Origin of the sequence: Phaeobacter sp. B1627 (assembly GCF_006265095.1) — a bacterium.
Lineage (GTDB): Bacteria > Pseudomonadota > Alphaproteobacteria > Rhodobacterales > Rhodobacteraceae > Epibacterium.
Genome location: NZ_VCNK01000022.1, coordinates 1 through 57,671, shown reverse-complemented (window position 1 = coordinate 57,671; position 57,671 = coordinate 1). Strand labels below are relative to the sequence as shown.

48 protein-coding genes and 1 pseudogene (1 of these 49 running past the window's edge) are annotated in these 57,671 nt (G+C 59.9%); 23 read left to right on the top strand and 26 right to left on the bottom strand.

The features are described from left to right. Positions 1-164: pseudogene (locus tag FGE21_RS12865) on the top strand (transposase) (its annotated part extends 169 nt beyond the left edge of the window); the annotation flags it as partial. Positions 165-423: 259 nt separating this feature from the next. Here the strand turns inward: FGE21_RS12865 and FGE21_RS12860 are convergent. Beyond that, positions 424-792: a hypothetical protein gene (locus tag FGE21_RS12860; protein ID WP_139663709.1), complete on the bottom strand. Its 369-nt coding sequence runs from the start codon at positions 790-792 to the stop codon at positions 424-426. A gap of 255 nt (positions 793-1,047) precedes the next feature. On the opposite strand from FGE21_RS12860, the gene FGE21_RS12855 reads away from it, so the two are divergent. Then, on the top strand, positions 1,048-1,611 hold the full coding sequence (locus FGE21_RS12855) for a hypothetical protein (RefSeq protein ID WP_139663708.1): 564 nt from the start codon (positions 1,048-1,050) through the stop codon (positions 1,609-1,611). A gap of 91 nt (positions 1,612-1,702) precedes the next feature. On the opposite strand, the gene FGE21_RS12850 is transcribed toward FGE21_RS12855, so the two are convergent. Beyond that, positions 1,703-2,011, bottom strand: a complete 309-nt coding sequence (locus tag FGE21_RS12850; RefSeq protein WP_139663707.1) for a DUF6476 family protein — start codon at positions 2,009-2,011, stop codon at positions 1,703-1,705. On the opposite strand from FGE21_RS12850, the gene FGE21_RS12845 reads away from it, so the two are divergent. The 4 genes from FGE21_RS12845 (at position 2,010) to FGE21_RS12830 (ending at position 6,687) form a co-directional block, all read left to right on the top strand. After that, positions 2,010-3,047 carry an RluA family pseudouridine synthase gene (locus tag FGE21_RS12845; RefSeq protein WP_139663706.1) on the top strand — a complete coding sequence of 346 codons (1,038 nt, stop codon included), beginning with the start codon at positions 2,010-2,012 and terminating at the stop codon, positions 3,045-3,047. The two genes, FGE21_RS12850 and FGE21_RS12845, sit on opposite strands and share 2 nt — an antisense overlap. 400 nt (positions 3,048-3,447) lie before the next feature. Next, positions 3,448-4,344, top strand: a complete 897-nt coding sequence (gene rpoH / locus FGE21_RS12840) for an RNA polymerase sigma factor RpoH (protein WP_139663705.1) — start codon at positions 3,448-3,450, stop codon at positions 4,342-4,344. An 860-nt stretch (positions 4,345-5,204) separates the two neighbouring features. Next, complete coding sequence (locus tag FGE21_RS12835; RefSeq protein ID WP_139663704.1) at positions 5,205-6,194, top strand: Gfo/Idh/MocA family protein; 990 nt, start codon at positions 5,205-5,207, stop codon at positions 6,192-6,194. A gap of 223 nt (positions 6,195-6,417) precedes the next feature. Next, the gene (locus tag FGE21_RS12830) at positions 6,418-6,687 is read left to right on the top strand and encodes a DksA/TraR family C4-type zinc finger protein (RefSeq protein ID WP_139663703.1); all 270 of its coding nucleotides are present in this window, start codon (positions 6,418-6,420) and stop codon (positions 6,685-6,687) included. A gap of 101 nt (positions 6,688-6,788) precedes the next feature. Here the strand turns inward: FGE21_RS12830 and FGE21_RS12825 are convergent, their stop codons facing one another. From FGE21_RS12825 to FGE21_RS12810, 4 genes are all read right to left on the bottom strand, one after another. Continuing rightward, on the bottom strand, positions 6,789-7,217 hold the full coding sequence (locus FGE21_RS12825; protein ID WP_255731568.1) for a GNAT family N-acetyltransferase: 429 nt from the start codon (positions 7,215-7,217) through the stop codon (positions 6,789-6,791). A gap of 172 nt (positions 7,218-7,389) precedes the next feature. Continuing rightward, positions 7,390-9,210 (bottom strand): M3 family oligoendopeptidase, encoded by a 1,821-nt coding sequence (locus FGE21_RS12820; RefSeq protein WP_139663701.1) that lies wholly within the window; start codon positions 9,208-9,210, stop codon positions 7,390-7,392. Positions 9,211-9,380: 170 nt separating this feature from the next. After that, positions 9,381-10,352, bottom strand: coding sequence for an alpha/beta hydrolase (locus FGE21_RS12815; protein WP_139663700.1), 972 nt, complete (start codon positions 10,350-10,352; stop codon positions 9,381-9,383). Positions 10,353-10,372: 20 nt separating this feature from the next. Continuing rightward, positions 10,373-10,660 carry an SCP2 sterol-binding domain-containing protein gene (locus tag FGE21_RS12810; protein ID WP_139663699.1) on the bottom strand — a complete coding sequence of 96 codons (288 nt, stop codon included), beginning with the start codon at positions 10,658-10,660 and terminating at the stop codon, positions 10,373-10,375. Between the two features lie 100 nt (positions 10,661-10,760). Between FGE21_RS12810 and FGE21_RS12805 the strand changes: the two genes are divergently transcribed. The 5 genes from FGE21_RS12805 to FGE21_RS12785 all read left to right on the top strand — a co-directional run bounded on the left by FGE21_RS12805 (position 10,761) and on the right by FGE21_RS12785 (position 16,028). Further along, on the top strand, positions 10,761-11,351 hold the full coding sequence (locus tag FGE21_RS12805) for a hypothetical protein (RefSeq protein WP_176695436.1): 591 nt from the start codon (positions 10,761-10,763) through the stop codon (positions 11,349-11,351). 68 nt (positions 11,352-11,419) lie between these two features. Next, positions 11,420-14,437, top strand: coding sequence for a helicase-related protein (locus FGE21_RS12800; RefSeq protein ID WP_139663697.1), 3,018 nt, complete (start codon positions 11,420-11,422; stop codon positions 14,435-14,437). Between the two features lie 7 nt (positions 14,438-14,444). Further along, the gene (locus FGE21_RS12795) at positions 14,445-14,819 is read left to right on the top strand and encodes an RNA-binding S4 domain-containing protein (RefSeq protein ID WP_139663696.1); all 375 of its coding nucleotides are present in this window, start codon (positions 14,445-14,447) and stop codon (positions 14,817-14,819) included. Positions 14,820-14,885: 66 nt separating this feature from the next. Continuing rightward, complete coding sequence (gene fdxA, locus FGE21_RS12790) at positions 14,886-15,224, top strand: ferredoxin FdxA (protein WP_139663695.1); 339 nt, start codon at positions 14,886-14,888, stop codon at positions 15,222-15,224. 291 nt (positions 15,225-15,515) lie between these two features. Continuing rightward, a complete protein-coding gene (locus tag FGE21_RS12785; RefSeq protein ID WP_139663694.1) occupies positions 15,516-16,028 on the top strand; it encodes a CarD family transcriptional regulator in 513 nt (170 codons plus the stop codon). 86 nt (positions 16,029-16,114) lie between these two features. On the opposite strand, the gene cobS is transcribed toward FGE21_RS12785, so the two are convergent. Continuing rightward, entirely contained in the window at positions 16,115-16,867 is a 753-nt protein-coding gene (cobS, locus tag FGE21_RS12780) for an adenosylcobinamide-GDP ribazoletransferase (protein ID WP_139663693.1), read from the bottom strand. 101 nt (positions 16,868-16,968) lie between these two features. Here cobS and cobT point away from each other — a divergent pair, with 101 nt between their 5' ends. Further along, positions 16,969-17,985 (top strand): nicotinate-nucleotide--dimethylbenzimidazole phosphoribosyltransferase, encoded by a 1,017-nt coding sequence (gene cobT / locus FGE21_RS12775; RefSeq protein ID WP_139663692.1) that lies wholly within the window; start codon positions 16,969-16,971, stop codon positions 17,983-17,985. A gap of 41 nt (positions 17,986-18,026) precedes the next feature. Here the strand turns inward: cobT and FGE21_RS12770 are convergent, their stop codons facing one another. From FGE21_RS12770 to FGE21_RS12760, 3 genes are all read right to left on the bottom strand, one after another. Beyond that, a complete protein-coding gene (locus FGE21_RS12770; protein WP_139663691.1) occupies positions 18,027-19,907 on the bottom strand; it encodes a monovalent cation:proton antiporter-2 (CPA2) family protein in 1,881 nt (626 codons plus the stop codon). A gap of 270 nt (positions 19,908-20,177) precedes the next feature. Beyond that, the gene (locus FGE21_RS12765) at positions 20,178-21,398 is read right to left on the bottom strand and encodes a chemotaxis protein (protein ID WP_139663690.1); all 1,221 of its coding nucleotides are present in this window, start codon (positions 21,396-21,398) and stop codon (positions 20,178-20,180) included. A gap of 63 nt (positions 21,399-21,461) precedes the next feature. Further along, complete coding sequence (locus tag FGE21_RS12760; protein WP_139663787.1) at positions 21,462-21,917, bottom strand: Lrp/AsnC family transcriptional regulator; 456 nt, start codon at positions 21,915-21,917, stop codon at positions 21,462-21,464. A 138-nt stretch (positions 21,918-22,055) separates the two neighbouring features. Between FGE21_RS12760 and hppD the strand changes: the two genes are divergently transcribed. Beyond that, positions 22,056-23,156, top strand: a complete 1,101-nt coding sequence (gene hppD / locus FGE21_RS12755; protein ID WP_139663689.1) for a 4-hydroxyphenylpyruvate dioxygenase — start codon at positions 22,056-22,058, stop codon at positions 23,154-23,156. A gap of 110 nt (positions 23,157-23,266) precedes the next feature. Here the strand turns inward: hppD and FGE21_RS12750 are convergent, their stop codons facing one another. Beyond that, complete coding sequence (locus FGE21_RS12750) at positions 23,267-26,047, bottom strand: hypothetical protein (protein ID WP_139663688.1); 2,781 nt, start codon at positions 26,045-26,047, stop codon at positions 23,267-23,269. 241 nt (positions 26,048-26,288) lie between these two features. Between FGE21_RS12750 and FGE21_RS12745 the strand changes: the two genes are divergently transcribed. Further along, positions 26,289-27,005, top strand: a complete 717-nt coding sequence (locus tag FGE21_RS12745; protein WP_139663687.1) for an SIMPL domain-containing protein — start codon at positions 26,289-26,291, stop codon at positions 27,003-27,005. Positions 27,006-27,094: 89 nt separating this feature from the next. On the opposite strand, the gene FGE21_RS12740 is transcribed toward FGE21_RS12745, so the two are convergent. The 8 genes from FGE21_RS12740 to FGE21_RS12705 form a co-directional block, all read right to left on the bottom strand. Beyond that, a complete protein-coding gene (locus FGE21_RS12740; RefSeq protein ID WP_139663686.1) occupies positions 27,095-28,387 on the bottom strand; it encodes an O-acetylhomoserine aminocarboxypropyltransferase/cysteine synthase family protein in 1,293 nt (430 codons plus the stop codon). Positions 28,388-28,522: 135 nt separating this feature from the next. Beyond that, positions 28,523-29,512 carry a hypothetical protein gene (locus FGE21_RS12735; RefSeq protein WP_139663685.1) on the bottom strand — a complete coding sequence of 330 codons (990 nt, stop codon included), beginning with the start codon at positions 29,510-29,512 and terminating at the stop codon, positions 28,523-28,525. Between the two features lie 84 nt (positions 29,513-29,596). Next, on the bottom strand, positions 29,597-30,472 hold the full coding sequence (locus FGE21_RS12730) for a hypothetical protein (protein WP_139663684.1): 876 nt from the start codon (positions 30,470-30,472) through the stop codon (positions 29,597-29,599). Positions 30,473-30,671: 199 nt separating this feature from the next. Continuing rightward, positions 30,672-31,316 carry an aspartate/glutamate racemase family protein gene (locus FGE21_RS12725; RefSeq protein WP_139663683.1) on the bottom strand — a complete coding sequence of 215 codons (645 nt, stop codon included), beginning with the start codon at positions 31,314-31,316 and terminating at the stop codon, positions 30,672-30,674. Continuing rightward, positions 31,313-32,152: an ABC transporter permease gene (locus FGE21_RS12720; protein WP_139663682.1), complete on the bottom strand. Its 840-nt coding sequence runs from the start codon at positions 32,150-32,152 to the stop codon at positions 31,313-31,315. Before FGE21_RS12720 ends, FGE21_RS12725 begins: the two co-directional genes overlap by 4 nt. A gap of 1 nt (position 32,153) precedes the next feature. Then, entirely contained in the window at positions 32,154-32,975 is an 822-nt protein-coding gene (locus tag FGE21_RS12715) for an ABC transporter permease (RefSeq protein ID WP_255731567.1), read from the bottom strand. Between the two features lie 158 nt (positions 32,976-33,133). Beyond that, positions 33,134-34,393, bottom strand: a complete 1,260-nt coding sequence (locus tag FGE21_RS12710) for a PotD/PotF family extracellular solute-binding protein (RefSeq protein WP_139663680.1) — start codon at positions 34,391-34,393, stop codon at positions 33,134-33,136. Between the two features lie 37 nt (positions 34,394-34,430). Continuing rightward, positions 34,431-35,417, bottom strand: coding sequence for an ABC transporter ATP-binding protein (locus FGE21_RS12705; protein WP_139663679.1), 987 nt, complete (start codon positions 35,415-35,417; stop codon positions 34,431-34,433). A 235-nt stretch (positions 35,418-35,652) separates the two neighbouring features. On the opposite strand from FGE21_RS12705, the gene FGE21_RS12700 reads away from it, so the two are divergent. After that, positions 35,653-36,357 (top strand): GntR family transcriptional regulator, encoded by a 705-nt coding sequence (locus tag FGE21_RS12700; RefSeq protein WP_370285678.1) that lies wholly within the window; start codon positions 35,653-35,655, stop codon positions 36,355-36,357. Between the two features lie 122 nt (positions 36,358-36,479). On the opposite strand, the gene uxuA is transcribed toward FGE21_RS12700, so the two are convergent. The 4 genes from uxuA to FGE21_RS12680 are packed head-to-tail and all read right to left on the bottom strand — an operon-like array spanning position 36,480 to position 41,236. Further along, the gene (uxuA, locus tag FGE21_RS12695; protein ID WP_139663677.1) at positions 36,480-37,640 is read right to left on the bottom strand and encodes a mannonate dehydratase; all 1,161 of its coding nucleotides are present in this window, start codon (positions 37,638-37,640) and stop codon (positions 36,480-36,482) included. A gap of 59 nt (positions 37,641-37,699) precedes the next feature. After that, positions 37,700-38,431, bottom strand: coding sequence for an FCD domain-containing protein (locus FGE21_RS12690; RefSeq protein WP_139663676.1), 732 nt, complete (start codon positions 38,429-38,431; stop codon positions 37,700-37,702). Continuing rightward, positions 38,428-40,242 (bottom strand): glycoside hydrolase family 2 protein, encoded by a 1,815-nt coding sequence (locus FGE21_RS12685; protein WP_139663675.1) that lies wholly within the window; start codon positions 40,240-40,242, stop codon positions 38,428-38,430. Before FGE21_RS12685 ends, FGE21_RS12690 begins: the two co-directional genes overlap by 4 nt. 19 nt (positions 40,243-40,261) lie before the next feature. Beyond that, the gene (locus tag FGE21_RS12680) at positions 40,262-41,236 is read right to left on the bottom strand and encodes a TRAP transporter substrate-binding protein (protein WP_139663674.1); all 975 of its coding nucleotides are present in this window, start codon (positions 41,234-41,236) and stop codon (positions 40,262-40,264) included. 253 nt (positions 41,237-41,489) lie between these two features. Here FGE21_RS12680 and FGE21_RS12675 point away from each other — a divergent pair, with 253 nt between their 5' ends. Genes FGE21_RS12675 through uxaC form a run of 5 tightly spaced genes read left to right on the top strand, consistent with a single transcriptional unit; the run spans position 41,490 to position 48,506 of the window. Continuing rightward, entirely contained in the window at positions 41,490-42,008 is a 519-nt protein-coding gene (locus tag FGE21_RS12675; protein ID WP_139663673.1) for a TRAP transporter small permease, read from the top strand. A 12-nt stretch (positions 42,009-42,020) separates the two neighbouring features. Continuing rightward, complete coding sequence (locus FGE21_RS12670; protein WP_139663672.1) at positions 42,021-43,322, top strand: TRAP transporter large permease; 1,302 nt, start codon at positions 42,021-42,023, stop codon at positions 43,320-43,322. Continuing rightward, a complete protein-coding gene (locus tag FGE21_RS12665) occupies positions 43,322-45,691 on the top strand; it encodes a TIM-barrel domain-containing protein (RefSeq protein ID WP_139663671.1) in 2,370 nt (789 codons plus the stop codon). Before FGE21_RS12670 ends, FGE21_RS12665 begins: the two co-directional genes overlap by 1 nt. Then, the gene (locus FGE21_RS12660; protein ID WP_139663670.1) at positions 45,688-47,109 is read left to right on the top strand and encodes a mannitol dehydrogenase family protein; all 1,422 of its coding nucleotides are present in this window, start codon (positions 45,688-45,690) and stop codon (positions 47,107-47,109) included. The genes FGE21_RS12665 and FGE21_RS12660 overlap by 4 nt, the downstream gene beginning before the upstream one ends. Next, a complete protein-coding gene (gene uxaC / locus FGE21_RS12655; protein WP_139663669.1) occupies positions 47,106-48,506 on the top strand; it encodes a glucuronate isomerase in 1,401 nt (466 codons plus the stop codon). The genes FGE21_RS12660 and uxaC overlap by 4 nt, the downstream gene beginning before the upstream one ends. A 295-nt stretch (positions 48,507-48,801) precedes the next feature. Here the strand turns inward: uxaC and FGE21_RS12650 are convergent, their stop codons facing one another. Together FGE21_RS12650 and FGE21_RS12645 are read right to left on the bottom strand one after the other, a co-directional pair. Then, positions 48,802-50,676: a methyl-accepting chemotaxis protein gene (locus FGE21_RS12650; protein ID WP_139663668.1), complete on the bottom strand. Its 1,875-nt coding sequence runs from the start codon at positions 50,674-50,676 to the stop codon at positions 48,802-48,804. Positions 50,677-50,712: 36 nt separating this feature from the next. Next, a complete protein-coding gene (locus FGE21_RS12645; RefSeq protein WP_176695438.1) occupies positions 50,713-51,252 on the bottom strand; it encodes a hypothetical protein in 540 nt (179 codons plus the stop codon). A 403-nt stretch (positions 51,253-51,655) separates the two neighbouring features. On the opposite strand from FGE21_RS12645, the gene FGE21_RS12640 reads away from it, so the two are divergent. The 3 genes from FGE21_RS12640 (at position 51,656) to fdhF (ending at position 57,103) form a co-directional block, all read left to right on the top strand. Beyond that, on the top strand, positions 51,656-52,540 hold the full coding sequence (locus FGE21_RS12640; protein WP_139663666.1) for a LysR family transcriptional regulator: 885 nt from the start codon (positions 51,656-51,658) through the stop codon (positions 52,538-52,540). Between the two features lie 96 nt (positions 52,541-52,636). Beyond that, complete coding sequence (locus FGE21_RS12635) at positions 52,637-54,325, top strand: NAD(P)H-dependent oxidoreductase subunit E (protein ID WP_139663665.1); 1,689 nt, start codon at positions 52,637-52,639, stop codon at positions 54,323-54,325. 3 nt (positions 54,326-54,328) lie between these two features. Beyond that, complete coding sequence (gene fdhF, locus FGE21_RS12630) at positions 54,329-57,103, top strand: formate dehydrogenase subunit alpha (RefSeq protein ID WP_139663664.1); 2,775 nt, start codon at positions 54,329-54,331, stop codon at positions 57,101-57,103. A 108-nt stretch (positions 57,104-57,211) separates the two neighbouring features. Here fdhF and FGE21_RS12625 read toward each other — a convergent pair whose 3' ends face one another. After that, on the bottom strand, positions 57,212-57,451 hold the full coding sequence (locus FGE21_RS12625) for a hypothetical protein (RefSeq protein ID WP_139663663.1): 240 nt from the start codon (positions 57,449-57,451) through the stop codon (positions 57,212-57,214). Positions 57,452-57,671 lie beyond the last annotated feature (220 nt).

Below are 57,671 nucleotides of genomic sequence, written 5' to 3'. Positions count from 1 at the left end.
CGACCGTGAAATACGACAAGCGCCGATACAAGCGGCGCAACCGCATCGGGATCTTGTTCGGCAGGCTCAAGGACTGGCGCCGGATCGCCACACGCTACGACAGATGCCCGAAGGTCTTCCTGTCAGACATCGCCTTGGCTGCCGCTGTCGTCTTCTGGCTATGAACATCAATGAGTCTGGACCCTAGCGATTATGGACAGAGACCAGGAGATGGTACTATACCCCCCCCTTGGCACGATGAAATGGCTATTACTTGCAAGGGGGGCGGAATGATGGTCGGCGCGCGGGCCGTGCCTTTTTGTGCAACGCAGCGGGTCCCATACGCCCCATACGCCCGGAGCAGCCGCCGCGGCGGTCCGTGTCTGTCTTTCGAGGCGGATTTGAATGCTGGGCGGGGGGAGCAAAGCGGCTGCCGCCGCGTGTTTATTCTGCAACCGAAGAGGGCGACGTTCCGGTGGTGGTGCTGCCTGACCCGGAGGAGCCGATCGTCAGTACGACCCCGGCCGTCAGTGCACCGACACCGACGCCGGTTGTCCCCAAGCCGCCTGTGCCGAGACCGGACCCATTGCCGGATGCCGTGTTCGCATTGCTGGTGGAATTGGGCGCATTCTGCCTGCAGGTGGCCTGCAGCAGGCCGCCGGGCAAATATGTGGCAGACACCACCGTCCCTGATCCGCAGACCAGCCGGGCGCGGGCTTCGGCGACGGCCGCCCCCTGAGCATGAGACGCTAAACCGGGCAGTGTCAGGGTGATGCATAGGGAAATCAGGCTGATATTCTTGAAAAAGGACATGGGTAAACTCGTCTATGAAAATGTGTCATGGAGCATGGGACCTGTTGAGCAGTATAGACACAAAAGGGTCCGTATTTCGATCATTTTCAGCGCCGACGCCTCTGGTGAGATGACGCGGGTGGAGGAAGAACCATTGCGGGGCCCGCACTGGACAGGAGAATCTTTGTGGCTTTCCGTTTGCGGGCTTCGCAGGAGCGGCGTCCTGCGGTAGTTTTGGGTTCAATAGAGTTTTCATTGAGAGTTGGAGATTTTGGTATGAAGCGGACAGCGGCGGCAATTGGAGCGGCATTTCTGGTGGCGGGAGGTCAGGTAGCACAGGCGCAGCAGCAGCTTGTCTACACTGTTGTGGTTCCCGCCGGGCAATTTGGGTCGGCGAATTTTCTGAAGGAAATTGTGCGAAGCCTCGCCACGCTAAAGGCGTTTTGTGGCGAACTCAGCGATGCGAGTTATCGTGTGGATTGTCTGTCAGAACGTCTCGCGGCGGTGTCGGAGGACATTCCGGAGGGCACGGATTATGACGAGGTCAGATCAATTCTGCAGGACACGTCGGCCAAGTTGGAGCGCTTGACGTTGGACAATCGTGATCGCGCGAAGGGCCGGATTAACGTCTCCAGCGCCCAGCAGGGCGGAGATGCCACAGCCCGACCTCTGGTGGCTGTGGATGCGGCGCGTCAGGACGCAGTCAACCAGCAGGCTGAAGCCATTCTGGAGGAGGCGCGCACTGTTCTGTTGCGGAGCGCGGGATCAACGTTGCGTCGGTCACAATATACACGGATCGCCCAGGCCATCGACTCGAGCAAGGTCCTGCTGCGGTCCTGAGAATATGGCCGGAGAATATGGCCGGAGAATATGACCGGCCTTTTCAGTCAGGGCGCCGAGGCGCATGTCTGAGGCACAGTGGCCAGGCTGATCAATGGACCTGCAGCGTTTGACGCAGGGCGCCAGTTGCCGCGTCCAGGATCATGATCTGGTCGTCCGTCGTCACCACCGCGATCCAGTCCGGCCCGAAAGTAATGGCCCGTGCGGTTGTATCATCTGGCAGGGTCAGATGCTCCGGTAGGGCTGGGCCGCTGCGGTCGCTCGACAAACGGATGACAAGCAATGCGATTACGACTAGAACCCCGCCCACCATGATCACGGTCAGCGTGGTCACGAGGCGCCGCAGGAAACGCAGCTGCGCCGGTTCGTCTTGTGTCTCAGGCTCGGAAGGAAGTGTCATGGCCAGCCGCCGCATTGAATTTGTGATCGCGGAAAACCCGCCTAAGCGGCTTGATAAAGCGATTGCGCGCGATGTGCCAGAGGAAGCCACCTTGTCGCGCACCAGATTGGCGCGCCTGATCGTGGAGGGTCGGGTCGAGGTCGATGGCGCTGTATCGACAGACGCCAAATCGAGAGTGGCGGAGGGGGCCCGGATCGTGATTGCGGTCGAGGAGGCCGGGGAGAGTCATATCGGCCCGGAGGATATTCCGCTTGATGTGGTCTATGAGGACGCCGACCTGATTGTGGTGAACAAACCGGCGGGCATGGTGGTGCATCCCGCACCAGGCAGCCCCTTCGGCACGCTGGTCAACGCGTTGCTGCATCATTGTGGGGCTGATTTGTCAGGTGTGGGCGGGGTCAAGCGGCCGGGCATTGTGCACCGGATCGACAAAGAAACCTCGGGTCTGCTGGTGGTCGCGAAAACCGATGCCGCGCATCAGGGTCTTGCGGCGCAGTTCGCGCGCCACAGTGTCGAACGGTATTATCAGGCAGTGTGTTACGGGGCGCCCGATGGCAATGATCCGCGGTTGCGTGGTATCCGGGGGGCGAGTTTCGAGCCGGGGAATATCCTGAAGCTGACCACTCAGCTGGCGCGGCACAAGACGGATCGCCAGCGGCAGGCCGTATTGTTCGAGGGTGGCCGCAATGCCGTCACCCGGGCCCGGATCGTCGAAGCGTTTGGCACGCACGGCGTTGCCGCCCTGATTGAATGCTGGCTGGAGACCGGCCGTACCCATCAGATCCGTGTGCATATGGCCCATGCGGGTCACGGATTGGTGGGGGATCCCACCTACGGCAGCAAACGAAAGCTATCGCCAAAGTCGCTGAGTGCGGAGGGTCGTGCGGCGGTGGATGGCTTCGCCCGACAGGCGCTTCATGCCAGGGTTCTGGGCTTTGTGCACCCTGTCAGCGGCGAGACTCTGCGGTTTGAGGCGCCTTTGCCGCGCGACATGCAGGACTTGCTGGACGCTATGCGGCGACCGGTCTCTCTGTGATGAGCCGGTTCGGGCCCTCAGGGATCAGAGGCTGACCCGTAGAGATGCAGGTTTTTCGCTTCGGGCTTGCCCGAAGCGACCGGCGCCGCGCGCCCTGCGGGCGCGCGGCGTGCGTGATTCCCTGCGGATCGCGCGCCCCTGAAAATGGAGCGGGCCTGACATTCGCCATTGGGGACTGACAGAAGGTGACAGTCTTGTGATATGCGCCTCTACAAAAATATGATACATATCAGAGCATTAGGGTCGGATGTCAAAGAAAGTCGGCCTTTTGTGACGCATTTCACAGAGGGAGCGCCCGGGGCTTTGTATAAATCTTGGTAACCGGCCAAGTATCATGACTGTTGGCGTGGCCATCGTGGGACACTGTTACGTCCTGACATAATTGAAAGGGACAGATCTTATGGCAAATTATGCAAACCTGCCCGCCCCGACCCCGGAGGGTGGCCTGAATCGCTACCTGCAGGAGATCCGCAAGTTCCCGCTGTTGGAGCCGGAACAGGAATACATGTTGGCGAAACGTTGGGTCGAGGAACAGGATACGGAAGCCGCGCATCAGATGGTGACCTCGCATCTGCGTTTGGCCGCCAAGATCGCCATGGGATACAGGGGCTACGGCCTGCCGCAGGCGGAAGTGATCTCAGAGGCCAATGTCGGCTTGATGCAGGCCGTCAAACGATTTGACCCGGAAAAGGGTTTTCGCCTGGCAACCTACGCCATGTGGTGGATACGGGCCTCGATCCAGGAATATATCCTGCGCTCATGGTCGCTGGTGAAACTCGGAACAACCTCTGCCCAAAAGAAGCTGTTTTTCAACCTGCGCAAGGCGAAGGCCCGGATCGGTGCGCTTGAGGACGGCGACCTGCGCCCCGAAGCTGTGAAAAAAATCGCAACCGATCTTGGTGTGACCGAGGATGAGGTGATCTCGATGAATCGCCGCATGTCCGGCGGCGATGCCTCGTTGAATGCGATGGTCGGCAGCGACGGCGACAGCACGATGCAGTGGCAGGACTGGCTTGAAGATGAAAGCGCAGACCAGGCCGGCGACTATGAAGCACGGGACGAGCTGGAGGCGCGGCGCGAATTGCTGGCCGAGTCGATGAGCGTCCTGAATGATCGGGAAAAGGACATTCTGACCCAGCGTCGGCTGGCCGAACAGTCCAAGACGCTGGAGGAACTCAGCGTGAAGTATGACGTCAGCCGCGAGCGCATTCGCCAGATCGAAGTGCGCGCGTTCGAAAAACTGCAAAAGAAAATGCGGGAACTGGCTGCGGACAAGGGGATGATGAAGTCCCTGTAGAACTTGTCGAATGTGCCTCCCTCCCTCGGGCACCGACAGTATGAGGACCACCAGCCGGTGGTCCTTTTTTTGTGTTGCTGATCCTCTGCGGCATGGGGTGCATGGGCCGATCCGAATGCGCGCAACCGCAAGCCCGGGATATGCCGCGTTTGACGTGGTGGAAGAACAGCTATGACTGTCGCTCTGGGGGGGGCTTCGGTCAGGGGGCGGTCGGGCGATGTAAAGACCAGGTGCGCAGGCGCGATGTTCAGGCAACGTCTATTTGAGATCTCTGTGGCGGCTGAAGTGGCGCCGGGTCCCGACATATTCAGATTTGTAATCCATAATTGTCTAGGGACTGTCTCAGGCAGGAAGCCTGCAACACAATTCTGACAGATCGAGCTGCGGTGCTGGCGGCGTATGAAACACGTAGCGGGCGGCAGCGTCTAACCTGCATTGGCTGGCTGAGCGATCGTGAAAGAAGGGAGCTGGCGTTGCTGGCGATCTGGCTGGACCCGAGGGCCTTTGCTGGATGGCGAGCTGCTTGCGGCCTGATCGTCTGGCTTGCTGCAGTTGATGTCTGTATATCGCCCTAGTAGTGCGTCGTCAATAAAAAAATGAACAAAATCAAATAGTTGACTGATGTTGTCGGGTATTAATCCCGACTTTCTCACTCAGGTTTTGCGCGCGCTCTTCAGCATGCGGTCCCTTTGTCCGCCTCCTAATGCGGCAATCTGTATTGCGATCAGGGGGTTGCCAAGCTGTCGCGCGCGGCTGGGACGTGATTGCGCTTTGAAAAAACGTGATGCAGGGCTAGGCGCCAAGGGCGCTCCAGGAGTAATGTCAGCGCAAACACATTTGCTGAGTGAGGGAGAGAGTTCATGGCAAATCCGGTCCGTTGGGGTATTTTGGGCGCAGCCAAATTCGCACGCGAGCACATGGGACCCGCGATTCACGCCGCCGATGGCGCCGAACTGGCGGCGCTCGCGACGTCCAGCCCGGACAAAGCCGCCCCGTTTCAGACCTTCGCACCCGGCATCACGGTTCACGATGGCTACGACGCGCTGCTGGCGGACCCTTCGATTGACGTGGTCTACATCCCGTTGCCCAATCACTTGCACGTGGAATGGGCGTTGAAGGCGATGGCGGCGGGCAAGAACGTGCTGGTCGAGAAACCCGCAACCCTGCGCGAAGTAGAATTCGATCAGTTGATTGCGGCGCGCGAGTCCGCAGGTGTCCTCGCGGCCGAGGCCTATATGATCGTGCATCATCCCCAGTGGCAGCGGGCGAGGGAACTGGTGGAAACCGGTGCGCTGGGGCGCTTGCGGCATGTGTCCGGCAAGTTCTCTTTCGACAACCGGCAGGATGTCGACAATATCCGCAATCGCCCCGAAACCGGCGGCGGTGCTCTGCGCGACATCGGCGTTTATGTCATTGGGGCGAGCCGTTTCGTCACTGGGCAGGAACCCACGGAGGTCACGGCACAGATCGAGTGGGAAAACGGAGTCGACGTGTTGTCGAATGTACAGGCGCGGTTCCCGGGTTTTCTGTACACCGCCTACGTCAGCACGCGCATGCAGCCCTATCAGGAGATGGTGTTTCACGGCGACCAGGGTGTTCTGCGCCTGACAGCACCGTTCAATCCGCGTGTTTTTGGCGAGGCCCGACTGGAATTGCACCAATCGGGGCAGGGGGGCGCGGCGGGGCAGGTGCTCATCGAGCGCTTCCCTGCGGCAGATCACTACAAGCTACAGGTCGAAGCCTTTGGTCGCAGCATTCGCGAGGCTGTGCCCTATCCCTGCCCTCTGGAGTTCTCGCGCGGGACCCAGGCGATGCTGGACCGGATTTTTGACTGTGCCACGGATCTCTGACCAGAAACTTCAACGCGACGCCCGTAGCACTCCTGTCGCCATAGGGCAGTGAAACAGCCCAGCATGGGCCCGCAGGGCCCGGCAGGCCGCGCCGGAGGCGCGGCCTGCCCCCGGGCGGCGTGCAATGCACGGCGCAATACCTCTTTGCTTCGCGCTCCCCATCCACTTGATTGGAGGGAGACTAGCGCTAGAATCGAGCCTTGGTATTGAGCGGGAGTTGGCTATGGCCGGTGGGTGGGCAAAAGACGGCGCTGTGTCGGAGCAGATCGAGGCGTCGATTTCGGACGAATTGGCACGCATGAAAGCCCGGCGGACACCGGTTGGCGATAGCCGGACGCACTGCGCTGATTGCGATGAAGAAATCCCCGAAGCACGCAGGCAGGCGATCCCCGGCGTCAAACTCTGTCTGGAGTGCCAGCAGGACCGGGACCGAGAACATCAATCCCGGGGAGGGATCAACCGGCGCGGCAGCAAGGACAGCCAGCTGAAGTGACAAGACGCTCAGCGCAATCAATAGGGGGGACTACCAAGGCGATCAGTGACGGCGTTCAGGGCGAGGAAGGGCAGTCAGTTCGCTGCCGGGCGGTGCGCAGGCTATGCAATCCTCTGGCGCATAACATATTGCGGTCCCGCATGTCCGCCGTCATGTATGTCGCCAGTGAGTTGGAAACCGGTGTCCAGATATCGCCGGACTGCGATCTGATTGCGGATATTGACCGTCAGAACCAGCGCCTTTGCGTCGGGATAGCTGTGGCGCAGAAATCGGGGCAGGGCACGCAGCGTCGCGCTGCCAAGCCCAGTTCCCTGGCGCCACCTGTCTATCATGAAGGCCCTCAATCCGAGATCGCCTGCGCGGGTGAACGTCTGGGTGTCGGGATATTTCAGGTCGATTTTGAAGAAGCCGACATATGCATCCGCAGCAGCAACCGCATAGAGGTCAATCCCCGGCTCAACCGAGGAAAAGGCCATATCGATCGTTCCGCAATAGATGATCTGTTCCGGCGCGACTTCTATATGGCGCACCTGCGCGTAATCAGAATGTGTCAGTCGTAAGAATCTGATGTCAGGCGTCGTATTCATGAGCCAGATTTCAAGCATAGAAAAAGCCCGCCGTCACGCTGAGGCGGGCTTTTGCATATGCATTTCTGCATTTATTATGATTTTACGCCATGGGGATGGCGTCTGTTCCGAAGATCTAGCTTTCCATTGATTCCAATTCGTCGATGAGACCGGAAATCATGCTGAGCCCTTTGTCCCAGAATTTCGGGTCAGAGGCATCCAGTCCGAACGGCGCGAGAAGTTCTTTGTGGTGTTTGGAGCCCCCGGCCTTCAGCATATCGAAATACTTGTCTTCAAACCCTTCGGCGCCCTCGGCATAGACCGAGTAGAGCGCGTTCACCAACCCGTCGCCAAAGGCATAGGCATAGACGTAGAAAGGGGAGTGAACGAAATGCGGAATATAGGCCCAGAACGTCTCGTATCCGTCCATGAAATCGAAAGCGTCACCGAGGCTTTCGGCCTGCACGCTCATCCACAGGGCATTGATGTCCTCAGGTGTCAGCTCTCCTTCTGCGCGGGCGGCATGGAGCTTGCATTCGAAATCATAGAAGGCAATCTGGCGCACAACGGTGTTGATCATGTCTTCGACCTTGCCGGCGAGCAGGACCTTGCGCTCCTCCTGGGTCGTGGCCTTCTCCAGCATCTTGCGGAAGGTGAGCATTTCGCCAAAAACCGATGCCGTCTCGGCCAGGGTCAGCGGGGTGGAGGACAGCATCTCACCCTGATCGGCAGCCAGAACTTGATGGACGCCGTGCCCCAATTCATGGGCCAAGGTCATGACATCGCGAGGTTTCCCGAGATAGTTCAGCATCACATAGGGATGGACATCCGTCACCGTTGGGTGGGCAAATGCGCCCGGGGCCTTGCCCGGTTTGACGGCGGCATCAATCCAACCCTTGTCAAAGAACGGTGCGGCAATCTCGCCCATGCGGGGATCAAAGGCCTCATAGGCATCCATCACCGTGGCGCGGGCTTCGTCCCAGTCGACCACGCGGCTGGTTTCCATCGGCAGCGGCGCATTCCGGTCCCAGACCTGCATGCGATCCAGGCCAAGCCATTTCCGTTTCAGGTCATAGTAGCGATGCGAGAGCTTGGGATAGGCGGCGACGACAGCTTCGCGCAGGGCTTCGACCACTTCGGGTTCGACATGGTTCGACAGATGGCGCCCCATTTGCGGGCTTGGCATGCCGCGCCAGCGATCGATGATGTCCTTTTCCTTGGCCTGGGTGTTGTGAACGCGGGCAAAGATCTTGATATTGTCGGCAAAGACGCGCGCCAGTTCACGGGCGGCCGCCTCCCGTTTGGAGCGGTCCTGCTCGGTCAGGAAATTGAGCGTCGACTCGATGCCCATCTCTTCGCCGTCAATCTCGAAGGTCAGGCCTGCGATGGTTTCATCAAACAGTTTTTCCCAGGCATCACCCACAACGCCGAGATCATGCAGAAACCGCTCCAACTCGTCCGAGAGCTGATAGGGTTTCATCGCCCGGATGCGGTCAAAGACCGGTTTGTAGCGCGCCAGTTCAGCCTTCGCAGCAAACAGCGCATCGAGGCGCGCGTCCTCGATCCGGTTGATTTCGAGCGTGAAGAACACCAGCGGTGTGGTGAATACAGTGATCTTCTCCTGCGCGTCAGAGAGGAACTTGGCCCGGCTCGCATCGGTTGTCAGCTGATAATAGCGCAGCCCGGCAAAGGACATGATGCGCCCGGCAATGGCGTTGATCTTCTCGTTGCGACCAATGCAGGACAACAGACCCTCTGCATCCAGCTCGGCGAGCTTGCCTTCGTAGTCGGATGCGAACTCCGCGCATTCCTGCTGCAGCCACTCGAGATCGCGCTTCAGCTCCGGCGCATCTTCGGAGCTATAGAGATCGGTCAGGTCCCATTCGGGCAACTGTCCGAGACCATCCGAACCAGATGATGCATTGGCATCGCGTACGGGAAAGGGGAGTTGGAACATGAGGCCTCCGTCAGGTGTCTGTGCGTGCCGGACGCGTGTTGGGGATCCGGCCAGCTGTGATGTCTATCTGGCAAAACACTTATGCTCCGCTGACCGGCGGCACAAGCAGGCAGCAGGAGATCAGGAGCCGAAGCGCGGTGTCGGCAGCTTTGCCAAACGGGGACCGCGGCTCAGGCGTGGGCGGCGAAGTGATCCGCAATGCTGTCGTAGACGCGGCTACGTGTCTGCGGACGTTCAATCAGGATCTCGTGCTGTGCCTGTGCGACCAGGTCCAGCCGTCCCGCAGGCCAGCGCGCCATGCGCGCATGCACGGCCTCTGTCGAGACGATTTGCTCGCTGTCCCCGAGGAAAGTGAGGCAGGGCAGGTCCGGCGAGGCCTTGCTGGCAAGCGATTTGCATTCCCGCATGGCAGCCCCAAGCCATTGCACCGTTGGCCCGCCAAGGGCCAGATCGGGCTGCGCCTCCATCTGCATCTGTAAAAAGGCATACATCTCGGCATCGTTGGTCAATGTATTGTCCTCAAACGGCGAGACCTGCACATATTGTTCTATGGTCGTGGTGGGCACCAGCCGGTGACTTTGCCCCAGTGCCGCCCCGAACTTGGTGAGGATCCCGGCGACCGGGCGCAGGGCGAAGGGGATGCGAATGCCCCACATGGGCGCGGTGAAGACACAGGCCTGCACCGGCAGCCCTTCATAGAGTGAGCGCAGCCCGATTGCGCCGCCCATGGAGTGGCCGAGAAGGAACCAGGGTTTGGGGAGGTCGAGAGCCTCGGCATGGGCGCATAGCGCGGCAACATCCTGCTGGAACTCCCCAAAATCCGCCACATGGCCAAGTCTGCGGTCGGACAGGGCGCGGTCCGCAAGGCCTTGCCCGCGCCAGTCCACTGCCAGCACGGCAAAACCCCGCGCGCCCATCTCGCGTGCAATAGGGCCGTATTTTTCAACGTATTCCGTGCGCCCGGGAAACAGCAGGATGGTGCCTGCCGCCTGGCCAGAGGCCTTGCCCGTGGTCTGTCCTGCGGGCCGCCAATGACCTGCGCGGATTCGCAGGCCATCCGCAGTGGTCAGCCAATGCGCCGCGCCACCGTCGGGGCCCTGCGCGATATCGGCATGAAAGGGCGCTGCGGCGGCAGATGTCATTGGCTGATCCTTCATATCTGTCAGGCCAGAACCTGGGCCAGTTTCATTGCCACGCCCATGTCGCCGTCGATGGTCAACTTGCCGCCCATGAACGCGGCTGTCGGGTTCAGCTCACCTGACAGGATCTCCTGAAAGGTCTCCGCATCGGCGGTCATGGTCACTTCGGCCTCCTCGTCGGACACGCGGGCGCCGGATGCGTCCAGAACGATCGCGCCAAGGCCGGAGATGTCAAATTTCGCGGAGCCGTCAAAGCCACCGTCCAGTTTTTCGTTCAGCTGGGCTGCGGCCTGTTCCAGTGTATCGCTCATGTTCATTGTCCTAAGGTGAGTTCCGTGCGTATTGCACAAAAAAGTGAAGGTTTTGTCCCGGGGGCTGGATTTCGCACCGGTTGCGGTTACCATTTCAGTTATGGGCAGTCCTTGCACGAATCTCAAAGCTATCGTGGCGGCAATTGCAACCGTCATCGTTCCGTTTCTGTCGGCAGAGGCGCGCGCGCAGGACGCCGCCTCGGCAAATTTCTCGATGTTGAGCGAAGCGGAGTTGCTGGCGCGGCTGGAAGTGTCCAGTCCGGAAGACGCGGCGGGTCTCGACCGTGAGTTGCAATCCCTGTGGAGCAAGAGCGGGTCCGCCGCCATGGATCTTTTGCTGCGTCGGGGCCGGGATGCGATGGAGCGCCACGAGTGGTCGGTGGCGCTGGACCATCTGACGGCGCTGACGGATCATGCCCCGGAGTTTTCGGAGGCCTGGTCAGAACGGGCCCGGGCGTTCTTTTCCATTGAACGGTTTGGCCCCGCGGTGGCCGATCTGGAACGGGCCCTGGCCTTGAACCCGAACGACTACAACGCCATTTTCGCGCTCGGACAGGTGTTCGAGTTTTTTGACGACCCCATTCGCGCCTACGCCGCCTATCAGCGTGCCAAGGCTATACATCCCCACCATGAGGAAGTAACCAAGGCGCTGGATCGCCTGTCCGCAGAGGTGGACGGAACGGCGTTGTGATCCCCTGAAATTGATCCCCTGACACCGGCTGTGCGCCGGGGTGCAGGGCGCGCGTGGAGACTGGTGCAATGACGACTGCATCCCGGGTCGTGGCCGTTCTTGGCCCGACCAATACAGGTAAAACCCATTATGCAATCGACCGCATGCTGGGATACCGCACCGGGGTCATGGGCTTTCCGCTCCGGCTTCTGGCGCGCGAGGTCTATGACAAGATCGTGGGCCTGCGCGGCCCCTCGGTGGTGGCGTTGATCACCGGCGAGGAACGGATCGTACCGCCTCGGGCGCAATACTGGATCTGCACGGTGGAGGCGATGCCGGAGGGGATAGGCTGCGACTTTCTTGCCATCGACGAAATCCAGCTCTGCGCCGATCCGGAGCGCGGCCATGTGTTTACCAATCGGCTGCTGCATGCGCGGGGCACCCAGGAGACGCTGTTTCTGGGGGCGGATACGATGCGCGGTCCGATCCGCGAACTGGTGCCGGGCGTCGAATTCGTGCGGCGCGAGCGGATGTCGGATCTGGTCTACTCGGGATCGAAAAAGATCAGCCGGATGCCTGCACGCACGGCCATCGTCGGCTTCAGCGTCGACAATGTCTATGCGATCGCCGAGTTGATCCGGCGCCAGAAAGGCGGGGCAGCGGTGGTGATGGGGGCGCTCAGCCCGCGCACGCGCAACGCGCAGGTCGAGCTGTATCAGAACGGCGAAGTGGACTATCTGGTGGCGACCGATGCTATCGGCATGGGGTTGAACCTGGATGTGGACCATGTGGCGTTCTCCTCCACCGCAAAGTTTGACGGGCGGCGGATGCGGCCCCTGGCGCCCAATGAGCTGGCCCAGATCGCAGGTCGCGCGGGCCGCGGCATGAGCCATGGCTCCTTTGGGGTCACGGGCGATGCCCGCCCGTTGGACGAGGGCGTTGCCGAAGCGATCATGGAGCACCGCTTCACGCCCCTGAAAAAGCTCAACTGGCGGTCGGCGGATCTGCGGTTTGGCACGGTGGAGGCATTGATCCAGTCGCTCGAATCAAATCCTGCGGACGAGGTTCTGACCAAGGCGCGGGATGCCGATGATCTGCTGGTTCTGAAGACATTGTCCCAGGACGGAGCAATCCGCGACCGGACCCGTGATGCGCAGAGCGTGCGGCTTTTGTGGGATGTATGCCGGATTCCGGATTTCCGTGGAATCAGTCATTCCGAGCATTCTTCTTTGCTTGGCGGCATTTTCGGCTATCTTCAGGATGGCGGAGTTGTGCCGGATGACTGGTTTGCCCGTCAAATCAGACGGATTGACCGTACGGAAGGCGATATTGACACATTGTCGAAACGCTTGGCGTTTATCCGCACATGGACCTATGTCGCGCAGCGAAACGGTTGGTTGCGTGACGAAAGTCATTGGCGGGACGTGACCCGCACTATAGAAGACAGGTTGTCTGACGCTCTGCACGCGCGTCTGACGCAACGATTTGTGGACCGGCGTACATCTGTATTGCTGCGGCGGCTCAAACAGAAGGAGGCCCTTTTGGCCGAAGTAAATGACCAGGGTGAAGTGACCGTCGAAGGCGAATTCGTCGGTAAACTCGAAGGCTTCCGGTTTTCGCCGGACAAAACCGCGCAGGGCGCCGAAGCGAAGGCGTTGAAATCCGCGTCCTTGCAGGCGCTGGCGCCGCAGTTTCATCTGCGCGCGGACCGGTTCTACAATGCTCCGGATACCGAAATCGACTATACCGAGCAGGGCGGCCTGATGTGGGGCGAACATGCAATCGGCAAGCTGGTGGCCGGTGCGGATCCTCTGACCCCCCGGATCGAGGTGTTCGTTGACGATGCCGCCGGGCCCGATGTGGCGCAAAAGGTCGAACGACGGCTGCAGCATTTCATCACGCGCAAGATCCAGGCCTTGTTTGAGCCCCTGATCAACCTGCAGAAGGACGAAGCCCTGTCAGGTCTGGCGCGTGGCTTTGCGTTCCGCATGGTCGAATCGTTGGGCGTTCTGCCGCGTGCGTCGGTCGCCCAGGAGGTGAAGGACCTCGATCAGGATGCCCGCGGCGCGCTGCGCAAACATGGTATCCGCTTTGGTCAGTTCACTATTTTCATGCCGCTGTTGCTGAAACCTGCCCCGACGCGTCTGCGTTTGCTGCTCTGGGGCCTGTCCAACGGGCTGCAGGAATTCCCCGAAGCACCGCCTCCGGGTCTGGTCACCGTGCCTACTCCGCTGGATGCGCCCGAAGGCTATGACACCATCGCAGGCTACCGTGCGGCAGGTCAGCGGATGATCCGTATCGATATGCTGGAACGTCTTGCCGATCTTCTGCGGGCCGAAGACAGCCGCGGCGGTTTCGAGGCGAAACCGGACATGCTGTCGATCACCGGCATGACGCTGGAACAGTTCGCCGACCTGATGCAGGGGCTGGGCTACAAGGCCGAGAAGGGCGAGCGGATCAAGGTCAAGGCAGTGGATACTGTCGTGACTGAAACCGGCACAGCCGATGCCGATATGCCCGTCATGGACGCGGCCGCGGCTGTCGAAAACACGCCTGCGGCCGCTCCGGTCGAGGGCGATGCTGCGCCAGTGGACGCTGCGTCAGTGGAGCCTGAGACAGTGGCGCCTGCGGATGTCCCCGAGGGCACCGCTGATATCATCGATCAGGGTGTCGCGCCGATCGCCGAAGACCCAGCGCCCCCCGCCTCGGCGGATCCGGTCGCGGAGACGGCTGATTCGGAAACCCCTATCGGCGAAGCCGCCGACGCGGCCGTGGATGCACCCGAACTGGAGGTCTTCTATTCCTTCACTTGGGGCCGCCCCGCACGTCAGGGTGGCAATCCGCGCGGGCAACGTCGTGGAGAGGGCCGTGGCCAGAACCAGGGCCGTGACGGCGCGAAACCCGATGCGGCCGGTGGCAACCGGGGCAAACCCCGCAGCGGCGGCAAGCCGCAGGGCAAGCCGGGCGGCAAAAAAGCTGGCCGCAATGACCGGGACCAGAACAAAGGCGCCAAGACCTATTCCTCCCGTCCTCCGAAGAAGGAAAAGCCGATTGATCCGGACAATCCCTTTGCAGCTGCATTGATGGGATTGAAGCAAGGCGACTGATGTTGGCATGAGTGTTCACGCGGATAAGATCCGTATCGACAAGTGGCTGTGGCACGCGCGGTTCTTCAAGACCCGCTCGTTGGCGGCCAAGCAGGTCGGGGCCGGGCATGTCCGCGTGAATGGTGCCAAAGTGTTGAAACCTTCGCAAAATGTAACAGTTGAGGACGTTCTGACCTTTTCACAGGGTCATCAGGTTCGTGTGGTTCGCATCGTCTCCCTCTCCGAACGGCGGGGACCTGCCACAGAGGCGCAGACACTGTACTTCGATATGACGGAGCCGCAGGAAAAATCACCTGCAAATCCGAAATTCGAAGGAAAAGGTCGTCCTGATAAAAGATCACGCAGGGCGCTTGGTCTTACTCGCATATGGGAAGACCATTGACGACTTGAAGCCTGCGCGCTTGTGGATTAGCTACGCCCCAGACACTTAAACGGGATTCCAGCCAAAATGACCTATGTCGTTACGGACAACTGCATCGCTTGCAAATACACCGACTGCGTCGAAGTGTGTCCGGTTGACTGTTTCTACGAGGGTGAGAACACATTGGTGATCCACCCCGACGAATGCATCGATTGCGGTGTGTGCGAGCCTGAATGCCCTGCCGATGCCATCCGTCCGGACACCGAGCCGGATATGGATAAATGGGTGGAGTTCAATCGCAAATACTCCGAACTTTGGCCCGTCATCGTGACCAAGAAAGACGCGATGCCAGGCCATGAAGAGCGCGATGGCGAAGAGGGCAAGCTGGAGAAGTACTTCTCTGAGGCGCCCGGTGAAGGTGGCTGACACAACCCGCAGGTTCAGCGATTTTTACCTGACATGGCCGTGAATGACTGGTGCGCATATCACAATGCTGCGTCTCGACCTTTCGGTGGGCGCGTTTTTGTGATACGATGCCTGGATGTAATGAAGTTTGTAGAATACCGCCTGCCGTGATGACCACGTTGAGTCGTGTGTCTCTTGGTGGGCTTGCTGCGCTGAAATGACATCCGGATGTGTTGGTTTTCCGGTCCTGATGGTCTTTTTTAGCCCGGCATACTCGGCGTGGTTGCCGTGTCATCGCGAGGAAAGACCTGTATGACCAAATCGAAGAAGCTCGAGTTCCGCCCGAACGAATACGTCGTCTATCCAGCCCATGGGGTTGGCCAGATCATTTCGATCGAGGAGCAGGAAGTTGCCGGCTACAAGCTGGAGCTATTCGTAATTACCTTTGAAAAAGACAAGATGACCCTGCGGGTTCCGACCCACAAGGCGATCGACATCGGCATGCGCTCGCTGTCCTCTCCGGATGTGATCGATCAGGCGATGAAGACCCTGAAGGGCAAAGCCAAGGTCAAGCGCGCGATGTGGTCGCGCCGGGCGCAGGAGTATGAGCAAAAGATCAACTCCGGCGATCTGATTGCGATCGCAGAAGTGGTGCGCGACCTTCACCGCACCGATGACCAGCGCGAGCAGAGCTACTCTGAGCGTCAGTTGTACGAAGCGGCGCTGGAGCGTCTGACCCGCGAAGTTGCCGCCGTCTCTGGGGGGGATGAGATCTCTGCGGCCAAACAGGTCGGAGACGTATTGACCTCTCGCGTCGCGGCCTGACAGGCGTCGTCATTCCCTGAAATTTGAGGCCGTTCCCTCCGGGGAGCGGCCTTTTTCCTGCGCCAACTGGCGGTCACGGATCAGTCCTACAGGAAGGCGAGCAGCACGAGCGCGGCGCAGACCTCGGTAATCTGCTGCGTTGCGCCGAGGATATCACCCGTCTGCCCGCCGATCTTGACGCGGGCAACGGCACGCACTGCAAGGACCACTGGGCATAGGGAAATCGCGACCACCCCGGCCACGGGTCCGACTGCCCAGAGGCTGAAGCCGAGCGCGATGGCAATCCCGATGTATACGGACGTCCAGCGCGGGCGCCCGACGTTTTGCGACAGCCCGCTGCCGCGCGCATTTGGAAGGCTGGCCATCATGACCGGCAGGCTCGCACGGCTGAGCGCCCCCAGCGCCAGCAGCGCCCAGATCGCCCCAGCCGACAAGAGTGCGGTCAGCAAAACCCATCGCAATGCGGTGACTAGCAGCAACGCCAATACGCCATATGTGCCGATATGGCTGTCCTTCATGATCTCCAGCCGGCGCGCGCGGTCGAAACCACCCCAGACCCCATCGGCGCTATCCGCCAGACCGTCTTCGTGCATCGCCCCCGTGATCAGGATCTGGACCAATAGCGCGAGGCCCGCAGCCACACTGGGGGGCCACCAGAGAAGCGCCAGCGCGGCAGTCCCTGTCGCCAGCGCGCCGACCGCGAGACCGACCAGAGGAAAGGCCCAGACCGCGCGGCGCTGATGCACAAACGCTGCTTTGGACAAATGGGGCAGGGGCAGCCGCGTCAGCAAAACGAAGGCAAGCAGCATATCCGTCGCGATGATGTCGTTTTTTCGCATGGTGGTGCCTCTGGCAGGGCTTCTCGGCGCGGAGCGAGAGCGATAAACAGGTCTGACACCGCTTTACCCGGCTGGTGCCGTCCGACGCAACGAGGCTTTTCATGCTGCCAGAATTACTGACCCTGTCTACCTTCCGATCCGCATTGGCTGACGCGCCCCCACCGGATGCCGCGGCGCGCGCCGCCTGTGTGGAGCGGAACGAACAGTTGACGAAGCCGCCCGGCGCGCTTGGCCGGTTGGAAGACATTGCCATTTGGTATGGCAGTTGGAGGGGCTCCGACCGCCCAGAGGTAACGGCGCCGCAAGTTGTTGTTTTTGCGGGAAATCACGGGGTGACAGCCCGAGGTGTTTCCGCCTTTCCCGCCGAAGTCACAGAGCAGATGGTGGCAAATTTTCAGGCCGGAGGTGCCGCGATCAACCAATTGGCCAAACTGGCGGGCGCACGTATGGATGTGCATGCGCTGGACCTTGGCCGACCGACGGCGGATTTCACAGCTGCGCCTGCGATGTCCGAAGGGGACGTGCTGGACGCTTTGCGCGCAGGCTGGAACGCGGTCGATCCGGCGTCTGACCTGCTGGTCGTCGGCGAGATGGGGATCGGCAACACCACCTCAGCCGCCGCGATTTGCCATGCGTTGTATGGGGGTGAGGCGTCAGACTGGACAGGGCGGGGCACCGGCGTGACGGACGACGGTCTGAGCCTGAAGACGCAGGTGGTGGCAGAGGCGGTTGCCTTGCACGGTGATCGGGGGGGCGATGGCCTGGAGGTTTTGCGCGCTCTGGGTGGCCGGGAAGTGGCGGCCATGGCCGGTGCCATCGCGGCCGCACGGGTCCTGCGGATTCCGGTCATTCTGGATGGTTTCATATGTTGCGCGGCTGCAGCCTGCCTGTTTCAGGTGAACAATGACGCGCTGGATCACGCAATTGCTGGTCATCAAAGCGCCGAAAGGGCCCACGCCACCTTGCTGGCCCAATTGGGAAAAACACCGTTGTTGTCCCTTGGGTTGCGCTTGGGAGAAGGCTCCGGGGCGGCTTTGGCAATCCAGGTGTTGAAGGGCGCCGTCGCGTGTCATAGCGGCATGGCTACGTTCGCCGAAGCAGGGGTGTCCGACGGATAATTGCGGACGATCCCCGAGCACATTAAATCTGCCCGATCCGATCAGGCAGATTTTTTAGCATGCTCCTCGGCCAGCGACAGAAGAGCCGTTTCCAGATCTTTTTCAAGCTCTTTTGACCGCTTGATGTAGCCTGGGTTTTCGCTGGCGGGGGTGCCCGGGATCCAGTGAGCCGCCAACTCGCGCACGGTATGGCGATCATGGGCGTAGAAAGTCTGCTCTGCCTGCGCCGCTTCATATTCGCTCAGGCCGATGTTCTCCAGCACGTAGCGCCCGGCACGCAGGGAGCTGTCAAACATCTCACGGACAATATCATTGGCACCCGCCTTGTAGAGTTCGAATGCATGGTTGCGATCATAGGCGCGTGCGACGATGTGAACATCCGGATAGTGGCGCCCGGCGTAGGCGACCAGCTTGGTCGCTTTCTCCTTGTCATCAAGCGCGACGACCAGAACTTTTGCCTTGGCAATGCCTGCGGCCTTCAACAGTTCGGGCCGTGTCGGATCCCCCAGAAAGCTCTTGATGCCGAACCTGCGCATCAGCTGGACCGCCTTCATGTCGCTGTCGAGCAGGACGGTCTTGAAGCCGCTGGAATTGACGAGCCGGTGCACAATCTGTCCAAACCGGCCGATGCCTGCAATGATAACCGTGCCTTCTTCGTCTATTTCATCCGGTGTGTGCTCGACATGCTGCGTGTCCTTCATCCGACGCGACAGCATCTCGTAGAGGATGAACAGGAGCGGTGTGATCAGCATCGATAGCGCGATGACCAACAATAGTTTTTCCGACAGATCGGGGGTCACAACATCGAGCTGCATCGAGAAGGCGAGCAAGACGAATCCGAATTCGCCCGCCTGTGCCAGGCCGAGGGTGAACAGCCAGTGATTGCGCCCCTTGAGACCGAACGCCTTGCCGACAAAGTATAAAACCGTGCCTTTGGCGAAAATGACCAGCAAGGCCAGCCCGATGACGTCGCCTGGTTCAGCCAGGAAAAGCCGATAGTTTATGCCCGCGCCCACGGTGATGAAGAACAACCCAAGCAGGAGGCCCTTGAACGGCTCAAGGTCGCTTTCAAGTTCATGACGGAATTCGCTGTTGGCGAGAACGACCCCTGCCAGAAAGGCACCGAGCGCCGGTGACAGGCCGACAAGAGTCATCAAGAAGGAGATCCCGACCACGATCAGCAGGGCCAGGGCCGTGTACATTTCCCGCAGGTTGGAGGCGTGAATAAACCGAAACACCGGCCGCGTCAGATAAACGCCCGCCAGGATGACAAAGGCGATGGCTCCGATTGTCATCAGCGTTACCGCCCATCCAGGCAAGCCCTCGACCAGTGACAGGGAGTGGTGGCCTGCGCCATGGGAGTCCGCCGCGCGCTGGATGGAACCATCACCCGACAGGCTGACCGCATGCTGCGAGGCCAGCAGTGGAAGCAGGGCCAAAATCGGGATCACCGCTATGTCCTGTGTCAGCAGAACGGAGAAACTCGCCCGCCCGCCCCCTGTCCTGGACAGGCCCTTTTCTGACAGGGTTTGCAAAACGATGGCGGTCGAGGACAGCGACAAGGCCAGTCCAATAGCCAGGCTGACTTGCCATGAGTGCCCAAATCCGATCGCTGCGGCGGCCAAAAGGGCAGTCGAGCCTAAGATCTGCAAGCCGCCCAGGCCGAGAAGATGGTGCCGCATGCCCCAGAGAGCGCGGGGCTCCAGCTCCAGGCCGATCAGAAACAGCATCATGACGACGCCGAACTCAGCGAAATGTTGTAATTCAGTTGTTTCGGAGCCGACAAGCCCGAAGACCGGCCCAATCAGAATGCCTGCCGCCAAATACCCCAGAACGGATCCAAGACCAAGACGGGCTGCAATCGGCACGGCGATGACTGCGGCTGCGAGGTAGATTGATGCTTGCGAGAGAAAACTGTCCATTCTGCGATACTGCCAGCAATTGGTGACTTGGCAAAGACATAGGATGTGATTGGCGGGAGAGAGAGCATTGTTTTGAAAAATTTATCAAAGTGGCCATTCTGCAGCATCTTTGCCCGTGTGGGCAGGGTGGTCGCAGCAGACGAGAAGAGGGCAGGACGTTCGAAGGGGCGGAAAACGCAAAAGCCCTGCAGGCCGGATGGCGTGCAGGGCACTTTCTTGTTCGGGATCGCTGTCTACGCGCGGATCTGCCCTCAGGGCTGTCTCCTGCGATTAACTTTCTACCGAGCGGATTTCCTCACCCAGTTTTGCAATATGTTCCAGCCGTTCCGAAATTTGCTCCTGAAAAGCGCCGAGTTGATCAATAATGTCAGATAGCGTTTCACCGGAGGACGGCAGGCGCGCGCTCTCGATCTTGCAAAGGACGCGCGTCGAGCTGAGACCGAGGAAATGCCGGTGCATCACATGGCAGGCGTTGATGATGCGTACCGCTTCAACATCCACTTCGCCCATACGTTTGCTCGCATGCTCGGCTTGCTGCCCCACCAGTTCAGAGAGCAGAGCACGCTCTTTTTCGATGTCGTCATTGCCGGAACGTTTGCTTTCCTTTTGCAGCTCTTCGTCGCATTCGATCAGGATGCGGCTCAGGCCGGCGACGAAAAGGCTCGAGTTTACTGAGTGTTTGACGGTCGCAAAGTTGGTGTTTTGCCCCATGACGTTGCGCTCGAACCAATCCGACATTTCGCGCGACATCGCACCGTAGTTTTGCGACAGGACGGTGACCGGACCGCCGGAGGGCTCAATCCGAGAGGCGATGACCCGGAGATTATGGGGGATTGTGTGCATCGCCTCGAAATCGGTCACCAATCCATGCGTTTCATCCAACAGCTTTTCGGCATTGCGCAGCATCTGGCGAAGCTCAGAGATTTGCGGGTCTGGCTTTCGGCCGAGGCCTTCGTCTCTCGCGATCAACTCTTCGGCCAGGGCATGGGCTGCGAAATGCTGATAGTCCTCGAAGCCTTTTTCACGCACCCAGTCCTGCATGATTTGCATGCTGTCAACCGGCGATAGGCCCCCTTCATTTTCGGCCGCAGCCATTTTGGCATATATGGCCTGGACCTCTTCAAACAAGGCGCTGCTGGGTTTGATGCGGGCAGAGAAATAGCCGCCCTCGCACGGCACAACAGCAGCAAATACCCAATAATGCAGATTGTCTTTGGATTTGTTCTTTACATAGGCGCCGATGGTCTTGCCGCTCTTGAGCGTATCCCAAAACAGCTGAAACAGGCCGCGCGGCGTGTCCTGATGGCGGATAAGCTTATGCGGTGCGCCAATGATCTCGCTCCACTCGAAATGTGCGACGCGCTGGAAAACATGATTGCACGCCGCTATTACACCGCGATCATCCGTGCGTGAGAAGAATACCTCATTCAGCTCAAAAGGAGCTGCACCGCTGCTGGGGCGGGTTTGAATACGACGGTCGACAAAAGACACGAGGGCGATTCCATCTGATGCTAAATTTCGCCTCACCATACTTTGGCAGTGGTTCACGCATCCTTAAACCGGCAATGGGCCGTCCGCCTTTAGTTGCGCCATCACGATTTGACTATGCACACGTCCGACCGCCGGGTGCGGCAGGAGTATATCGTGCAGGAGAGCGTTAAGTTCCTGAAGGTCATGACAAAAAACACGAAGTAGATAGTCTGCTTCTCCTGTCAGGGTCCAGGCGGATGTTATTTCGGCTCGTCCTGCTACAAGTCGAGCAAAACTGGCTGCATTCTCCGGGCCGTGGCTGTTCAGGTACACCTGAACAAAGCACTGTACGACAAGGCCGAGCTTCTCCGGAGTGAGCCGGGCGATATAATTCTGGATATACCCCTCGGCTTCCAGCCGTTGCCGCCGCCGCCCGACCTGGCTGGGGGACAGGTTCAGCGCCTCGCTCAGGTCCTGCGCTGTGGATTGCGCGTTCTTTTGCAAAAGCGCGAGAAGTTTGACGTCGGTGGGGTCAAGCATGCGTGAGAATTGTCCGGTTTCCGTTTGCCATGCAGGATAGCTGCATTTGGAGTTCAAAATATGCGTCTGATTGCGCAGCAATTGCAATCTGAATGCGGTATCCTGAGTGAAATTCAGCATGTAACGCAGGAGATCCCCATGGGCCCTTTTCCCCACGATGCGCCGAAATCAGTGATCAGCGCCGAAAATCCGGCCGGAACGGACGGGTTTGAGTTTGTCGAGTTCGCAAGCCCCAACCCGGAAGAGTTGCGGACTCTCTTCACTAAAATGGGGTATGAATTGGTCGGTCGTCACAAGATCAGGCGCGGTATCGAGCTGTGGCAACAAGGCGACATCACCTACATACTGAACGCAGAAAAGAACAGCTTTGCCGGGTCCTTCGTCGATCTGCATGGCCCCTGCGCACCGTCGATGGGCTGGCGTGTTGTGGATGCGCAAAAGGCGTTTGATCATGCTGTCGCCAAAGGGGCGGAACCCTATGACGGCGATGACAAGACCCTGAATGTGCCCGCAATCAAGGGTATCGGCGGTTCGCTGATTTACTTTATCGACCAGTACTATGAGACCTCGCCCTACAATGAGGAGTTCGAGTGGTTGGCTCAGTCCAAGCCACGCGGTGTCGGATTTTATTATCTCGATCACCTCACCCACAATGTGTTCAAGGGCAATATGGACAAATGGTTCAACTTCTATGGTGAGCTCTTCAACTTCAGGGAGATCCGCTTCTTTGATATTCAGGGCAAGTTCACGGGCCTTTACAGCCGGGCGTTGACATCGCCCTGTGGGCGCATCCGGATTCCGATCAACGAAGATCGCGGCGAAACTGGGCAGATCGTGGCCTATCTGAAGAAATACAACGGCGAAGGTATCCAGCATATTGCTGTGGGCGCGCGCGATATCTACAGCGCGACCGACGAGATTTCGGAGCGTGGCATTCAATTCATGCCAGCCCCGCCTGAGACCTACTACACCCTCAGCCACGACCGGGTGCGGGGCCACGAAGAGCCACTGGATCGCATGAAGAAACACGGAATACTGATCGATGGTGAAGGTGTCGTCGACGGCGGAGAGACCCGCATCCTGCTACAGATTTTCTCCAAGACAGTGATCGGCCCGATCTTCTTTGAATTCATCCAGCGCAAAGGCGATGACGGCTTTGGCGAAGGGAATTTCAAGGCGCTGTTTGAGTCTATCGAACAAGAGCAGATCAACAATGGCGAGATTAGCGCCGCAGAGTGAGCCGTCGCGAAATCATCTCATGAGGCCGGGCAGGGGTGTCCGACCTCATGAGCGGTTCGCATGTCTTCAGAGTGTCACTCATTTTCAAAGCGGCGACCAGACGGGTTTGATCAGCCTTTGGGCATCGTCAGCGTCTGATTACGTCCGCCCTTTTGATACTGCAGCTGCGCCTCGCCAATCGCGACAATACGGCCGCCGTCGATGCGGTCACCGACCTTGACCTTGACGTAGCGCCCGGAGGGCAGCCGGACCAGAGCCCGCCGTTCAGAGGGTTTCCCGTAGACGCCGATCAGATTGAGGTGGCGCAGGTTCAGGGCCCGCTGCACCGTGGCTTGACGCGCCACGGAAACGGAGGTCGGGATTGACGGGCTGACCGCAGCAGGCGCCACAGATGCGGTCTGCACCTCTGCCGACCGCGTGCTGCGCTGTGCGCGATCGACTAGATTGGCGAAATTCGTCGGTCGCGCTCGTGGTTTTACAACGCTGGCAACAGCTTGTTCGGTGGCGGGCTGGCTTTCCTGTGCTTCGGTTTTCAGGCTGGCAGGGCGCAATCTGGGGCGTTTTGACAGCAGCTCGGACCGGATAACGCCGCCCAGTTGGGCTCTTTCCGTCTGTTCTACCAGGTCCAGAGGTCGCGTTCGGGGGCGAACCAGACGCAGCAAAGCGGTTCTCTCGGCGGCGTCAGCCGCATCCTGTTCCCGCACTTCAGGCCTGTCGGGTGTTGCCGGAGGGGTGATCTGCGGACGTCCCTGAAAAACCATGATGCCATCCGGATTGAGTGTGCCTTCCGGCGTGGCCTTGACCAATCCGCGCTCGTTCAAGTCGAACTGCCGACCTGCTGCAGTCGGGCTTGAGATGGCTCCGAAGGGCACGTCGGTATCGAGATCCGGCCCGGCCGGCAGGGCGATCGCGTCTTGGGACAGGTCTGTATGGTCAATCGACGCCACATAGACGTCGTCGAGGTCAATCAGGGCCGGCAGCTCTGCAATCGCCGGGATTTGCTGCCAAATCCCTGTCGCCGCATATTGGGCCGCCTGCGTCAATGCCGCCACATCGCCGTCAAGTCCATCGTCGAAGCCGGTATCCTCGCCCGGCACCATGCCATCTGCCAGAGCCTCCGGATCCAGAGCGGACCCAACATCGGCGAGGTTCGCCACGTCAAAGGCAGGATCGGTCGCGACGTCGGGCAACAGGGCGGCGCCGAAACTCCCATCAGAAATACTGCGCGGTTCTGGGAGTGAGGCAATCACCAGATCCTGGGCGTCCAGCGGCGTGGCTTCGTCAATTATCGGTGTCCCCAGTGCCGCAAGCACGGCAGCGTCGGTCACTGTCAACTCATCCGGATCCTGGTGGGACTCCGGCGGCAGGTCGGCAGCGGTCAACTGGACGCCCGCCTGCTGCAGGTCATTGTCGGAGATCGACAGCTGTTGGGGTGACGTGGTCGCCCCCTGTGCAAGGTTGCCACCAGATCCCGGTATTTCAGGCGTGGACAGGCTGTCGGTTTGGGCCGAATTGGTGGCCGGTGGCGTCGTGTGGGTCAGGATCGGGGGGGCTATTGGATCTTCGGTTTCGATCAGATCCGCGCGCTCCAGGTCGGACCACAGGGTCGGCAGTTCCTGAACCAGCGCCCAGGCCCCCAACGCAGACAGGGTAGCAAGTGCGGCGGCAATGAAACCAACCCGGGCCGGGCGCAGGCGCAGAGGATGCGCCTGAGGCATCTGGCCGATGTCGCCTGCCGGACCAGATACCGGCCTCGCAACCGTCGCCGGTGCCCGTTTCGGAGGCGCCGAAGTTGTATTGGCGAGGACTGGCATTGGCATCGACAGGTTCGGGGCGGGCGGAACCGACGCATCGGCGATGTCGGCAACCGGTGCCGCGACGGGGGCCACCGCGTCCGCGTCCGGCGCAACAGCCAGCACGGTAAAGGAGCGCTTCGCCTCTCCTGCAGCTGTGTCCCCTGACACAACAGGGCGTTCGATCGAGGCACCTGGCTTGCGGCGGGAACTGAAGCCAACCGTCGGACCGGTCTCATCTTCTGCCTCGGTGTCCGAGGCGGCAAGCGATGCATCTTGATTGACGGGCGCGGTATCGCCGGGTGAGTGCAGTGAAACATCCAAGGATTGCACGTCATCCAAAGGGGGGGCGGCCGGCAGTACGATATTGCCGTGAGCACGCGGAGCCAATTCGGTCTCGAGATCGGAAGAGGCGTATAAATCCGGCTCTTCCACAGGTTCGCCCGGCGTGCCTGACGCGATGTCCGCAGCGGTTTCGGGACTGGCCGGAAGGGAGGCGGCTGAAGAGGTGCTGCCCGTTTCCAGAGAGTCGCCCTCTGTGCTGGGGGGAGGCTGATCCGCCGGGAGGGGCCCAACGTCTACAACTGCAATGCCGTCGGGTTCCACGTCCAGGCCACGTGCGGATCGCGCGGTGCCAAAGAACGGTTCACCGAGGAAATCATGCGCTCCGGGTGCCGCAACGAAGCTGACGGGGCTGAACCCGTGTTCAATTGCAAAGCTCTCGGCCTCGCCCAGGGTTTCGATGGCCACCGCGGCAATATGGGTGCGCACCCCGTCAAGGCTGATGTCGAAAGCCAGATCCGCAACCGCATATGGCGTCGCCCCGTCGAGGGCTGCGCGCGCGGCTTCTATCCGGTCATCGTAGGGGAGGTCACCGGTTTCGATCGTCAGGTATTTGATCTGCGTATCCGGCAGCAGCAGTTTGCAATACAGCCGACCGGCAGCGTGTTCTTCGGCCTTGCTGCGCAGGATTGCAAGCTCTGTCGGCAGGTCGTCGACCTGCAGAGCAACTGTGCCCACACGACGCCATCCCCCTGCCCCCCGGAGCAGGAGTGCGATGCCGTCAGGCGAAAGAGAGAGCGCAAACTCCGGTTTCATCGGGTCATCTGGATCTTCTGTCTGTGGGCCCCATCCAATGGACAGGCGTTGTGTCCTGTTGATCCGTGACCAGCGCCTTGTCGCGAACAGCAAGAAACACCGCTTCAGAGCGCCGTTATTCTTGCACAAACCATAAAGCAGGATCCCGCCGAGGGGAAGCAAAAGAGACAAACTTCCTCTTGCGCGCGGGGAATTGCCACCCCCATCTATCAAGCATCACAAAGTATGCGGAGGACCCCCTATGTCGACCCCCAAATTAATCAGCCTGTTCGTTGCGGGGCTTGTCGCTTTTGCGCCCTTTTCACTGCAGGCGGAAGAGATGCGACGGCTGATGGTGACAGGTGAGGCAAGCATGGATGTGGCCCCCGATCAGGCGGTGATCACCCTGGGTGTTCGGTCCCAGAGTGAAGAGGCCGGCGAAGCGATGAGCCAGGTGTCGGTCAGTATGGGCGAGGTCTTGGCCAGGCTCCAGGACAGCGGTATCGGGGCAGGCGATATTCAGACCCGGCAGGTGTCTATGCATCCCGTCTGGAGCCAGGTTCGTCAGGGTGGCCAGGAGGTCCGCGCGATCACCGGCTTTGAGGCATCAAACCTTGTGGAGGTGACCTTGCGCGATCTGGAGGCCATGGGCGGTGTGCTGGATGATGTTCTGCGGGCCGGAGCGAATGAATTCCGTGGTCTGGCGTTTTCATACAGCGATACCAAGGCGGCGCAGGACAAATTGCGGACCGAGGCTGTCGAGGATGCGATCAGAAAGGCGCGTCAATTGGCAGATGCATCGGGGATGACGCTCGGGCCGGTGCGGATGCTTCAGGATGGCGAGCCGACGGGCGGGGCTCCGATGATGGCGATGGAGATGGCACGGTCTGCGGACATTCAGGTGGCGCCGGGCAGTGTGAACCTGAGCCATCGCGTCTCGGCTACGTTTGATCTGCTGGAGCCATCCACTCCCGACTGATTGGCCCGCCGCGCTGTTGGTGAATGGAAAAAGGCCGGGAAATCCCGGCCTTTTGCAGGTCTGTAGAGCGGCATTGGAGACGTGATGCTTCAGCCACCGGCCTTGGTCAGCGCCTGATCGAGATCGCGGATCAGGTCGTCCGCATCCTCGATCCCGATCGAGATACGCACGACGTTTGGTCCTGCGCCTGCGGCTTCCTGTTGTTCCGGAGTGAGCTGGCGATGGGTGGTCGAGGCGGAGTGGATGACCAGCGACCGGGTGTCCCCGAGATTTGCCACATGGGAGAAAATCTCCAGGCTGTCGACCAGTTTCACGCAGGCATCATAGCCGCCCTTGAGCGCAACGGTAAACAGGCCGCCGGTGCCTTTGGGATAGCAGCGTTTGGCCCGTTCGGCATAGGGCGAGGAGGGAAGCCCTGCATATGTGACATAGTCCACGCGCGGGTCGGTCTCCAGCCAGGCTGCGATCTTTTGAGCGTTCTCCACGTGGCGCTGCATGCGCAGGGACAGGGTCTCCACGCCCATCAGCGTATAATGCGCGGCCTGGGGGTTCATGGTCATGCCGAGATCCCGCAGGCCGATGGCGATGCCGTGGAAGGTGAATGCGAGATTGCCGAAGGTCTCGTGAAACTTCAGCCCGTGATACGCAGGTTCCGGTGCCGAGAGCGAGGGGAACTTGTCAGAGGCGGACCAGTCGAATTGACCGGAATCCACGATGCAGCCACCGGTGACGGTTCCGTTGCCGGTCAGGTATTTGGTCGTTGAGTGAACCACCAGCGTGGCGCCATGGGCGATCGGCTGGCAGAGGTAGGGCGTCGCGGAGGTGTTGTCGACGATCAAAGGAAGGCCGGCGGCGTCGCTGACATCCGCAACAGACCGGATGTCGGTGACATATCCGCCGGGGTTGGCCACGGATTCGCAAAACACAGCGCGGGTGTCATCGTCGATCGCCTCGCGCAGCGCATCGAGATCGTCAAAATCGACAAATTTCGCGGACCAGCCAAAGCGTTTGATGGTCTGGCTGAACTGGGTGACGGTGCCGCCATAGAGCCGGGTGGAGGCCACCACATTCTTGCCGGGGCTCATCAGCGGGAACAGCGCCATGATTTGTGCCGCATGGCCGGACGAGCAGCACACGGCGCCTACACCGCCCTCGAGCGTCGCCAGCCGTTCCTGCAGTACCGCGACGGTGGGATTGGTCAGGCGGGAATAGATATAGCCAACTTCCTGCAGGTTGAAGAGCGCCGCTGCGTGATCGGCGTCGCGGAATACATAGGCGGTGGATTGATAGATCGGCGTCTGGCGGGCGCCTGTCGCCGGATCGGGGCGGGCGCCTGCGTGGATCTGCAGGGTGTCAAAACCATAGGTTGGACCGTTGGACATCTCAAAACTCTCCCTTATGTCGCATTCGGTGATGCTCTGGTCACAACACACACCGCGTAAGCCGCTAACGCAAGGGAAACTAGGCGGGAAATCCAGTGAATATATCGGCGCAGCAGCGATCGGGCGCGGATGGGATCACCGCATCCAGAAGCCTTCGGATCGAATTCGATTGCGGATCGCCTGTTCCCGGCGCGGCAGGTTCTGCTGATCAAACAGTGCCCTCACCTTGTGACCATTGCCCTGATAGACCAAGCGTTTGATCGGCTCGTAGGACTTCAGGACCTTTTTGATCTTGTTGGGGGCGGTGACGTCTTCGAGCGTTGCCACGACATGGTCGTTTTCGCGGGCATAAAGCAGCGGAAAACTGCGGTAGTGGCAACTGGCGCTGCCATCAAGATGCCCTGCAGCCAGGCTGTCGCGCCCGCCTCCAAAGGAATGAATGACCAGCGGCAGGGCAACCTGATCCAGCCAGGGGTCAAGTGACTGGCAGACCAGTTCGATCGGCGGGTCGTCACGGATTGACCGGGCATAGACCAGGAAACGTTTGCCGAACGCCAGCGGGCAGGCCCCGTAAAAGAAGCCCGCGTTGAAGTAGAGATAGCGTTCCCAATATTCATCCGGCTGGCCCATATCGAGGCTGCTGTCGAAATCCAGACCGAAGCGGTCATAGAGGGCGCGCCAGATGCCTGCATAACCCGGACCATAGAGTGTCGGCTTTGGCCAAGTGCCTTCACGCCGCAGGCTGGCGGAGGGGCGCGAGAAGTCTATCGGCACATCGCTGAGCTCTCCGGTTATCAAAGTGTCCGTGTCGAAGAACAGGAAGGGTTCGTTGCGAGGCAAAGCCAGCAGGGCTTCGATTTTGTTGCCATATGGGTAATCTTGGCCGAACACACGGCTTTCGAACGGCACGATCTCGGCCCCGAGCGTGCGCAGGGCCTCTAGCACGGACGGGTTGCGGATGGCCGGATCCTTGCGCCAGAGACCGCCGGGTTGGGGCACAGCAACCAACAAGCGCCCGGAAAATGCGGGGCTCATACGGCGCAGGGACGCGGCGAACACAACGGCCTCATACATCAACCGGCCTGATTGACCGACAATCACGATGTTGAAAGGCTGCCCGGTCATCCACGCGCTCCCGAAAGGGTCCTGAGGTCGTGCCGTTGTCCTACCTGCCCGGGACCGTGGCGTAAACTCCCGTCGCCGTCGGGATCAAGGTGTCAGCAAAGTGACGCCCGGCATTTGACCAAGCTGGCAGACGTCTTCGTCATAGGCTTCTTCAGTCTCTTCAATGAACTGGGGGGTCCAGCCTGGAATGTCCAGCTCCTCCTCGATTTCGTCATCGAGTGCGAATTTGTCGAGAAAAGCGGTGTAGACGCGGCCCTTTTGGGCCTCTGTCATTCCGGGGTGGTCATGCAGGTAGTGACGCAACCGACGCATGCCTTCGCGGCTCATGATCGTGGCGAGCATGTCGAGTCCTCCCATGACCTTGCTGCCGTCTTCGATATTGCCGAAGGTGCGCAGCACTTGCGACCAGATCAATGGGGTGTCTTCGTAGCACCAGGTCGTAATCGGAACATCAGGCACCGCAGCGCGCAATCGTGCAAAAAGCGCTGACCAGCGCAGATCCTGCGGATTGGTGACCTGCAGAACTGTCGTGCGCCGTCCTGTCCCGGCTTTTTCCAGGAGTTTTGGCAGAAACCCGACCGGGCTGCGAATTGCCATGAAAAGCTGCAGGTCATCGTGAGGGAACAGGGCCTTGAGGGCGAGCATGCGCTCCTCTGCTTCGGGATAGAGCCGCTGCCCTTCGAGCGCGTCCCGTTGTGAGCCGAAGAAATGCGGGTTCGAGAGCACCACCCTGTCGGCGTTTTCATCTTCCAGTATAGCATCCCAGAGCAGATCTCGGGAGTCTTCCGACGGGGTGTCAGTCTTTGACGCGGCCATGCAGTCCTTGAGCAAGCTTCGGTATTTTGCGGGGCCGGGCACAGATGTGCCGCGCGCAAGGTATCCCTCCTTGTTACGCAGGAGGGTCTTCATCAGACGATCTTCTTCTGTCCCATGCGCACCGGCGTGAATAATAACTTGCATTTTACGTGACCTGTCCGCCCGTTCCGCCCTGTCTGCTTCAGACTACGGATAGAGTGCGTCAGAGTTTGGGTCAAATGGCAACATAATGATGGCGGGGGCCTGTGGCCTGAAGCCTGATGGACAGGGGTATGTGGGCGGCCATGAGGGACAGGGTAGGAGAGGCGGGCGCCGCGCGGGCGTTCATTTCGCGGCGAGGCGGCTATTGCAGTTCTATTGGCGAAATCGCGCAGGCCATGGAGATGGACGCACGGACGCCATCTATCAAAGGAATGCCGAGGTTGGGCCGGAGCGTCTCGTACAAGCTGGCCATGCCTGCGCAGCCAAGCACTACCGAGGTGACGTCGTCCTCGGCAATCGCCTGGCCGATCTCAGATATGATAGCGGCGGAGGCCTTTTCCAGCTCCAGAACCGGTATCCCGCTGGCACGCACCCGCGCGAGCGACTGGCCCAGCCCGTAGGACCGAATATTGTCTTCCAGAATGGGCACGGACACCGCCATCGTTGTTACGACTGAAAACCGCCCGCCCAGCATCGCGGCAAGGTGGTAGGCGGCCTGACCAATCCCAAACACGGGACAATTTGCGATTTTGCGGGCCTCTTCCAGGCCGGTGTCGTCAAAGCAACCGATCACGATGGCACGAGGGGAATGCTCCAGCGCGGCTTTGCGGACGAGGTCCAGAAGGGGTGGGACAGCGGCCTCGCCGTCTTCGGGGCCCTGGATCGAGGGCGGTCCCGCCTCAGACGTCCAGGCGACCACCGGTATCGCGCCCGCCTGGGCCTGCGCGACCGCATGCATGTCCCGGGTCATGCGGGCGCTTGCATTCGGGTTGATCAGGACAATCATAGATTTCCCTTCCCCGCATCGCTGCCCTGTGCCGCCTGTTTGCGGGCGCTCAGCCAGAACACCAGGAGGAAGGCGCTGATCATGATCAGGGAAAACAACGTTGTCAGCGTCCCCAGGGCATAGAGGACAGGCGTCGTGACGTTGGTGGTCATGCCAAAGATCTCAAGCGGCAGGGTATTGTAGCTCCCCGCGGTGAGCAACGTCCGCGCAAATTCATCGTAGCTGAGCGTGAAACCAAACAGCGCGACCCCGATCAGGGAGGGGCCGATGATCGGGATCACGACATGTCGCAGCACCTGCCAGGGAGAGGCACCCAGGTCGCGGGCGGCTTCTTCGTAGCTCCGGTCAAAGCGGTTGAAGACCGCAAACATGATCAACAGACCAAATGGCAAAGTCCAGGTCAGCTGCGCTCCGAACCCGGATGTGGCCCAATGCACGTCCAGACCCGATTGGCTGAACAACAGCCCGACACCAAGTGAGATCAGGATCGAGGGGATCACCAGCGACGTGATGATCAGGTAAAACAGCACGGTCGAGCCGGGAAACCTGTTGCGAAAGGCCAACCCGCCCATGACGGATACGACGACCGTGGTGATCATCACCATCAGCCCCAGCAGGAAGCTGCGGCGGAAGCTGCCCCAGATGTCGCCGACGGCCTGTTCCTGAAAGAGATCATAGAACCAATGCAGCGACACGCCATTCATCGGAAAGGTCAATCCACCAGTGGGGCCCTGAAAGGATAAAATGGCGATGGTCAGGGTTGGCCCGTAGAGAAAGAGCAGAAAGAGGCCAAAGAAAGCTGCGAGCAGGTAGAAACTGCGCGACCTTGGTTCCATGTCAAAGCTCCTTTCGGATGTCGACGAAGCGCAACAGAATGCTGATCATCAGGAGAACGGTCCCGAGCAGCACGACTGCGGTTGCGGCGGCAGAGGGGTATTGCAAAAGGGCGATGTCGTTGGAAATCAAGCGGCCGACATTTGCAGATTGCGATCCGCTCATGAAGCGGACGGTGATGAAATCTCCCATGACCAGCGTCAGAACAAAGATGGTCCCGATCATGATGCCCGGTTTGGTGAGCGGAATTATCACATGCCACAGGATCTGTAGACCATTGGCACCGCCATCGCGCGCGGCTTCGATCAGGGAGGGCTCAATCCTCATCATGGTATTGAAAATCGGCACGACCATGAAGAGCGTGTAGAGATGGACGAAGGCGAGGATCACGGCAAAATCGCTGAACAGCAGCCAATCCAGCGGCGCGTCGATCACGCCCCATGACATCAGGACGGAATTGGCGATCCCATTGCGCCCGAGAAAAGGGATCCAGGAGATCATGCGAATGATGTTCGACGTCCAGAACGGAATGGTGCAAAGCAAAAACAGGGTAATCTGCCATCTCATGCTTCGCACGTGAAACGCCAGGAAATAGGCAACGGAAAACCCAATGAGCAATGTGCAGGCCCAGGTAATTAAAGCGTATTTGAACGTGTTGACGAACACTTTGTAGGTGACTGGCGATCCGAAAAGGAACGCGTAGTTTTCAAATACAAAAGCGGGAATGATCGACCATTCCGTCGCTTGCCAAAAGCTCACGGTTACAATCATTGCGATCGGCAGGATGAGAAAAACCACCATCACGATCACGAGGGGCGAAAGCATGGCCCAGCTCTTCAAACTGCCCTGGTTGCGCGCGGAAAGTCCCATTGTCTTCTGGCCTCGAATAACGTTTGAGGAGGGCGAGGCGGCAGGACGTGCCTTGGCCGTGGCTCACTGGCAAGAATGGGCGGAGGCCCTGAAGCCTCCGCGCCGGATCTGTTTCAGGCGGCGATGAATTCATTCCATTTGCGAACCATATACTGGTTTTCGTCCATGACCGAATTCCAGCAGGCGACAGCGCCCATGCGATCATTGAAGGATCCGCCATCGCGCAGCTCGCCGGCCTGCGCCATCACGTCGCCAAACGGGTTCGTGATGGGAGCGGTGGCTTTCTTGCCTTCAAACCAGTAGCCCCACTCATTCTCGCTCATGTGGTTCTTGGAAGTGGACGGAACGGCAGAGTAATAGCCCTGACGCATCAGGAACCCACCAACCCAGCCGTCGAGATACCAGTTGATGTATTCATAGGCCGCGTCCAGTTCGAGGCCGGAGAGGTTCTTTGACAGCCCGATACCGCCGCCCCAGGAGCGGTAGCCTTCCTTCAGCGGCTGATAAACACAAGGTATACCTTTGGACTTCACGGCGGTAATCGCGGGGGACCACATCGATTGGATCACGACCTCACCTGAGGCCATCAGGTTGACGCTTTCGTCGAAGCTCTTCCAGAAGGCCCGGAACTGACCGCTTTGCTTGGCTGCGGTAAAGATCGCCATTGTCTTGTCGATTTCTTCGCGGGTCATGTTTCCCTTGTCGCCATAGGTGATCTCGCCCATGGCTTCGCAAACCATCGCGGCGTCCATGATCCCGATGGAGGAAATGTCGAGAATGGAGGCTTTGCCGGCGAATTCCGGGTTCAGCAATTCAGCCCATGTTTCGATCGGGCGACCAATCAGGTCAGGACGTATGCCAAGGGTATCGGCATTGTAGATGGTCGGGATCAACGTCATCCAGTTGGTCTGCTCATTCGCAAATGTGGTGCCGTCAGGCCCTTCGGTGAAACCCACCGTATGGGGGGCTGTGCCCTGCGCAATGGTGCTGTCCGGGGTCAGTTTTCCGTCTTTGAAAATGCCGATGATCTGATCGTAGTTCTTGATTTTCGATACGTCCATCGCCTGCAGGTTGCCGGTCGGCCAGACCTTCTTGCAGATCCAGTATTCGATGTCCGCAATGTCAAAGGATTTGGGCTGGGTCGCGGCGCGCTGGGTGACACTGTCTGAATCCAATGCGGTCATCTCCAGCGTGAAGCCGAGGTCTTCTTTCACCTTGGCGGCGACCTCGTTGAGGTTGGACACGCCGGTGCCGAATTGGCGCAGGGTGATGTCCTTGATGTTCTGGGCCCAGATCATTGGCGCACCAAGAGTGCTGGCAGCCACAGCTGTGGCACCGGTTTTCAGCAAGTTGCGGCGGGAAATTGTAGTCATGTGGTGATCCTCTCCATGTCCTGTCTTGATTGGCTGGTCAGCCTTGCAGTCGGTGCAGTGTTTCTTGTGCCCAGCTCAGACCGACGGGCTCGCCTGGGTTTGCGGAATGCGCGAAGAAGTCCCGGTCGGACAGCAGGACTGAAATTTCCTGATTGTCATATGTGCGGGTCGTCACACTGACATGTGTGCCCTGGTATTCAACATTGGTGATGTTGGCCTCCAAGTGGCCGGCTCCAGGAGCGCAGAGTGTCAGCGCATCGGCGCGCAGGGCGAAGACCTCGCCGTCCAGCTGCACGACGTTGTGGCTCCCCAGAAAGCGCGCTACAAAAGCGGTGTCGGGCCTCTCGAAAACGCTGCGGGCGCTTCCGGCCTGTTCAATGCCCGCGTTGTTCATCACCACGATCTCATCCGCCAGGGCCAGCGCCTCATCCTGGCCGTGGGTGACATGTACAAATGTGATACCCAACTCCCGCTGGAGCCGCTTCAGTTCCGTGCGCATGCGTATGCGAAGGAAAGGGTCGAGCGCCGAGAGCGGTTCATCGAGCAGCAGGACCTGCGGCCGGGTAATTAAGGCCCGGGCCAATGCGACCCGCTGTTGCTGACCGCCGGACAGCTGATCGGGGAGGCGGTCAGACAGATGGGCCAGATCAACGAGTTCCAGCATTTCCCCCGCCGCGGTCATCCTCTGGGATTTGTCTACGCCCTTCATCCGCAGGCTGAATGCGACGTTGTCGGCAACGCTCAGATGCGGAAACAGGGCGTAGTTCTGAAACATCATGGCGGTGCCGCGCCTGGCGGGGGGGCGGGTGGACACATCGCGCTTGCTGATCAGGATGGCGCCTTCGCTTACGCTTTCGTGACCGGCGATCATCCGCAAGGTCGAGCTTTTCCCGCACCCGGACGGCCCGAGCAGGCAAGCGTAGCTGGAGGGTTGGAACCGATGACTGATTGCATCCACGGCCACTGTGGTGCCGTATCGCTTGGTCACCTGAACCAGCTCTAATTCTGTTTGGCGCGCTGACATGCATACTCCGTGTCTGAACAGTTCATCAATCGCCCGCGCGGCTGCCCTGACAAAGAATTCTTGCCCTCCCGGGCCTTGGAGTTTCGTAATTGGTGAAAGGGCGGGCGCAATTTGAGCGGAGTGACTTCAAATTGAGCACATCATTGTATACAAATTTGTGTACCAAGGCGGCAGGGGCGATTTGCTTGTGCAGCCTGCAACGCTCTGCCATTCGTGACGCGAGATGAGTGAACACGTGCCAAATGCCCCAAAGCCCGAAACCTCCCAGGCTGAGACCGTTGCATCGGAGCTGACACTGGCCATACATCAGCACCGGGTGCTGCCAGGCACCAAGCTGGGAGAAGACGACCTGGCGGAAATCTACGGTGTGTCGCGCACTATTATTCGCGCTGCTCTGCAGTCGCTTGCCCATCATCAACTGGTCGAAATCCGTCGAAATCGTGGGGCCTTCGTCGCTCAGCCTTCGATCCGGGAGGCGCATGAGGTGTTCGAAGCCCGTGTCCTGCTGGAGCCGGGGGTGGCCAGACGGGCCGCCGAGCGTACGAAGCCCGACGATCTGGCGTTGTTGCAGCGTCACATTCAGGATGAACACGCAGCGCTCGCCAGCGGGGATCGCGGCGCGGCGCTGCATCTCTCTGGTCTGTTCCATATTGAAATCGCACGAATTGCCGATCACGAGACTTTGGCCGGGTTCGTGGAGATATTGATTGCCCGCTCGTCGCTGATCATCGCACTATATTGGCGCCGCGAAAGCGCACTCTGCGAAAAACACGCCCATCACGCGCTGCTTGAGGCATTGCGGTCGGGGGATGGGGTGGCGGCAGAAGAATTGATGCACAGCCATCTTGTGGATCTTCACTCCGCGCTTGATCTGAGAGAGCGGCCAAAGCCTGCGCGCTCTCTCAAAGAAGCTCTGACGGCACCGGATACTGGTCTGTGAGCCAGAGTTTTGTCGATTTCACTATATCACCGCAGCCCAAATTACCGCAGCCCGGACCACGCGAGCGACCGGCCCGGTAGCCGGTCTGTGCGGGCTCAAGGGACAACTTTTGCAGTGTCAGTTCAGCCGATGTTTTCCAATGTGTGCAGGACACCACGCAATTCTGCCAGCCCGCGCAACCGTCCGATATAGGGGTAGCCCGGCGTGCTGGCGACGCGCTGATCATGCGCCAACATATGGCCGTGGTCCGGCCGGAAGGGCAGGGCGCGACCTTGCTTGGCCTCGGCCGCCAAGGCGGCCCGTGCCACGGCCACCATATCGACGTCGCCCGCCAGATGCGGCGCTTCGTGAAAGCTGACGCCATTATCCTCGCGCAGGGTGGCGCGCAGATGCAGGAACGCGACGCGGGCGCCAAACTGTTCGAGCATCGACGGCAGGTCATTATCAGGCCGCACTCCGAGCGAGCCCGTGCAAAAGGTCAGCCCATTGGCGGGACTGTCTACCATCTCCAGAATGGCCCGGAGGTCGTCTGCAGTGGAAACCACACGTGGCAGGCCAAAGATCGGAAACGGCGGGTCATCGGGGTGGATGCCGAGCCTCACCCCAAGTTCTTGTGCGACCGGCACGACCCGCTTGAGAAATGCGGCAAGGTTGGCCCTGAGTTGTGCGGCGTCTATCCCATGATAGAGCGCCAGATGGGCCCGGAAACCATCGAGATCGAAACTCTCTTCGGCGCCCGGAAGGCCAGCGATGATCGTCTGTGTCAGCGCCTCAGCCGCCTGCGGCGTGAGCGAGGCAAAACGCGTGCGGGCAAGCGCAACAATATCGTCGCGGTGGCTCTGCTCCGCGCCGGGGCGTTTCAGGATGTGAATGTCGAAGAGGGCGGCATCCACGGCATCGTAGCGCAGGCACCGAGCGCCGTCAGGCAGCTCAAAAGACAGATCCGTCCGGGTCCAGTCCAGCAGTGGCATGAAATTATAGCAAACGGTCGTGATCCCGCATGCTGCCAGATTACGCAGGGACTGCGCCCATGCGTCGGCCTTTGCTTCCCAGCCTTTGGCGCCGCGCTTGATGTCCTCATGGACGGGCACGCTTTCGACAACCTCCCAGCGCAGACCGGCGGCGGCGATCATGTCGCGACGGGCGGCGATGGCGTCGACTGGCCAGACGGTGCCATTGGCGAGCGAATGCAGGGCCGTGACAATGCCGCTGGCGCCCGCCTGGCGGATGTCATTCAGCGTCACAGGGTCGTTCGGGCCAAACCAGCGCCAGGTCTCGATCATGCAGTCCTCTTGTCTTTGTCTGTTGCTGGCGCAAAGCGCGCTGCAGGCTATGTATGGGGTCAGTTGGGGGCGGATACCGGTTGGAACAGATAGCCGTCAAAGGCCGGGTCATCGACATCAGACAGTTCCATCAACGTCTCCCGCACATGGGCAAGGTGCTGCCACATGGCGGCACCGGCCCCGTCCCGGTCCTTGTTGCGCAGAGCGGTCAGGATCTGCTGATGGTCATCCAGCCAGTTGAGGCGATAGTCCGCGTCAAAGATCCGGGTGTGCAGCTTTGCCCACATCGGGCTCTGGTCTCGCTTGCGCCACAGTTCGTCCACCATGTCCACCAGGACGGAATTCTGCGTCGCCTCGGCGATCAGCCGGTGGAACAGTTCATCCCCGGAGTGATCGTTGCTGCCCGCTTCGATATCCGCGCGCTCGATTTCCAAAGCCTCACGCATACGGGTAATGTCGTTCTTGGTCACCATTTCCGCCGCAAAGGCCGCGATGGAGCTTTCCAGCAATTGGCGGGCCTGCAACAGCTCGAACGGACCGATATCGTCACGCTCGGGTGGGGCCTTGGTGGCCGAGGGGGTGGCGAGATAGATACCGGAGCCCTTGCGCACTTCCACCAGCCCGTCGATCTCAAGCATGATCAGGGCCTCGCGCACCAGCGAACGCGACACCGAAAGCGTTTCCGACAGCTGCCGTTCGGGGGGCAAGCGATCGCCAACGGTGAACCCCTGATCCCTGATGACGTCGCGAAGGGCCTGAGCGACGTCCTGATAGCGCCGATATGGGCTCATGCTGGCGGTCCTTTCCGGCTGGCTGCTCGCTGTTCCTCTTGCGCGGCGCGTTCGGCGTAATAGGCGGCGAGCACATGGAACGCGGGCTTCTTGGTGTCTTTGTCAGCGGCAATCAAACCCTTGCGGTTCCAGCCCCTCTGGAAGATCCCCTGGCGCCGTTCGACCCGGAAATCATACAGAATCCATGGCGACATGCCTTTGACGTAGCTCAGTTCCCGCAGGGTTGCGATCTGCTTTTGGTAGACCTCTTCCTGATAGGCGAGGCTGAACAAGCCACGCTCGGGGCCCTTGGCGCTGCTGTCACCATCGGCACCCGTCTCCGAAATGACAACCGGACGGTCCGGAGCGGAGTTGCGGCCGATTTCACCGAGCTCTTCGAAATTCTCTTCGTACCAGCCATAGTATTCATTGAGCCCAATGATATCGATATGTGCGGCAAGCCGGTCCTCGATCTTCAGACGGGCGTGGTTCACGAGACACGCCGCAGAGGTGAGGCGTGTGGGATCCTCGGATTTGGCAAGCTCTGCGAGATGGCGCATGAACTCCAGGCGCGCGTCAGTGTCGGGGTTTTCGTTCCCGATCGACCAGATGATGACGCTGGCGCGGTTGCGGTCCCGACGCACCAGTTCACGCAGCTGATTTGCCGCGTCGCGCAATGTGTCGGGGTTGGCGAAATCGATCGCCCAGTAGACCGGCACCTCTTCCCACAGCATCAGGCCCAGCTCATCCGCCAGTTCCGCAGCGCGTTCGTGATGCGGGTAATGCGCAAGCCGCAGGAAGTTACAGCCGAGTTCCTTTGCATGGGAAAAGCGACGGCGCAGGTCTTCCTCACTTGTGACTTTGCCGGTTTCCTCATCGTCTTCGTGAACCGAGATGCCGCGTAAAAAGATGGGATCCCCATTGAGGAGGATTTCGGTGCCCTCGCGACGGATGCTGCGGAAGCCAATGCGATCGCTGACCCGGTCCTCGCCCGCCGTCAGATGCACATCATAGAGCTTGGGGTGATCCGGCGACCAAAGCTCAGGAGAGATGTCCAAGGTGATATCGCCGGCGCCACCGGTCAGCGGGACAGGGGTTTCGACCCCAAGCTCCGGAATGGAGAGATGCGCGGCCTGGTCGGCGCCGTCCACCCGGACCGACACGCGCACATGGCCCTCTTCAAGCCGCACGAACATGTCGCGGATGATGGTCTGGGGCAGGTCAAAGAGCGTCACCTCACGGTAAACGCCGCCGTAGTTGAACCAGTCCGTATTGCGCATGGGCACACGGTCGAGGGTACGCGTATTGTTGACACAGAGCATGAGCCAATTCTGGCCTGCCTGCAGGGTATCGGTCAATTCCACACAAAACGGGGTTGAGCCGCCATAGTGGTTGCCGATGAAGGTCCCGTTCAGGAACACTTTGCAATCGTATTGCGCCGCCCCGATGCGCAGGACCTGTCGGCGTCCTGGCTTTGAGGTGTGATCGACTGGTCGGGTGTACCAGGCAGAGCCTTCGAAGAAGTACCACTTTTCTTTTTGCATCTGCCAGCAGGAGGGCACAGGCACCGTCTCGCCCATGTAGGGGTCATAGTCCCAGGGCTCGATCCGCTCTTCTGGTTCCTCGGGCGTCACGGCGAACCATTTCTGCCGGAGGCCTGTATCCAGAAGGTCCACGCAAAAATTCCAGTCCCCGTCCAGCGACTGCCCCGGGCGGCCGCGGGTGAAGATCAGGGTGTCTGCATTGAGGGTCTGCGTGTTGAAGGGACGGTCGTAGTCCTCATCGTGCAGCGCCTGCAGAGCATTGTCCGCGAGTTCGGATCGTTCTAACATAGGTGCCTGTGCCTGTTGCTTATTTGATCGCTTTGATGCGGTCGATCAGGTCCGCGAGATTTTCGGATTTCGCTGCGACTTCCTCATGCATCGGCAGGACTGCTTCGGCAAAGGGGGCTTTGTCGACGGTGTGGATCGCCACGCCAAGGGAGGCTTTTGCCTCGTCGATGGCGGCGTCCGAGGCCTCATTCCATGCTTTGCGGTGTGCTGCCATCGAGTCGAGGGCCGCTGTATGCATCGCCTCTTGTTGTTCGGCTGTCAGCGCATCCCAGGCACAGTTGGACATCACAACGACCGAAGGGATCATCGTGTGTTCGTCGAGCGAGAAGTCGCTGGCCACTTCGCCATGCCGTGCAGTGGTTAATGCGGTCGGGTTGTTTTCTGCCGCGTCAACGACACCCTGCTGCAGCGCGCTGTAGAGTTCGCCCCATGAAATCGGCGTCGGGCTACCGCCAAGCAGCTCCACCATCCGGATCGCGGAGGGGCTGGGCTGGACGCGGACTTTTACCCCTTGCAGGTCTGCCGGAGACAGGATCGGTTTCTGCGCGTAAAAGGAGCGTGCGCCTTCGGTATAGAAGGCGACGCCGCGAAAGCCCTGATCAACAGAAGCGTTCAGGATGTCCTGACCGATGTCGCCGGTGATGACCGTGTTGAAATGCTCCTCGGACGAGAAGATATAGGGCAGGTTCAGCGCGGAATAGCTCTCCTCAAAGGCTTCGAGTTCGGAGGCATTGGAACGGGCCATTTCCAGGGCGCAGTTCTGCACCAGTTCCATCGACTCGCGCTGGGTGCCAAGCTGGGCGTTAGGGAAAATCTGGATCTTCACTTCGCCGTTGGTCAGCTCTTCCACACGGTCGGCCATGACCTGCATGGAGATATGGACCGGGTGATCCGGCGGGTTGTTGTGGTTGAGCTTCAATGTAGCTGCACTGGCGACGCCTGCGGTTGCGGCGAGCGCAAGGGCAGACAGGGCGGTGGTGAAATGCTGGGTCATGGTCTCTCCTCCCAAATGTTTCGGCCTGACCACGGAAAATTGGTCAACCAATAAGGCGGGAAACTTTCCTAGAATCGGAATCTAGTCAACCAAAACTTGCGAGAAATGAGTTCAGTTGACAAAGTGGCCATAAATTGGTTGACCAATTGACGTTCCTGGGCAAGGGTCTGCGCCAGTAATCGGGAGTCCGCTGCGGGAGGGGAACAATGACGCTGAGCACAAAGACCCATATCTATGGGGTAGGGGGGGTCCGATGAGGGGCGCTGTCGATTTGGTCCTGAAAGTCGTGATCTCTGCCATCTTCGTCACGCTCGTGGCCTGTGTCAGCTGGCAGGTCGTCAGCCGGTACATTCTGGGCACCCCGAGCACGGTGACCGACGAACTGGCCCGCTTCTTGTTCATGTGGCTGGCGCTGATCGGTGGCGCCTACACCATGGGCCTCAGGCGGCATCTTGCCATTGACCTGCTCACGCAGAACCTGGCGGGGCGCGCCCGGAGCGCATCCGAGGGCTTCACCCTGTTTGCGATTGCCGGTTTCGCGACATTGGTGATGATCAAGGGCGGCGGCCAACTGGTCATGAAGACCTTTGCCTCGGGCCAGGTGACCCCGGCGTTGCAGATCCCGATGGGCTATGTCTACGGCGCAATCCCCTTCGCCGGCGCTGTCATTCTCTATTATTGCGCGATTTTCGCGTTCGAGCTGTGGCGCGACGGCCCCGGTTCCTCTGACGTCGGGGAGGCACCGCAGCCTCTCGGCGGTCCTCTGGATTAAGGCGGCGCTGACATGACGACTGCAATACTTCTCCTTTTTGGCAGCTTTGCCGTATTGATGGCTCTGGGTGTTCCGATTGCCTTTTCCATCGGGATTGCCACCACCGCGACATTCCTGCTGTTTATGGGGTTCGACCAATCCCTGTTTATCGTCGCGCAGCAAATGGCCTCTGGGCTGGATAGTTTCACCCTGCTCGCGATCCCGTTCTTCATCCTCGCAGGCAACATCATGAACCGGGGCGGCATCGCCATGCGGCTGATCAATTTCGCCAAGGTCCTGGGAGGGCGTCTTCCGGGAGCGCTGGCGCATTGCAACGTGATTGCCAATATGATGTTCGGCTCGATTTCCGGATCTGCTGTGGCATCCGCGGCAGCGGTCGGGGGCGTCATGGCGCCGCTGCAGAAAAAAGAAGGCTATGATCCCGCCTTTTCCGCGGCTGTGAACATCGCCTCCTGCCCGACGGGGCTGCTGATCCCGCCGTCGGCCACGCTGATCGTATACTCGTTGATCACCGGCGGCACGTCGATTGCGGCGCTGTTTGTGGCGGGCTATCTCCCCGGTATCCTGATGGGGCTGGGGCTGATGCTTGTTGCGGGCATTATTGCGAAGCGGCGCGGGTATCCTGTTGCGCCGCGCCCAGCCTTCAGTGAGGTACTGATTTCCGCACGTGATGCGGCCTTGCCGCTCGGCCTGATCGTCATCGTCATGGGCGGCATCATATCCGGTGTGTTTACCGCGACCGAAGCCTCCGCGGCTGCCGTGATCTATACGCTTCTCCTTGCATTGGTGTGGTATCGCGAAATCACACTCCGGGATCTGCCGGCCATTCTCATCGACAGTGCGGTGACCACCTCGGTGGTGCTGCTGATGATCGGCGCCTCAATCGCAATGAGCCGTGTGATGGCCTTTGGCGGTATTCCATTTGCGATCTCTGACTTCCTGCTCGGGCTGTCGGACAATCCGATTGCGATCCTGCTGGCCATCAATGTTGCGCTGCTGATCGTCGGCACCTTCATGGATATGACCCCGGCATTGCTGATCTTCACCCCGATCTTCATGCCCGTGGTCAAGGGACTGGGCATGGATCCGGTTCATTTCGGCATAGTGATGACGCTGAACCTCTGTATCGGGATCTGTACGCCGCCGGTGGGATCGGCGCTGTTCGTCGGCTGCTCTGTTGGGGGCACATCGATCGCAAAGGTCATTCGTCCGCTGCTGCCCTTCTATGCCGTCCTGTTCGGCCTTTTGATGCTGGTCACTTACGTGCCTGAGATCAGCCTGACCCTGCCACGTTTGCTGTTGGGATATCAGTAATGAAGAACCTCAAATCCTGGGAGTTGATATCTGAGACCGGGCAGGGCGTGATCCTGCGTGTCGAAGGGCGTCATCTGCTTCGCATATCGGTGCTTGAGGAAACGCTGTTTCGAGTGTCCCTGCAGAAGGATGGCGATTGGCGCCTTGATCGCACCTGGACGATTGCTCCGGTCGGTGATGCGCCCTGGGAAGGGCGGAGCCGGGACACGATGGCGGGCTTTTCCTGTCCCGCGCCAAAGGTCGGGGTGACGTCGGATGAGGTGATCATCGCCAGTGACACGCTGCGCCTGCGCATTCTGAGACCGCTTCAGATGATCTGGGAAGTGCGCGATGGCACAGACGACTGGCGGTGCTTTGCAAAGGACCGCTCTACCGGGGGGCTGCACTTGGGGTTGCGTGACCATTCCCATGCGCATTTCCTGTCCCGGAACGCAGATGAACAGGTGTTCGGACTGGGCGAAAAAGCGGGTCCCCTCGACCGCACGGGCGGGCGCTACGAGATGCGGAACCTCGATGCGATGGGGTATGACGCTGAAACCACCGATCCGCTCTACAAACACGTGCCTTTCACCATCACCCGCACGCCGGAAGCCGGGTGTTGGTCGATCTTTTACGACAACCTCGCGAGCTGCTGGTTTGACCTTGGCAATGAACTTGACAACTACCACGCGCCATACCGCGTCTACCGGGCCGAGGACGGCGACCTTGATTTCTATATGTCATGGGCCCCGGACGTGCTGGCCCTGGTCAAACGACAGGAGCAACTGACCGGCGGGACGGCCTTCCCACCGCGCTGGAGCCTCGGCTACTCCGGGTCGACAATGTCCTATACCGACGCCGCCGACGCCCAGGTGCAGCTTGAGGGGTTCCTTGCGCAAATCAAAGCGTATGACATTCCCTGCGACAGTTTTCAGATGTCATCGGGATATACCTCGATCGGGGCAAAGCGCTACGTCTTCAACTGGAATGACGACAAGATGCCGGATCCCGAAGGGATGGCTGCACGCTTTGCCGATGAGGGCGTTCACCTCATTGCCAACATCAAGCCCTGCCTGCTGCAGGATCACCCCCGCTACGGCGAGGTGGCCGATGCGGGGCTTTTCATCCATGCGAGCACGGAAGCGGATGCCAATACGGGTCCGGAACGGTCGGTGTTCTGGGACGATGAAGGATCGCATCTTGATTTCACCAGTGCGGCCACGGTTGAATGGTGGAAGTCCAACGTGACCTCGGCGCTTCTGCTCCGGGGCATCGGGTCCACCTGGAACGATAATAACGAATACGAAATCTGGGATCGTCACGCGCAATGCGCGGGCTTTGGCAGCCCGGTCGATGTGGCCCTGATGCGGCCAGTGATGCCGATTCTGATGACCCGCGCCTCGCAGGATGCGCAAACGGCCCATGCCCCCGGCAAGCGCCCCTATCTGATCAGCCGCTCCGGTGCTCCGGGGCTGCAGCGCTATGCCCAGACCTGGACCGGAGACAACCGGACCGATTGGAAAACCCTGCGTTGGAACCAGCGCATGGGATTGGGGATGAGCCTGTCGGGTTTCTACAATATCGGCCATGACGTCGGAGGGTTTTCCGGACCGCGCCCGGAGCCGGACCTCTTTGTCCGGTGGGTTCAGAACGGCGTGTTTCACCCGCGTTTCACCATTCACTCCTGGAATGACGATGGCACGGTGAACGAACCCTGGATGTTCCCGGAGGTGACCGATCTGATCCGGGATGCAATCCGCTTGCGCTACCGCTTGCTGCCCTACATCTACACCAGTCTCTGGCAGGCCGCAGAGCACAGCGAGCCGATGCTGCGCCCGCTGTTTCTCGATTTCGGGCAGGACGCGCGGACCTGGGACGATACGGACGGTTTTCTGCTTGGGCGCGACCTTCTGGTTGCGACCGTTCTGGAGAAGGATGCGGAAACCCGTTCGGTTTATCTCCCGCAGCACAGGGGCGGTTGGTGGGACTTCCACACCGGGATCTGGCACGAGGGAGGGCAGTGGCTCGAGGTGCCGGTTTCGCTTGACACGATCCCGTTGTTTGTGCGGGGCGGCAGCGTCATTCCACTGGGCGAAGGCGGCAGCCGGGCAGCGCCGGAGGCGGAAAAATCGCGACAGCTTGCGCTGTTTCCGGCACCGGGCTGCGCGCGGGATACCAGCCTTTTGTTCGAAGATGATGGGGTCTCGCGCGCGGGGGACTGGTGCCTGACCTCGCTTGACCTGGAAAGTGACGAGGCAAACATACGTTTGGGCACCCGGCGGAAGGGTCCCGGGCAGCCGGTGATCGGCGAGGCCGAAATCATTCTGCCGGCAGGTGAGCGCCGCCGTTTGGAGCTGACATCAGATCGCGACGGAAGGATCACCCTATGACTGTAGCCGTTACTCCCGTGCCATTTGACCGTGCGGCCCTGCGTCCGCGCATTCTTCATATCGGATTTGGCGCCTTCGCCCGTGCGCATCCGATGGTCTACCTGAACCAGGGCCTCGGTGTGGCCGGGGGGGATTGGGGCGTGGTCGCTGCCCGGCTGAACTCCGGGGCGGAGGCGCTCTCGGATCTGGATGCGGCGGACGGTCTCTATCATGTGGCCGAAGCGGATGGGGAGACAATGGCGCTGCGCCAGATCGGCGTGCTGTGCGGCACGTGCCATCCGGCGCGGGATGGGGCGGAGGCATTGCCTGACCTGATCGCGTCGCCGGAGCTGTCGCTGATCCTGCTGACCATCACCGAAAAGGGCTACTGCACGCGCGGCGGAGCGCTGGATATGGACCATGGCGCGATCCAGGCGGATCTTGCCGGGACCAAGCCCCCGCAGACCGCCATCGGCGTGATCGTGGCCGGGTTGGAGCGACGCCGGGCCAGCGGAGGAGAGGGGCTGACGATCCTGTCCTGCGACAATCAGCCGGACAACGGTGCCTTGACGCGCGCTGCCGTTCTTGGGTTCGCGCGCGCCAGGGGCGGGGACCTTGCCGATTGGATCGAACGCGAGGTTCGCTTTCCGTCCTCCATGGTTGACCGGATCGTGCCCGCGATGACCGATGAGAGCCGGGCGTTGATCTCGGAGTCGTTGGGGCACGACGATGGCAATGCCATTCTCTGTGAACCTTTCCGGCAATGGGTGATCGAGGATAATTTCGTCGGCCAGCCACCGCCTTTTGCCGAAGGTGGGGCCTTGTTGGTGCCGGATGTGCAGCCGTTCGAGGACATGAAGCTGCGGTTGCTGAACGGTGCGCATACGACATTGGCCTGGGTCGGGCAGCTGCTGGGGCAGGAGACGGTTTCCGACTGCATGGGGAACGCTCCGTTGCGCCGGGCCATACGTCAGCTGATGTTGCGGGAGCAGGCACCGACCCTGCATTTGCCCAAGGATGTGGACGTGACCGCCTATGCCGACGATCTGCTCTCGCGGTTTGGCAATACCCGCCTGAAACACCAGCTGGCTCAGATCGCCACGGACAGTTCCCAGAAAATGCCTCAGCGGCTGTTTTCACCCATCGGGGCGAACCTTCAGGCCGGTCGCCCGTGGCCCGTATCGGCCCTGGCTATTGCGGCATGGATCGCGGGCCTCCGGCATCTGGAGCCGATTGACGATCCTCGCCGCGACGAGCTGCGACAGGCCGCAAGCGGGGCGGATCCCGTCGCTGCGATCTTTGGACTGCCTGATCTGGGTCCTGCGGAGTTGATAGAGAATGTGGCGTTCACGGATAGGGTGCGGGACGTTTTCAACCAAATCCAGGAAAGCGGCATCGCGCATGCATTGGACATGATTGTCACGGAGCCGCGGGCATGAGCGGTTTTCTGAATGCCGATTTTCTGCTGGACACAAAGACGTCCCGGCGTTTGTATCACGACGTTGCGCGGGGCCTCCCGATTGTTGACTACCACAACCACCTGCCTCCGGCCGAAATTGCGCAGGACCGGCGCTGGGACACCATTGGTGAAATGTGGTTGGCGCATGACCACTACAAATGGCGGGTCATGCGTTGGGCGGGCACGGACGAGCGCCGTATAACCGGCGATGCAGGCTGGCGTGAAAAATTCGATGCTTTTGCCGAGGCTATGCCCCGGGCCGTGCTGAACCCGGTGCATCATTGGTCACATCTGGAACTCTGGCGGTATTTTGACCTGACCGGCACCGTGCTCTCACCAGCGACCGCAGACCATGTCTGGGAGACAGCCAATGCCTGCCTGCAGCAACAGGACTTCAGTGCCCAGGGCCTCTTGCGCCGGATGAAGGTCGAGTTGGTCGGAACGACGGATGATCCGCTGGATACGCTGGAGCATCACGCTGCCATGGCTGGTTCGGACATTCGGGTGGTCCCCACTTTCCGCCCCGACAAGGCGGTGCAAATCGACGCGACTGGCTTTGCCGACTATATGGACCATCTCGAAGCGCTCACTCACCCAATTCGGAATTTCGATGATCTGGTAGCCGCGCTTGTGATGCGGCTCGATCATTTTGTGTCCCATGGATGTCGGGCGGCGGATCATGGGATCAACTATCTCGACGCGGCCGATATCCCCGGCGCCAGCATTTTGGACAGCGCCTTGAAGGCGGCTCGGGCCGGGCGCTCTGTAACACCAGAGGCCGCAGCCGGGCATCGCGCCGCATTGTTTGACGCCTTGGGGCGCGCCTATGCCCAACGAGGGCTGGTCATGCAGTGCCATATGAATGTTGTGCGCAACGGCTCTACCAGATTGATCCGCGCTGTCGGAACGGATGCAGGTGGCGATTCTCTGCGCGACACCGACATGGCGGGGCCGTTGAATGTTCTGCTGGACCGGCTGGATCGGGACGGAGCATTACCTCGGATGATTCTGTATGGTCTTGATCCCGGGCGAAATCCGGTTCTGGCGGCTACCGCCGGTACATTTCAGGACGGGTCTGTTCCCGGCAAGATCCAGGCGGGCGCGGCTTGGTGGTTCAATGACACGCTGGATGGCATGGAGGCGCAAATACGCAGCCTTGCCCAGATCGGTTTACTCTCGACATTCCTCGGCATGCTGACCGACAGCCGTTCGTTTCTGTCGTTTCCGCGTCACGAGTATTTCCGGCGTCTGTTGTGCGGGCTGATTGGTCGATGGTCAGAAGCCGGGCATCTTCCGGATGATTCTGCTATGTTGGACGAACTGGTTCGCAACATTTGCTATGACAATGCCAAATCCTGGTTCCTGACGCCCGGCTGATGTGGGGCGCCAGGCGCGTCAGCCGTTCCGGAAAAGAGCGGTATGGCGCAGTGTAACTGGGTATTCATGCGGTGGTCGTCAGGTGCTGCTCCCACTGAGGGAGAAGCCATCCTGACCCAAGTCATTCAAACCCGAATGGGGTTGGGTTTCTTCTGAAGTCCAGGTTCCCAACGCGCATGAGTTCAGACTCCCAACGCGCATGATTGCAGGCATATGGCGGTTTGAGCCAAGAGACGAAAAAGAGGCGCGGTGGAGTTTCACCGACGCCTCTTTTCGCGCAGCATAAGGGCCGTTTTCAGAAATCATCCCAGCCTGCGGCTTGCTTCAGAACCTGTGGCTGTGGTTCCGTCGGCTCTGGTTCGGCCCATTGTTGCTCCAGGTCTGCCTCATGCTCATGGGGTTCAGCCAATGCGGTTGGTTCCGGTGCGACCGTTTCCGGGGCGCTCTCTTGATCGAGCGCGTCGAGTCGACGTTCGGTTCCGTCCGTCTTGAACACCGCGACGACGCGGGCAAGCTGGGCCGCATCATTGCGAAGCACCTGACTTGCCGCTGTCGTTTCTTCGACCATAGCGGCATTGTGCTGAGTGACCTGATCCAGTTGAGATACGCCGGTGTTGATTTCGTTCAGGGTGGTCGACTGCTCTTCTGCTCCTGTGGCGATATCGCTGACGTGGCTGGAAATGGTCCCGACCCGCCCAATGATTTTCTCAAGTTCTTCGCCAGTCCGCCCGACCAGCCGCACACCCGAGCCAACCTGATCAGTACTTTCGACGATCAGATGCTTGATCTCTTGGGCGGCATCGGAGGATCTTTGCGCAAGGGCGCGAACCTCAGAGGCGACGACGGCGAACCCGCGACCGGCTTCCCCCGCGCGGGCTGCTTCTACGCCCGCGTTCAGGGCCAGCAAATTCGTTTGAAAGGCGATGTCGTCGATCACGGTGAGGATTTGGGAGATTTTGCTGGATGATGCTTCGATTTTCGACATCGCATCCACGGCATCAGAGACCACTCTGCCGCTTTCTACCGCGGTGGAGCGAGCGTCATTCATGATACTTTCAACATGGCGCGCCCCATCGGCAGCCGAGCGGACGCTACTGTTCAGCTCTTCCATCGCGGCCGCGGTCTCTTCTAGGGTTGCGGCCTGGCTTTCGGTGCGCTGTGACAGGTCACTGGACGAGACACTAATCTGCTCGGCGCTGGAGCGGATTCGCTCCGAGCTTTCGATGACAGAGTCGATGATGCTTACCATCGTGGCACGGGTGGAGTTAAAGTGACGGCGCAGGGTTTCGTACTCTTCCGTGAAGGGCTCACTGATCGCATGTGTCAAATCGCCGTCTGACATTTGCTTGAGGGCATGGTTCAGAGCATCCACGACCTGTTTCTGGACTTCTTGCTGTTGCTTTCGTGTTTCTTCCAGGTCGCGCGCCTCAGCCAATTGCTGCTTCAGATTCTCAACATTTCGGGAGATCCGCCCGATTTCATCTGCTCGGGCCAGGTATTCTCCTGGCTGAGTGTAATCTCCCTCCGCGATGACATCGATGCTCTTGCCGAGGTTCTTCAGCGGAAGGCTGATGACCCTGCGCAGCACAACTGCCGACAATAGGCACATCACCAAAAAGAGGAACGAAGCAATTCCGTAGGCCAGAAGTTGATCTTGGAAAACCGCAGCTTTGGCGGCTTTACTGGACCAATGGATCGCCACGGCGCCGACGACAGTCCCTTTGGTGGAGATGGCCGGTGCGGCAGCATAGCTGCCGTCCCCGGTGGTTTCTGGCACCCCGGTTTGCGCAGAAGTATAGGCAATAGTTGCTAGATCCGCGAACTCCTCTTCAGGCGCATCTCCAAACGAGGCAATGACCTCGCCGTCCAGATTGACGATAACCCCGTGATGTGCCCGGCCTTCAGAGGCCTCCATAGCGGACTGTAGGGTGCTCCCGAGTTTCTCGGCGTCACCAAAACGGATCGCACCGGCGCTGCGGGACGCAATGGATTGCGTCATGTTTGCACCGAGGGCATACACGCCCTCTTGCACTGCTTTATCGATGATTATCTTGTTGGCGACAGTTATGAAGGTTGCCGTGACCAGCGTCGCTGCCGCGATGAGAAGCCCAATCTTGGCAAAGACTGAAGCCCCCCGTATTTTTGGCGAATTTTTTTCCGTGGCTACCATGGAAGTCCCCATATCTATGCCTGAATGTGATCGAATTTACAGAAGGCTCTCGGCGTCGAGACCTACGGTAATTGCTCCGATAGGGGCGCCGGAATCAGGGTCCACGATCGTCATGGACACCTGGCCCTGATAGCGTTGAGTGGACTCGTCGAGTTCAACCGGGCTGATATGGACGCTACCTGCGCCTTTGCCAAATGTGTCCTGAAACTTGGCCTCATCGCCCTGCCACATATCCGAGGTAACATCAGATGCGGCAACATTCAGGCCATGAGCGTCCATCACGAAAATCTCTGTCATTGCGCCCATTGAGGCGTCAATGCGAGACCGGAGGGTGTCTGAGACGGGATTGTTCAGCACGGGAGAGATAACGGGGCTGGCCGGGTCTCCGATTTGGGAGCGCCAATTTTTGTCCATCTCGTCGATCTGGGACTGCGTCAGGCCCGCATGAGCCGCATTCTGTGCTGTGATTGCAGCGACAATCTCCGGTGAGTTGGCCCACCCGCTGATTTCACTGTCCAGATAGGCTTGAAGGGTGGGGGTGAATTCATCTGCAAAGGCACACGATCCAAGCAGCATTGCAGATACAGAAATGACAAAACGCACGATTTAACTCCTTCATGCCCGAGGCACCGGTGGGTATCACTGAAGCAGGCGTACCGCACAGAGTTTACTAGTCAATTAATCCACCCATTTAGGATGCGCGCCTGCCTCAGGAAGATTAACATGCTGCACGTGGCATTATTCACCGGAGGATATGTGGCATGCGATCCAATAAAGGCATTTATGCCATAAGGTTGCGCGCCCCATCTTGGGAAGAATACAGGGAGGGGCCAATTGAGGCGGCCAATTTTGAAAAGTATAAGTGGAATGACCTTTGGCCTGGCAGGTTTCTCGGCGGGCCATCTGTGCGGGTCGTTGTCTGAACCGCGTAGCGGAGCAGGTTCTGGTTTCTGCCACACGGGGAACGAGGGGGCGCGCAATGATTGAGCTCAAGGATATGCAATTGCTGACGGCGCTCGCACGACATCGTCACTTTGCCAAGGCGGCGGAGGCGTCAAACATGTCGCAGCCAGCCTTCTCCATGCGGATTCGCAGCCTGGAGGATAAGCTGGGGGTGCCGATCGTACGTCGCGGCAATCGGTTTCAGGGTCTGACCGGAGAAGGGCAGATGATTGTCGATCGCGCCCGCAGTATTCTGGATGATGCCAAAGCTCTGGATCAGGAAATTGCGGCGGCGCGGGGCGAAGTCACGGGGACGCTCGTTCTGGGTGTGGTGCCGACGGCGACATCCTATGCCGCGCAGCTGATCAACCGACTGCACCAGGCGCACCCCCGTGTTCTGGCGCGTCTCGAAGTGACAACCTCCCTCAGCATCCAGCAGCGCCTGTACGACGGCACGATAGATGCGGGCGTCACCTACAGCGACAGCGTCGGGCGCGATCACATCAATCTGTTGCCGCTTTATGATGAAATATATGTCCTGTTGGCCAGTGAGCCGATGCTTGCGGGCTATGGTGAGGCCATCTCGTGGCAGGAGGCCGCCGCTCTACCGCTCAGTCTGCTGGAGCCACAAATGCAGAACAGGCGCATCCTTGACCGGATCTTTGCTGATCTGGACCTGAAACCGGAAATCATGTCGGAGTCCACCGGTTTCATGGCCTCCATCGTCATGGCACGGGCGGGTTCGGTGGCTGCCATCTTGCCGCTTGCATTGGTTGAGGCGTTAGGCCCGCTTGACGGCACCCGGGCCGTTCGCCTGACTGAGCCGGAGCAGACGCGGCCAATCTGTCTCGCCTCTGTGGATCGGCAGACCGAACTGACGACGATCTGTGCCCTGAAGGAGGTCATTGCGACGAGCGCGTGATAAGCATTTCTTATTGCGGCTTCGGGTATAGATATTTGACCGGAAGGGGGTGTGGGTGGGACTCCGGTGCAAAGGCACCTGATCTGGGAGAGACCCATGGCACCTCTGGACAATACGAAAGGCGTCTGGAAATCCGGACGCGGAAAAGGACGCAAAACCCCCAAGGGGCGTCAGCTCGATGATCAGGCGCAGTCTGATATTCTTGAACTCCTTGGCGAGCGTCCGAGAAACCGCGATCTGTTGATAGAATTCCTGCATCTGGTGCAGGATAGGTTTGGTCATATCTCGGCCGCCCATATCCGGGCGCTGGCTGAGGAAATGCGGACGGGCCAGGCGGAAATCTACGAAGTTGCCAGTTTCTATGCCCATTTCGATGTGGTCAAAGAGGGCGAAACCCCGCCGCCTGCACTGACTATTCGTGTCTGCGACTCCTTGTCCTGCGAACTCGCCGGCGCAGAACAGCTTAAACGGGCGCTCGAAGAGGGGATGGATCCGGATCATGTCCGGGTTCTGCGGGCACCATGCATGGGGCGCTGTGATACTGCGCCCGTGCTGGAAATCGGTCACAACCACATTGATCACGCAACTCTGGCAAAGGTCGAGGCGGCGGTTGCGAACGGGGACACCCACGTTCATCTGCCGCCCTATCAGACTTATAGTGAGTATGCGATTGCCGGTGGCTACGAGGTTCTGGCGGATCTGCGGCGCGACGGTGACTGGGAGGCGGTGCAGGAAAATGTGCTCTCCGCCGGGCTGCGTGGTCTGGGCGGTGCAGGTTTCCCGACGGGCAAGAAGTGGGGCTTTGTGCGGATGAACGCGGGTCCGCGCTACCTTGCGGTCAACGGCGACGAGGGAGAGCCGGGGACATTCAAGGACCGCTACTATCTGGAGCGCGTTCCGCATGTTTTTCTGGAGGGAATGCTGATCTCTGCATGGGCGGTGGAGGCCGAAAAGGCGTTTATCTATATGCGCGATGAGTATCCTGCCGTGCTGGAAATCCTCGCAAGAGAGATCCGGGCGCTTGAGGAGGCTGGGGTGGTTGAGCCGGGATACATCGATCTGCGCCGCGGGGCCGGCGCCTATATCTGCGGCGAAGAGAGCGCGATGATCGAGTCGATCGAAGGCAAGCGGGGCGAGCCGCGGCATCGCCCGCCCTTCGTGGCGCAGGTGGGCATCTTTGGTCGCCCGACCCTCGTCCACAACGTCGAAACCCTGTACTGGATCTGCAAGATCAATCGCGAAGGGCCGGAATGTCTGAACACGGTCGAAAAGAATGGTCGCACGGGGCTTCGCTCATATTCCGTGTCCGGGCGTGTGAACTCACCGGGCGTGCATCTTTTGCCTGCAGGGTCCACCATCACGGATGTGATCGAGGCGGCTGGAGGTATGCTCGACGGTCACGCTTTCAAGGCCTATCAGCCCGGTGGGCCATCGTCGGGGCTGCTGCCCGCCCATATGAACGACATCCCGTTGGACTTTGACACATTGCAACCGCATGGATCGTTTATCGGGTCCGCGGCGGTGGTGGTCCTGTCCGATCAGGACAGTGCCAGGGATGCGGCGCTCAACATGCTTCGCTTCTTCGAGGATGAAAGCTGTGGCCAGTGCACCCCCTGCCGTGTCGGATGCGAAAAGGCGGTGAAATTGATGCAGGCGGACAAATGGGATCAGCCGCTGCTGGAAGAGCTGTCACAAGCCATGGTGGATACGTCGATTTGTGGGCTCGGTCAGGCGGCGCCGAATCCTATCCGTCTCACCATGAAGCATTTCCCCGAGGAGGTATAAGTTATGTCGAAGCAAATCACCTTCACGCTCGACGGCGAGCAAGTGCGTGCGGATGCCGGCATGACCATCTGGGAAGTTGCCAATGGTCGCGGGCTCAAAATTCCGCATCTGTGTCACAAACCGCAACCGGGATACCGGCCTGATGGAAACTGCCGCGCCTGCATGGTCGAGATCGAAGGCGAACGCACGCTGGCGGCCTCCTGTATTCGGGAACCTTCCGAGGGCATGGTGGTCGTCACCAATAACGCACGGGCAACGGGCGCCCGCAAAATGGTGATGGAACTGTTGGTCGCTGACCAGCCGGAACCGGAACTGGCGCATGACAGATCCTCCCACCTTTGGGACATGGCAGAGGTGAACGGGGTCTCAGAGTCGCGGTTCCCGAAGCTGGAAGAGGGCCGGATCCCACTTCTGGACGACAGCCATGTGGCGATGAGTGTGAATCTGGATGCCTGTATTTCGTGTGGACTCTGTGTGCGGGCCTGTCGCGAGGTCCAGGTGAACGATGTGATCGGCATGGCGGGCAGGGGGCATGATGCCTATCCGACATTCGATATCGCCGATCCGATGGGGGCGTCTTCCTGTGTGGCTTGCGGTGAATGCGTGCAGGCCTGTCCGACCGGGGCGCTGATGCCGGCCTCCGTCGTCGATGAAAACCAGGTCGGTGATCGGGGCGATATAGATTCCGAAACAGAAAGCGTGTGCCCCTTTTGCGGCGTGGGCTGCAAGGTGTCGCTCAAGGTCAAGGACGGCAAGGTCAAATATGTCGAGGGGATCAATGGCCCCGCCAACGAGGGCCGCCTTTGCGTAAAGGGGCGGTTTGGCTTTGACTATATCCACCACCCGCATCGTTTGACCAAACCGCTGATCCGGCGCGAGGACGCCCCCGCCAAGGGCATGAACGTTGATCCCGGTGATCTGATGACCCACTTCCGGGAGGCCACCTGGGACGAGGCACTGGAGGTTGCGGCCCAGGGGCTGCTCCGACTGCGCGCCGAAGACCCCAAAGCGGTGGCGGGATTTGGCTCGGCGAAATGCACCAATGAAGAAGCCTATCTTTTTCAGAAGTTCATCCGCCAAGGGTTCAAACATAATAATGTCGATCACTGCACGCGCCTCTGCCATGCCTCGTCAGTGGCTGCGCTGATTGAAAACGTCGGGTCTGGGGCTGTCACTGCTACGTTCAACGAAATTGAAAACGCGGATGTGGCGATTATCATCGGCGCCAATCCGATCGAAAACCATCCGGTGGCTGCGACCTATTTCAAGCAGTTCACCAAACGGGGCGGCAAGCTGATCGTGATGGACCCCCGAGGGGTTGGAATGCGTCGCTATGCGGATGAGATGCTTCAGTTCCGCCCCGGGGCAGATGTTTCGATGCTCAATGCGATCATGAATGTCATCGTCGAGGAGGAGCTCTACGACAGCCAGTACATCCACCGGTGGACCGAAAACTGGGAGGCCGAGAAGGCGCATCTGCGCCAGTTTTCGCCTGAAAAGATGTCAGCCATCTGCGGGATCGAACCAGAGCAACTGCGCCGCGTTGCACGTCTGTTTGCCGGTGCCAAGGCGGGAATGATCTTTTGGGGCATGGGGGTCAGCCAGCATATCCACGGGACCGACAATTCGCGCTGCTTGATTTCGCTCGCCCTGATGACCGGAAATGTCGGAAAATCAGGCGCGGGGCTGCATCCTTTGCGGGGGCAGAATAATGTCCAGGGCGCATCGGACGCAGGCTTGATCCCGATGTTCCTGCCCGACTACCAGACTGTGACTTCGGATGATGTCCGCCGGTCCTTCTCGGATGTCTGGGGCGGGGGGGATTTCTCAAACGAAAAGGGCCTCACCGTGACCGAGATCGTCGATCAGGTGTATGCGGGCAATATCCGGGGCATGTATATTCAGGGGGAAAACCCCGCCATGTCCGATCCCGATGTGGATCATGCCCGCGACGCCTTTGCAAAGCTCGAACTGATGGTGGTTCAGGATATATTCCTGACGGAGACGGCGAACTATGCCGATGTGATCCTGCCCGCGTCCACATTATATGAAAAGAACGGCACGGTCTCCAATACCAATCGCCAGGTCCAGCGCGTCCGCCCGGCAGTCGCGCCTCCGGGGGAGGCACGTGAAGATTGGAAAATCACCATGGCCCTCGCGCAGCGGATTGGCTTGCCATGGCAATATGCGGATGTGTCCGAAGTCTTTGCCGAAATGAAAGTGAATATGCGGTCGCTGGACAATATCACTTGGGACCGGCTGGAGACCGAAACGATTACCTATCCCTCGTTGCATGAAACGGATCCCGGTCAGGCGATCGTCTTCGGCGATGGCTTTCCGCGTGCGGAGGGGAGGGCGAAATTCACGCCCGCCAATGTGATCCCGCCGGATGAAGCGCCTGATGCGGAATATCCGATGATCATGACCACGGGGCGCCAGTTGGAACATTGGCATACCGGATCGATGACCCGGCGGTCGCTGGTTCTTGATGCGGTGGAACCCGAGGCCAACTGCTCGCTGCATCCGCGCACCCTCCGGGCGCTGGGCGTGGAGCCGGGAGACATGGTGCGTCTTTCCACTCGCCGGGGATCAATCGAGATCATGGCGCGCGCCGACCGGGCCGTTGCCGAGGATATGGTGTTCGTGCCCTTCGCCTATGTCGAGGCGGCCGCGAACATCCTGACCAACCCGGCGATTGACCCCTATGGCAAAATCCCTGAATTCAAGTTTGCTGCGGTTCGGGTTGAGAAGGCCACTGCCCAGCTTGCCGCAGAATAGGGCCGCGCGCAGGAGCCCGGATAATGGGACCAACAAAGGGGGCAGATCAACGCGATCTGCCCCCTTTGCTTTTGGTTCAACGCCCCTTCCGCTGGCAGGCCTCCCCTATCAGTCGGGAATCTGGCTGTTTATCGCCGTAGGAAAGGCCATGTCCTCGGACTCTCCGGTCAGATCGCTGGCGAACGCGCAGGTCTGATCTGCTTCGCAATTGGCCAGTTGCTCGTGATCGTCAGTGATGGTGCCGTTGACCGGGGTAGGCTGGGTCTGGGACAGTGCCTGTGATGCGGCCAGCCCATTTGATAGGGTGAGTGCGAGGGTGACGGCAAATGCCTTTTTGAAAGGGCTCATGGGAAATTTCCTTCAGTAAACTCTTCGATCTGGGCAAATGTACCAGCTCCTTTCCGTAAAGCCGCACGAAAAGTCCCAGGGAGTTATGTCAAGCTTTTGGTTGATTTAAAGAGAACCCGCTACATTGCCCTCCCGCCATCCAGCTCTGGCTTTTTTGGTCTGGTGTGTGTGTTTCTTTTGGGTCTGCGCAGTGGTGAGGGCTGAAGTGGTCCCAGAAAAC

What these genes read in the sequence shown, in the direction of transcription:
- FGE21_RS12860 (WP_139663709.1), bottom strand. Translation starts at nt 792, where the DNA reads ATGTCCTTTTTCAAGAATATCAGCCTGATTTCCCTATGCATCACCCTG.
- FGE21_RS12855 (WP_139663708.1), top strand. Translation starts at nt 1,048, where the DNA reads ATGAAGCGGACAGCGGCGGCAATTGGAGCGGCATTTCTGGTGGCGGGA.
- FGE21_RS12845 (WP_139663706.1), top strand. Translation starts at nt 2,010, where the DNA reads ATGGCCAGCCGCCGCATTGAATTTGTGATCGCGGAAAACCCGCCTAAG.
- FGE21_RS12850 (WP_139663707.1), bottom strand. Translation starts at nt 2,011, where the DNA reads ATGACACTTCCTTCCGAGCCTGAGACACAAGACGAACCGGCGCAGCTG.
- rpoH (WP_139663705.1), top strand. Translation starts at nt 3,448, where the DNA reads ATGGCAAATTATGCAAACCTGCCCGCCCCGACCCCGGAGGGTGGCCTG.
- FGE21_RS12835 (WP_139663704.1), top strand. Translation starts at nt 5,205, where the DNA reads ATGGCAAATCCGGTCCGTTGGGGTATTTTGGGCGCAGCCAAATTCGCA.
- FGE21_RS12830 (WP_139663703.1), top strand. Translation starts at nt 6,418, where the DNA reads ATGGCCGGTGGGTGGGCAAAAGACGGCGCTGTGTCGGAGCAGATCGAG.
- FGE21_RS12820 (WP_139663701.1), bottom strand. Translation starts at nt 9,210, where the DNA reads ATGTTCCAACTCCCCTTTCCCGTACGCGATGCCAATGCATCATCTGGT.
- FGE21_RS12815 (WP_139663700.1), bottom strand. Translation starts at nt 10,352, where the DNA reads ATGACATCTGCCGCCGCAGCGCCCTTTCATGCCGATATCGCGCAGGGC.
- FGE21_RS12810 (WP_139663699.1), bottom strand. Translation starts at nt 10,660, where the DNA reads ATGAGCGATACACTGGAACAGGCCGCAGCCCAGCTGAACGAAAAACTG.
- FGE21_RS12805 (WP_176695436.1), top strand. Translation starts at nt 10,761, where the DNA reads ATGGGCAGTCCTTGCACGAATCTCAAAGCTATCGTGGCGGCAATTGCA.
- FGE21_RS12800 (WP_139663697.1), top strand. Translation starts at nt 11,420, where the DNA reads ATGACGACTGCATCCCGGGTCGTGGCCGTTCTTGGCCCGACCAATACA.
- FGE21_RS12795 (WP_139663696.1), top strand. Translation starts at nt 14,445, where the DNA reads ATGAGTGTTCACGCGGATAAGATCCGTATCGACAAGTGGCTGTGGCAC.
- fdxA (WP_139663695.1), top strand. Translation starts at nt 14,886, where the DNA reads ATGACCTATGTCGTTACGGACAACTGCATCGCTTGCAAATACACCGAC.
- FGE21_RS12785 (WP_139663694.1), top strand. Translation starts at nt 15,516, where the DNA reads ATGACCAAATCGAAGAAGCTCGAGTTCCGCCCGAACGAATACGTCGTC.
- cobS (WP_139663693.1), bottom strand. Translation starts at nt 16,867, where the DNA reads ATGCGAAAAAACGACATCATCGCGACGGATATGCTGCTTGCCTTCGTT.
- cobT (WP_139663692.1), top strand. Translation starts at nt 16,969, where the DNA reads ATGCTGCCAGAATTACTGACCCTGTCTACCTTCCGATCCGCATTGGCT.
- FGE21_RS12770 (WP_139663691.1), bottom strand. Translation starts at nt 19,907, where the DNA reads ATGGACAGTTTTCTCTCGCAAGCATCAATCTACCTCGCAGCCGCAGTC.
- FGE21_RS12760 (WP_139663787.1), bottom strand. Translation starts at nt 21,917, where the DNA reads ATGCTTGACCCCACCGACGTCAAACTTCTCGCGCTTTTGCAAAAGAAC.
- hppD (WP_139663689.1), top strand. Translation starts at nt 22,056, where the DNA reads ATGGGCCCTTTTCCCCACGATGCGCCGAAATCAGTGATCAGCGCCGAA.
- FGE21_RS12750 (WP_139663688.1), bottom strand. Translation starts at nt 26,047, where the DNA reads ATGAAACCGGAGTTTGCGCTCTCTCTTTCGCCTGACGGCATCGCACTC.
- FGE21_RS12745 (WP_139663687.1), top strand. Translation starts at nt 26,289, where the DNA reads ATGTCGACCCCCAAATTAATCAGCCTGTTCGTTGCGGGGCTTGTCGCT.
- FGE21_RS12740 (WP_139663686.1), bottom strand. Translation starts at nt 28,387, where the DNA reads ATGTCCAACGGTCCAACCTATGGTTTTGACACCCTGCAGATCCACGCA.
- FGE21_RS12735 (WP_139663685.1), bottom strand. Translation starts at nt 29,512, where the DNA reads ATGACCGGGCAGCCTTTCAACATCGTGATTGTCGGTCAATCAGGCCGG.
- FGE21_RS12730 (WP_139663684.1), bottom strand. Translation starts at nt 30,472, where the DNA reads ATGCAAGTTATTATTCACGCCGGTGCGCATGGGACAGAAGAAGATCGT.
- FGE21_RS12725 (WP_139663683.1), bottom strand. Translation starts at nt 31,316, where the DNA reads ATGATTGTCCTGATCAACCCGAATGCAAGCGCCCGCATGACCCGGGAC.
- FGE21_RS12720 (WP_139663682.1), bottom strand. Translation starts at nt 32,152, where the DNA reads ATGGAACCAAGGTCGCGCAGTTTCTACCTGCTCGCAGCTTTCTTTGGC.
- FGE21_RS12715 (WP_255731567.1), bottom strand. Translation starts at nt 32,975, where the DNA reads ATGCTTTCGCCCCTCGTGATCGTGATGGTGGTTTTTCTCATCCTGCCG.
- FGE21_RS12710 (WP_139663680.1), bottom strand. Translation starts at nt 34,393, where the DNA reads ATGACTACAATTTCCCGCCGCAACTTGCTGAAAACCGGTGCCACAGCT.
- FGE21_RS12705 (WP_139663679.1), bottom strand. Translation starts at nt 35,417, where the DNA reads ATGTCAGCGCGCCAAACAGAATTAGAGCTGGTTCAGGTGACCAAGCGA.
- uxuA (WP_139663677.1), bottom strand. Translation starts at nt 37,640, where the DNA reads ATGATCGAGACCTGGCGCTGGTTTGGCCCGAACGACCCTGTGACGCTG.
- FGE21_RS12690 (WP_139663676.1), bottom strand. Translation starts at nt 38,431, where the DNA reads ATGAGCCCATATCGGCGCTATCAGGACGTCGCTCAGGCCCTTCGCGAC.
- FGE21_RS12685 (WP_139663675.1), bottom strand. Translation starts at nt 40,242, where the DNA reads ATGTTAGAACGATCCGAACTCGCGGACAATGCTCTGCAGGCGCTGCAC.
- FGE21_RS12680 (WP_139663674.1), bottom strand. Translation starts at nt 41,236, where the DNA reads ATGACCCAGCATTTCACCACCGCCCTGTCTGCCCTTGCGCTCGCCGCA.
- FGE21_RS12675 (WP_139663673.1), top strand. Translation starts at nt 41,490, where the DNA reads ATGAGGGGCGCTGTCGATTTGGTCCTGAAAGTCGTGATCTCTGCCATC.
- FGE21_RS12670 (WP_139663672.1), top strand. Translation starts at nt 42,021, where the DNA reads ATGACGACTGCAATACTTCTCCTTTTTGGCAGCTTTGCCGTATTGATG.
- FGE21_RS12665 (WP_139663671.1), top strand. Translation starts at nt 43,322, where the DNA reads ATGAAGAACCTCAAATCCTGGGAGTTGATATCTGAGACCGGGCAGGGC.
- FGE21_RS12660 (WP_139663670.1), top strand. Translation starts at nt 45,688, where the DNA reads ATGACTGTAGCCGTTACTCCCGTGCCATTTGACCGTGCGGCCCTGCGT.
- uxaC (WP_139663669.1), top strand. Translation starts at nt 47,106, where the DNA reads ATGAGCGGTTTTCTGAATGCCGATTTTCTGCTGGACACAAAGACGTCC.
- FGE21_RS12650 (WP_139663668.1), bottom strand. Translation starts at nt 50,676, where the DNA reads ATGGTAGCCACGGAAAAAAATTCGCCAAAAATACGGGGGGCTTCAGTC.
- FGE21_RS12645 (WP_176695438.1), bottom strand. Translation starts at nt 51,252, where the DNA reads ATGCTGCTTGGATCGTGTGCCTTTGCAGATGAATTCACCCCCACCCTT.
- FGE21_RS12640 (WP_139663666.1), top strand. Translation starts at nt 51,656, where the DNA reads ATGATTGAGCTCAAGGATATGCAATTGCTGACGGCGCTCGCACGACAT.
- FGE21_RS12635 (WP_139663665.1), top strand. Translation starts at nt 52,637, where the DNA reads ATGGCACCTCTGGACAATACGAAAGGCGTCTGGAAATCCGGACGCGGA.
- fdhF (WP_139663664.1), top strand. Translation starts at nt 54,329, where the DNA reads ATGTCGAAGCAAATCACCTTCACGCTCGACGGCGAGCAAGTGCGTGCG.
- FGE21_RS12625 (WP_139663663.1), bottom strand. Translation starts at nt 57,451, where the DNA reads ATGAGCCCTTTCAAAAAGGCATTTGCCGTCACCCTCGCACTCACCCTA.